General features: G+C 48.1%; 54 protein-coding genes and 1 riboswitch (1 of these 55 running past the window's edge). Of the genes, 25 read left to right on the top strand and 29 right to left on the bottom strand.

All coding sequences use genetic code 11. The features are described 5' to 3' along the window. Nucleotides 1-271, bottom strand: the start of a protein-coding gene (locus FTU55_RS06735; RefSeq protein ID WP_180046579.1) for a sensor histidine kinase. The gene continues 884 nt to the left of window position 1, outside the view; only the first 271 of its 1,155 coding nucleotides appear in the window; it begins with the start codon at nucleotides 269-271; its stop codon lies off the left edge, out of view. Between FTU55_RS06735 and argH the strand changes: the two genes are divergently transcribed. Beyond that, nucleotides 262-1,692: an argininosuccinate lyase gene (gene argH / locus FTU55_RS06730; RefSeq protein WP_180046577.1), complete on the top strand. Its 1,431-nt coding sequence runs from the start codon at nucleotides 262-264 to the stop codon at nucleotides 1,690-1,692. The genes FTU55_RS06735 and argH overlap by 10 nt on opposite strands. A gap of 21 nt (nucleotides 1,693-1,713) precedes the next feature. Continuing rightward, on the top strand, nucleotides 1,714-1,983 hold the full coding sequence (locus tag FTU55_RS06725) for an oxidative damage protection protein (protein ID WP_005181625.1): 270 nt from the start codon (nucleotides 1,714-1,716) through the stop codon (nucleotides 1,981-1,983). 961 nt (nucleotides 1,984-2,944) lie between these two features. On the opposite strand, the gene phoU is transcribed toward FTU55_RS06725, so the two are convergent. Then, nucleotides 2,945-3,667, bottom strand: a complete 723-nt coding sequence (gene phoU / locus FTU55_RS06720) for a phosphate signaling complex protein PhoU (protein ID WP_005181619.1) — start codon at nucleotides 3,665-3,667, stop codon at nucleotides 2,945-2,947. Between the two features lie 124 nt (nucleotides 3,668-3,791). Then, a complete protein-coding gene (locus tag FTU55_RS06715; RefSeq protein ID WP_168399148.1) occupies nucleotides 3,792-5,132 on the bottom strand; it encodes a TolC family outer membrane protein in 1,341 nt (446 codons plus the stop codon). 348 nt (nucleotides 5,133-5,480) lie between these two features. Here FTU55_RS06715 and FTU55_RS06710 point away from each other — a divergent pair, with 348 nt between their 5' ends. The 7 genes from FTU55_RS06710 (at nucleotide 5,481) to FTU55_RS06680 (ending at nucleotide 12,162) form a co-directional block, all read left to right on the top strand. Then, nucleotides 5,481-6,503, top strand: coding sequence for a hypothetical protein (locus FTU55_RS06710; protein ID WP_042119428.1), 1,023 nt, complete (start codon nucleotides 5,481-5,483; stop codon nucleotides 6,501-6,503). 60 nt (nucleotides 6,504-6,563) lie between these two features. Next, nucleotides 6,564-6,694, top strand: a riboswitch (TPP riboswitch). Nucleotides 6,695-6,778: 84 nt separating this feature from the next. Further along, the gene (gene thiC, locus FTU55_RS06705) at nucleotides 6,779-8,674 is read left to right on the top strand and encodes a phosphomethylpyrimidine synthase ThiC (RefSeq protein ID WP_180046575.1); all 1,896 of its coding nucleotides are present in this window, start codon (nucleotides 6,779-6,781) and stop codon (nucleotides 8,672-8,674) included. Between the two features lie 77 nt (nucleotides 8,675-8,751). After that, the gene (locus FTU55_RS06700; RefSeq protein ID WP_005181612.1) at nucleotides 8,752-9,360 is read left to right on the top strand and encodes an NUDIX domain-containing protein; all 609 of its coding nucleotides are present in this window, start codon (nucleotides 8,752-8,754) and stop codon (nucleotides 9,358-9,360) included. 21 nt (nucleotides 9,361-9,381) lie between these two features. Next, a complete protein-coding gene (locus FTU55_RS06695; protein ID WP_180046573.1) occupies nucleotides 9,382-10,185 on the top strand; it encodes a metallophosphoesterase in 804 nt (267 codons plus the stop codon). 214 nt (nucleotides 10,186-10,399) lie between these two features. Beyond that, entirely contained in the window at nucleotides 10,400-10,927 is a 528-nt protein-coding gene (gene dksA, locus FTU55_RS06690; RefSeq protein WP_016659695.1) for an RNA polymerase-binding protein DksA, read from the top strand. A gap of 2 nt (nucleotides 10,928-10,929) precedes the next feature. Further along, nucleotides 10,930-11,850 carry a tRNA glutamyl-Q(34) synthetase GluQRS gene (gene gluQRS / locus FTU55_RS06685; RefSeq protein ID WP_180046571.1) on the top strand — a complete coding sequence of 307 codons (921 nt, stop codon included), beginning with the start codon at nucleotides 10,930-10,932 and terminating at the stop codon, nucleotides 11,848-11,850. A 51-nt stretch (nucleotides 11,851-11,901) separates the two neighbouring features. After that, complete coding sequence (locus tag FTU55_RS06680) at nucleotides 11,902-12,162, top strand: zinc-ribbon domain-containing protein (RefSeq protein WP_005181597.1); 261 nt, start codon at nucleotides 11,902-11,904, stop codon at nucleotides 12,160-12,162. Here FTU55_RS06680 and ftsW read toward each other — a convergent pair. The 5 genes from ftsW to FTU55_RS06655 form a co-directional block, all read right to left on the bottom strand. Continuing rightward, the gene (gene ftsW / locus FTU55_RS06675) at nucleotides 12,151-13,347 is read right to left on the bottom strand and encodes a putative lipid II flippase FtsW (RefSeq protein ID WP_180046569.1); all 1,197 of its coding nucleotides are present in this window, start codon (nucleotides 13,345-13,347) and stop codon (nucleotides 12,151-12,153) included. The genes FTU55_RS06680 and ftsW overlap by 12 nt on opposite strands. Nucleotides 13,348-13,361: 14 nt before the next feature. Further along, complete coding sequence (gene murD / locus FTU55_RS06670; RefSeq protein WP_160243609.1) at nucleotides 13,362-14,714, bottom strand: UDP-N-acetylmuramoyl-L-alanine--D-glutamate ligase; 1,353 nt, start codon at nucleotides 14,712-14,714, stop codon at nucleotides 13,362-13,364. A 154-nt stretch (nucleotides 14,715-14,868) separates the two neighbouring features. Then, nucleotides 14,869-15,117, bottom strand: a complete 249-nt coding sequence (locus tag FTU55_RS06665) for a DUF6587 family protein (protein ID WP_016659699.1) — start codon at nucleotides 15,115-15,117, stop codon at nucleotides 14,869-14,871. Between the two features lie 25 nt (nucleotides 15,118-15,142). Continuing rightward, a complete protein-coding gene (locus FTU55_RS06660; RefSeq protein ID WP_104487721.1) occupies nucleotides 15,143-16,996 on the bottom strand; it encodes a ferrous iron transporter B in 1,854 nt (617 codons plus the stop codon). Further along, nucleotides 16,993-17,253, bottom strand: a complete 261-nt coding sequence (locus FTU55_RS06655) for a FeoA family protein (protein ID WP_005181588.1) — start codon at nucleotides 17,251-17,253, stop codon at nucleotides 16,993-16,995. The genes FTU55_RS06660 and FTU55_RS06655 overlap by 4 nt, the downstream gene beginning before the upstream one ends. Before the next feature lie 168 nt (nucleotides 17,254-17,421). On the opposite strand from FTU55_RS06655, the gene xerD reads away from it, so the two are divergent. The 4 genes from xerD (at nucleotide 17,422) to thrC (ending at nucleotide 21,879) form a co-directional block, all read left to right on the top strand. After that, nucleotides 17,422-18,339, top strand: a complete 918-nt coding sequence (gene xerD / locus FTU55_RS06650; RefSeq protein ID WP_005181586.1) for a site-specific tyrosine recombinase XerD — start codon at nucleotides 17,422-17,424, stop codon at nucleotides 18,337-18,339. A gap of 97 nt (nucleotides 18,340-18,436) precedes the next feature. Then, the gene (locus tag FTU55_RS06645; RefSeq protein ID WP_005181584.1) at nucleotides 18,437-19,249 is read left to right on the top strand and encodes a DsbC family protein; all 813 of its coding nucleotides are present in this window, start codon (nucleotides 18,437-18,439) and stop codon (nucleotides 19,247-19,249) included. Nucleotides 19,250-19,371: 122 nt separating this feature from the next. Then, nucleotides 19,372-20,676, top strand: a complete 1,305-nt coding sequence (locus FTU55_RS06640; RefSeq protein ID WP_171499819.1) for a homoserine dehydrogenase — start codon at nucleotides 19,372-19,374, stop codon at nucleotides 20,674-20,676. 57 nt (nucleotides 20,677-20,733) lie between these two features. After that, entirely contained in the window at nucleotides 20,734-21,879 is a 1,146-nt protein-coding gene (gene thrC, locus FTU55_RS06635; RefSeq protein ID WP_005181581.1) for a threonine synthase, read from the top strand. 93 nt (nucleotides 21,880-21,972) lie between these two features. On the opposite strand, the gene FTU55_RS06630 is transcribed toward thrC, so the two are convergent. After that, nucleotides 21,973-23,055, bottom strand: coding sequence for a serine hydrolase (locus FTU55_RS06630; protein ID WP_127799456.1), 1,083 nt, complete (start codon nucleotides 23,053-23,055; stop codon nucleotides 21,973-21,975). Between the two features lie 217 nt (nucleotides 23,056-23,272). Here FTU55_RS06630 and FTU55_RS06625 point away from each other — a divergent pair, with 217 nt between their 5' ends. From FTU55_RS06625 to FTU55_RS06615, 3 genes are all read left to right on the top strand, one after another. Further along, nucleotides 23,273-23,908, top strand: a complete 636-nt coding sequence (locus FTU55_RS06625; RefSeq protein ID WP_005181577.1) for a response regulator — start codon at nucleotides 23,273-23,275, stop codon at nucleotides 23,906-23,908. A gap of 14 nt (nucleotides 23,909-23,922) precedes the next feature. Next, on the top strand, nucleotides 23,923-25,491 hold the full coding sequence (locus FTU55_RS06620; protein WP_104489117.1) for a PAS domain-containing sensor histidine kinase: 1,569 nt from the start codon (nucleotides 23,923-23,925) through the stop codon (nucleotides 25,489-25,491). Nucleotides 25,492-25,556: 65 nt separating this feature from the next. Next, entirely contained in the window at nucleotides 25,557-26,918 is a 1,362-nt protein-coding gene (locus tag FTU55_RS06615) for a sigma-54 dependent transcriptional regulator (RefSeq protein ID WP_218949091.1), read from the top strand. Nucleotides 26,919-26,934: 16 nt separating this feature from the next. Here the strand turns inward: FTU55_RS06615 and FTU55_RS06610 are convergent, their stop codons facing one another. From FTU55_RS06610 to lptF, 4 genes are all read right to left on the bottom strand, one after another. Continuing rightward, nucleotides 26,935-28,104, bottom strand: coding sequence for a S41 family peptidase (locus FTU55_RS06610; protein ID WP_180046565.1), 1,170 nt, complete (start codon nucleotides 28,102-28,104; stop codon nucleotides 26,935-26,937). Between the two features lie 23 nt (nucleotides 28,105-28,127). Continuing rightward, nucleotides 28,128-29,675: a 2,3-bisphosphoglycerate-independent phosphoglycerate mutase gene (gpmI, locus tag FTU55_RS06605; RefSeq protein WP_180046563.1), complete on the bottom strand. Its 1,548-nt coding sequence runs from the start codon at nucleotides 29,673-29,675 to the stop codon at nucleotides 28,128-28,130. 118 nt (nucleotides 29,676-29,793) lie between these two features. Beyond that, nucleotides 29,794-30,864, bottom strand: coding sequence for an LPS export ABC transporter permease LptG (gene lptG, locus FTU55_RS06600; RefSeq protein ID WP_005181568.1), 1,071 nt, complete (start codon nucleotides 30,862-30,864; stop codon nucleotides 29,794-29,796). Between the two features lies 1 nt (nucleotide 30,865). Beyond that, on the bottom strand, nucleotides 30,866-31,966 hold the full coding sequence (gene lptF, locus FTU55_RS06595) for an LPS export ABC transporter permease LptF (protein WP_104989213.1): 1,101 nt from the start codon (nucleotides 31,964-31,966) through the stop codon (nucleotides 30,866-30,868). A gap of 158 nt (nucleotides 31,967-32,124) precedes the next feature. Here lptF and FTU55_RS06590 point away from each other — a divergent pair, with 158 nt between their 5' ends. The 4 genes from FTU55_RS06590 to FTU55_RS06575 all read left to right on the top strand — a co-directional run bounded on the left by FTU55_RS06590 (nucleotide 32,125) and on the right by FTU55_RS06575 (nucleotide 35,044). After that, the gene (locus tag FTU55_RS06590) at nucleotides 32,125-33,573 is read left to right on the top strand and encodes a leucyl aminopeptidase (protein WP_005181565.1); all 1,449 of its coding nucleotides are present in this window, start codon (nucleotides 32,125-32,127) and stop codon (nucleotides 33,571-33,573) included. After that, nucleotides 33,566-33,973 (top strand): DNA polymerase III subunit chi, encoded by a 408-nt coding sequence (locus FTU55_RS06585; protein ID WP_005181563.1) that lies wholly within the window; start codon nucleotides 33,566-33,568, stop codon nucleotides 33,971-33,973. The genes FTU55_RS06590 and FTU55_RS06585 overlap by 8 nt, the downstream gene beginning before the upstream one ends. A 23-nt stretch (nucleotides 33,974-33,996) precedes the next feature. Continuing rightward, complete coding sequence (locus FTU55_RS06580) at nucleotides 33,997-34,617, top strand: hypothetical protein (RefSeq protein ID WP_016659708.1); 621 nt, start codon at nucleotides 33,997-33,999, stop codon at nucleotides 34,615-34,617. A gap of 208 nt (nucleotides 34,618-34,825) precedes the next feature. Then, nucleotides 34,826-35,044: a hypothetical protein gene (locus FTU55_RS06575; protein ID WP_005181560.1), complete on the top strand. Its 219-nt coding sequence runs from the start codon at nucleotides 34,826-34,828 to the stop codon at nucleotides 35,042-35,044. 82 nt (nucleotides 35,045-35,126) lie between these two features. Here the strand turns inward: FTU55_RS06575 and FTU55_RS06570 are convergent, their stop codons facing one another. From FTU55_RS06570 to glnK, 7 genes are all read right to left on the bottom strand, one after another. Further along, nucleotides 35,127-35,672: a VTT domain-containing protein gene (locus FTU55_RS06570; protein ID WP_168384664.1), complete on the bottom strand. Its 546-nt coding sequence runs from the start codon at nucleotides 35,670-35,672 to the stop codon at nucleotides 35,127-35,129. 112 nt (nucleotides 35,673-35,784) lie between these two features. Further along, complete coding sequence (locus tag FTU55_RS06565; protein WP_104489123.1) at nucleotides 35,785-36,444, bottom strand: riboflavin synthase; 660 nt, start codon at nucleotides 36,442-36,444, stop codon at nucleotides 35,785-35,787. A 27-nt stretch (nucleotides 36,445-36,471) separates the two neighbouring features. Beyond that, nucleotides 36,472-37,761, bottom strand: a complete 1,290-nt coding sequence (locus tag FTU55_RS06560) for a DNA adenine methylase (RefSeq protein ID WP_005181555.1) — start codon at nucleotides 37,759-37,761, stop codon at nucleotides 36,472-36,474. Further along, nucleotides 37,758-38,846: a bifunctional diaminohydroxyphosphoribosylaminopyrimidine deaminase/5-amino-6-(5-phosphoribosylamino)uracil reductase RibD gene (gene ribD / locus FTU55_RS06555; protein ID WP_180046561.1), complete on the bottom strand. Its 1,089-nt coding sequence runs from the start codon at nucleotides 38,844-38,846 to the stop codon at nucleotides 37,758-37,760. The genes FTU55_RS06560 and ribD overlap by 4 nt, the downstream gene beginning before the upstream one ends. A 23-nt stretch (nucleotides 38,847-38,869) precedes the next feature. After that, entirely contained in the window at nucleotides 38,870-39,328 is a 459-nt protein-coding gene (gene nrdR, locus FTU55_RS06550) for a transcriptional regulator NrdR (protein ID WP_005181550.1), read from the bottom strand. Nucleotides 39,329-39,467: 139 nt separating this feature from the next. Then, nucleotides 39,468-40,868 (bottom strand): ammonium transporter, encoded by a 1,401-nt coding sequence (locus FTU55_RS06545; protein ID WP_180046559.1) that lies wholly within the window; start codon nucleotides 40,866-40,868, stop codon nucleotides 39,468-39,470. Between the two features lie 62 nt (nucleotides 40,869-40,930). Next, complete coding sequence (gene glnK / locus FTU55_RS06540; RefSeq protein WP_004650081.1) at nucleotides 40,931-41,269, bottom strand: P-II family nitrogen regulator; 339 nt, start codon at nucleotides 41,267-41,269, stop codon at nucleotides 40,931-40,933. A 276-nt stretch (nucleotides 41,270-41,545) separates the two neighbouring features. Here glnK and FTU55_RS06535 point away from each other — a divergent pair, with 276 nt between their 5' ends. Together FTU55_RS06535 and FTU55_RS06530 are read left to right on the top strand one after the other, a co-directional pair. Beyond that, nucleotides 41,546-41,773 (top strand): accessory factor UbiK family protein, encoded by a 228-nt coding sequence (locus FTU55_RS06535; protein ID WP_005181545.1) that lies wholly within the window; start codon nucleotides 41,546-41,548, stop codon nucleotides 41,771-41,773. Nucleotides 41,774-41,842: 69 nt separating this feature from the next. Then, nucleotides 41,843-43,333 carry a YifB family Mg chelatase-like AAA ATPase gene (locus tag FTU55_RS06530; protein WP_075167834.1) on the top strand — a complete coding sequence of 497 codons (1,491 nt, stop codon included), beginning with the start codon at nucleotides 41,843-41,845 and terminating at the stop codon, nucleotides 43,331-43,333. A 73-nt stretch (nucleotides 43,334-43,406) separates the two neighbouring features. Here FTU55_RS06530 and FTU55_RS06525 read toward each other — a convergent pair whose 3' ends face one another. Beyond that, nucleotides 43,407-44,168 carry a TorF family putative porin gene (locus FTU55_RS06525; protein WP_180046557.1) on the bottom strand — a complete coding sequence of 254 codons (762 nt, stop codon included), beginning with the start codon at nucleotides 44,166-44,168 and terminating at the stop codon, nucleotides 43,407-43,409. 758 nt (nucleotides 44,169-44,926) lie between these two features. Here FTU55_RS06525 and FTU55_RS06520 point away from each other — a divergent pair. Then, nucleotides 44,927-46,267 carry an OprD family outer membrane porin gene (locus tag FTU55_RS06520; protein WP_163143147.1) on the top strand — a complete coding sequence of 447 codons (1,341 nt, stop codon included), beginning with the start codon at nucleotides 44,927-44,929 and terminating at the stop codon, nucleotides 46,265-46,267. A 105-nt stretch (nucleotides 46,268-46,372) separates the two neighbouring features. Here the strand turns inward: FTU55_RS06520 and ppa are convergent, their stop codons facing one another. Both ppa and FTU55_RS06510 read right to left on the bottom strand, forming a co-directional pair. Further along, a complete protein-coding gene (gene ppa / locus FTU55_RS06515; protein WP_005181532.1) occupies nucleotides 46,373-46,897 on the bottom strand; it encodes an inorganic diphosphatase in 525 nt (174 codons plus the stop codon). A 117-nt stretch (nucleotides 46,898-47,014) separates the two neighbouring features. Next, nucleotides 47,015-47,416: an MAPEG family protein gene (locus tag FTU55_RS06510; RefSeq protein WP_005181530.1), complete on the bottom strand. Its 402-nt coding sequence runs from the start codon at nucleotides 47,414-47,416 to the stop codon at nucleotides 47,015-47,017. A 103-nt stretch (nucleotides 47,417-47,519) separates the two neighbouring features. Between FTU55_RS06510 and FTU55_RS06505 the strand changes: the two genes are divergently transcribed. Further along, complete coding sequence (locus FTU55_RS06505; protein WP_180046555.1) at nucleotides 47,520-47,906, top strand: hypothetical protein; 387 nt, start codon at nucleotides 47,520-47,522, stop codon at nucleotides 47,904-47,906. A gap of 36 nt (nucleotides 47,907-47,942) precedes the next feature. Here the strand turns inward: FTU55_RS06505 and FTU55_RS06500 are convergent, their stop codons facing one another. The 6 genes from FTU55_RS06500 to FTU55_RS06475 all read right to left on the bottom strand — a co-directional run bounded on the left by FTU55_RS06500 (nucleotide 47,943) and on the right by FTU55_RS06475 (nucleotide 56,543). After that, nucleotides 47,943-49,619 carry an AMP-binding protein gene (locus tag FTU55_RS06500; RefSeq protein ID WP_180046553.1) on the bottom strand — a complete coding sequence of 559 codons (1,677 nt, stop codon included), beginning with the start codon at nucleotides 49,617-49,619 and terminating at the stop codon, nucleotides 47,943-47,945. 149 nt (nucleotides 49,620-49,768) lie between these two features. After that, nucleotides 49,769-51,988: a DNA topoisomerase IV subunit A gene (gene parC / locus FTU55_RS06495; RefSeq protein ID WP_180046551.1), complete on the bottom strand. Its 2,220-nt coding sequence runs from the start codon at nucleotides 51,986-51,988 to the stop codon at nucleotides 49,769-49,771. 257 nt (nucleotides 51,989-52,245) lie between these two features. After that, entirely contained in the window at nucleotides 52,246-53,565 is a 1,320-nt protein-coding gene (locus FTU55_RS06490) for an MFS transporter (RefSeq protein WP_005181520.1), read from the bottom strand. Between the two features lie 144 nt (nucleotides 53,566-53,709). Then, a complete protein-coding gene (locus FTU55_RS06485) occupies nucleotides 53,710-54,354 on the bottom strand; it encodes a trimeric intracellular cation channel family protein (RefSeq protein ID WP_005181518.1) in 645 nt (214 codons plus the stop codon). 63 nt (nucleotides 54,355-54,417) lie between these two features. Beyond that, on the bottom strand, nucleotides 54,418-54,885 hold the full coding sequence (locus FTU55_RS06480; RefSeq protein WP_180046549.1) for a YchJ family protein: 468 nt from the start codon (nucleotides 54,883-54,885) through the stop codon (nucleotides 54,418-54,420). 80 nt (nucleotides 54,886-54,965) lie between these two features. Further along, nucleotides 54,966-56,543 carry a TerC family protein gene (locus FTU55_RS06475; protein ID WP_104472202.1) on the bottom strand — a complete coding sequence of 526 codons (1,578 nt, stop codon included), beginning with the start codon at nucleotides 56,541-56,543 and terminating at the stop codon, nucleotides 54,966-54,968. A 337-nt stretch (nucleotides 56,544-56,880) separates the two neighbouring features. Here FTU55_RS06475 and FTU55_RS06470 point away from each other — a divergent pair, with 337 nt between their 5' ends. Then, nucleotides 56,881-57,501, top strand: a complete 621-nt coding sequence (locus FTU55_RS06470; protein WP_180046547.1) for a TIGR00730 family Rossman fold protein — start codon at nucleotides 56,881-56,883, stop codon at nucleotides 57,499-57,501. Nucleotides 57,502-57,671 lie beyond the last annotated feature (170 nt).

Raw genomic sequence — 57,671 nt, 5'->3', positions numbered from 1 at the left:
ACAGCACATATTGCAGCAGTCGTGAACCGGTTAATGCCTGCCAGCCTTGCGCTTCAGCCAGTGCCAGCACCATGGCCAATACATTGCTGGCAATAAATAATTCAATTAGATGTTGCCAACGCCCTATTTTCGTAAAAAAATAACTGTAATTTTTTTCATCAGCCGTATCTGCAAAAGATGATCTCACCTGCCCTTCGGCAAGTGATTCCGAATTTGTTATACTCGTTTTCAAATTATTGCTTTTTATTCTATTGAGCCGATATGACCACATCTTCTAATTCCTCAAATCCGTCACAAGCCCAAACTTCGGGTATGTGGGGCGGTCGTTTCTCTGAAGCGACTGATGCTTTTGTTGCTGAATTTACAGCATCTGTTCAATTTGACCAACGCTTTTATAAACAAGATATTGCTGGCTCAATTGCGCATGCAACGATGCTTGCCAAAGTAGGCGTACTTACGACTGAAGAGCGTGACGATATTATCCAAGGTTTAAATACCATTCAGGCTGAAATTGAAGCAGGTCAATTTGAATGGCGTATTGACCTTGAAGATGTCCACATGAACATCGAATCGCGCCTTACTCAGCGTATTGGCATTACAGGTAAAAAATTACACACTGGTCGTAGCCGTAACGACCAAGTGGCAACCGATATTCGTTTGTATGTCCGTGACGAAATTGATGCCATTTTAGAATTATTAAAAAAATTACAACACGGCATTTTGAGCTTGGCAGCCAAAAACACGCATACAATTATGCCTGGTTTTACCCATTTGCAAACCGCACAGCCTGTGACTTTTGGTCATCACCTTATGGCATGGTTCGAAATGTTGGTACGTGACTCTGAGCGTTTAATTGACTGCCGCAAACGTGTTAATCGTATGCCTTTGGGTTCTGCTGCTTTGGCAGGTACCACTTACCCAATTGACCGTGCTTTTACCGCAGAATTGTTGGGCTTTGAAGCTGTATCTGAAAACTCGTTAGATGCTGTATCAGACCGTGATTTCGGGATTGAATTTAACGCCGCTGCATCGCTGATTATGATGCACCTGTCGCGTATGTCGGAAGAACTGATTCTGTGGACCTCAGCCCAGTTTAAATTTGTGAATATTCCTGACCGTTTCTGTACCGGCTCATCAATCATGCCGCAAAAGAAAAACCCGGATGTCCCTGAACTGGTTCGCGGTAAAACCGGCCGTGTTTATGGTGATTTAATGAGCCTGTTGACCCTGATGAAAGGTCAACCACTGGCCTATAACAAAGACAACCAGGAAGACAAAGAGCCTCTGTTTGATGCAATTGATACTGTACGTGGTTCACTGATGGCGTTTGCTGACATGATTCCGGCATTGGTGCCTAACATTGCAGAAATGCGTGAAGCGGCGCTGCGTGGTTTCTCTACTGCAACCGACCTTGCGGATTACCTGGTGAAAAATGGCGTTGCTTTCCGTGATGCCCATGAAATTGTTGGTAAAGCGGTCGCACTGGGCGTACAGGAAGGCAAAGACCTGTCTGAACTGACCCTGGAACAGCTGCAGCAGTTCTCTGACCTGATTCAGGCCGATGTATTTGAAAAAGCCTTGACTCTGGAAGCTTCAGTGAATGCACGTAACCATATTGGGGGGACTGCTCCGGCACAAGTCGCTGCTGCGATTGAACGCGCCCACGCCCGTTTAGAGCAACTTTACGCTTAATCTTAAATTCGGAGTATGGATATGTCTCGACAAGTATTTTGCCGTAAGTATCAACAAGAAATGGAAGGCTTGGACTTTGCCCCGTTCCCGGGTGCCAAAGGTCAGGAATTATTTGATACCGTATCTAAACAGGCCTGGAACGAATGGCTGAAACATCAGACCACGCTGATCAATGAAAAGCGTTTAAATGTGTTTGAAGCAGATGCGAAAAAGTTTCTGGAAGAACAGCGCGAAAAATTCTTCAATAATGACGAAACCTTAGAAAAAGCCGAAGGGCTAAAGCCTGAGTAAAACTTAAAGCGCTGCTTTAAGTTTTACGCAAGACAAGGACGAAGTCCGCGTAGGCTTTCATGCAAAAAGAATCTCCATTTTTGGGGATTCTTTTTTATGCACGGTTGTAAAAATTACGTAAGACAAGCGAAGCGCGTAGTTTCAAATGTCTCAAAGGAGTCTGAAGAGGCTCCTTTTTTATACTCGATACTGCTCCGCCACGCCGCAAGACGAGAAGCTGTGCTTCGAGTAAAAAAGAAAGCGCTGCTTTAAGTTTTACGCAAGACAAGGGCGAAGTCCGCGTAGACTTTCATGCAAAAAGAATCTCCATTTTTTGGGGATTTTTTTATGCACGGTTGTAAAAATTACGTAAGACAAGCGAAGCGCGTAGGCTTAAATTTGAAAGGCTCCAGAAATGGAGCTTTTCTTTTACTCTATCCAAACCCAAGATCAACCACTGCACATAGGGTTTTATCTCGGAAGATGCTTTTAGCCTTTAATCCAAAAAAATTTCATCGATAAAAAATGAATTCCTCTTCATTCACCCATTTCAGGCTTGGCACAGAAAAAGTAGATGAACTCTGTTGTTTTCCAGCCGCAAGCTCCCTGTTTATAGTGAGCTTAAGGTGATTGGTTTTTATTGAATTGACAGGTATATCTGGACAACTATAAAGTTTTACTTCACCAAAATCAGGGGTTTATAATTTAGATTAAAATTAACCTATTTAACCGATTGGTATTGTAACTGGCCGATACATTTGTTCATAAAACTCAACATTAGACTACAATAAGCTTAAAGATTTCCGCGCATCATCTTCCTATAATAACAATCAAGGAGATGGAAGCATCTCTTATAATAGATATAAATATCCCCGATTTCGATCTCAGATTTCCCCCAAAATCTGGGATTTTTTTTATCCATTTTATGCGTAATCCATAAAAAAAGCCTGAAATTATTTCAGGCTGTTTCTGGTATTCAAACTTAGCGTTCTTGAACTTTCTGTTCAATTTCTTCCATGCTGGTATGACGCACATCCAGACCTTTGACCATATAAATCACTTGCTCGGAAATATTACGCGCATGGTCACCAATCCGCTCTAGGGAACGCAGTACCCACATTACATTGATGACACGGGAAATATGACGCGGATCTTCAATCATATAGGTCATTAAGGTCCGGGTGGCCGACTGGTATTCACGGTCGATATCGGCATCGGCCAGCAGTACACGTAAAGCCTGATCGACATCTAAACGGGCAAAAGCATCCAGCGCATCATGAATCATGACTCGCACCTGGTTACCAATATGACGGGTCTCCATATAACCGCGCGGCGAGCCCCCTTCTTCACATAGGCTTTGTGCAATCCGGGCAATTTTGGCCGCTTCATCGCCAATACGTTCCAGGTCGGTATTGGCCTTGCTCATGGCAATCACCATGCGCAGGTCAATTGCAGCGGGATGACGGCGTGCCAAAATCAGGGTTAATGCTTCATCAATTTCAGTTTCCAGACGGTTCACTGCATTGTCCTGAAATTGCACCTCTATTGCCATCGCGGCATCTGTGTCCAGCAATGCATGAATCGCATTGGCCACCTGCTGCTCTACCAAGCCACCCATGGTCATGAATTTTGTATTGACATCCTGTAGATCTTCATTAAATTGAGAAGAAATATGGTGATTTAACACAGGATTATTTGGACTCAAGAGATGTACTCCAATGCAATAATAACGGACTTATTTGATCATTGATTATTAAATCATATTAAACATTAAGCTTTTATGACAATTTAAACAAGTGCCCGATTACATCATTTTATTTTATTGAAATTTAAGGTTTTTCTATTAACCACAAGTTCATCTCGGCCAGATCTTTTTCACTGAGTTGCCCCACCGATGCCCGGAGGCGCAGCACATTAATCAGATAATCATATTTGGCATTCAAATAGTCCTGCTTGGCCGAAAAAGCATTACGCTGGGCCAGCAGGACATCGACCATGGTTTTTAGGCCTTCATGATATTGGGCACGGGAGGCGCGCGATACCAGTTGCGCCGATTGCATGGCCGCCTGTCGTGCCTGTAACTTGGATTGATCGGTTTCCACCTGCAAATAGGCACTTTTTACATCGGTATTGGCTTTACGGATGGCCGCATCCAGCTCGGCTTCGGCTTTATCGACATTCACTGCTGCTTTCTGGATATTGCGCTGGGTACGGCCGCCGGTAAACACATTCCAGTTCATTTCAATGCCGACCTGATCAAACTGACCATCCTGAGAAATCAGGCTTTGTGGCGTCTGCTTGTTATAGCCATAAGTACCGACCGCTTCAATTTGCGGATAACGCGCGGCCTGCTCCACCCGTTTCTGGTCTTCGGCATAACGCTGCTGCAAGCGGGCCTGCAAAATGGACAGGTTCTGACTTTGTGCCAGCTCGGTCCATGCTTCTAAACTGGCCGGATAAGGCTTTTGGAACTGAAAGTCATCTCGCAGTACCGCCAGATTTTCACGATATGGCCCGATCAGCTGTGCCAGTTGTTCCTGTGCCAGCACCAGCTGAACATGAGTGGCAATCCGGTTGGCCTTGGCATTTTGATATTGCGCCTCGGCTTCGCTGACATCACTGCGCGCAACCAGTCCTTCACGCAGCTTGGCATTCATCATGTTCAGCTGTTCCAGCAGCGCCTGCTCTTCCTGTAAATAGGCGGTGGTTAAAGACTGCTGACGTAGCACATTAAAGTAGGCCTCGGCCACATTTAAGATATGCTCCTGCTTTTGCAGTCTTAAGGTGACTTCACTGAGACTGAGTGAGGTTTTGACCTGTTTTAGGCCTTCCCAGGCATCCCAGCGGAATAAAGGCTGGCGTGCAGTGACACTCACCTGACGGGTGGTGGTTGCTGAAGGCGACAGGCTTTCAGAGCTGACTGGAAAACCTGGAATTGTCGCAGCATTGGCGTCCTGACTGCGCCGGGTGATATTGCCAGACACAGTCACGGTCGGCAGCAAATTGCCTTTGGCAATGCCTAAATTCAGTTGATCGGCTTCATATTGCAGCAGATTGGCCTGCCAGTTCGGATCGGTGGCTTTGGCACGCTCATAGGCCTCGACCAGATCCAAGGCTTGCGTCCAAGGGCTAAACAACAGCAGGCCCAATATACATATTTTTTTCTTCATTTTATTCGTTTAACTCATCTCGCCAAAATGGCCATGTCTCAGTCAAGCATTGACTCAATTTGCTCCATAGTAGCGATTTATCGCATTTTTTTCGTATGTTTTTGATTATTTTTTTATATTTTACCGCTTTAACCCGAGCAGCAAGCTGTCCAGTTGAGTTGAGCCAAGAGCGCACTCACAGCCATGTAACCAAACTTCAGCACAACGCTACAATTCGCCGGCCCGAAGCTGGTTACAATAGCGCCATACATTCCGCACTTGTTGTTTTTTGCTGCTTTTTTTAATTGGGTTATCGTGAAGCTTATTTCTCCCCGCTGGCGTACTTTACTGCTCAGTTTATGTTCTGCAATGGTTTTGACCGCGTGTCAAAGGCCAGAACCCCCTGTGGTCATTGAACAGAAGCCGAAGCAGGCTGTGGCTGAACAGGCGGTCGATTTAAAGTCGATCTGCCGCGGCATTGAACAGGAAATGCGCGAGATTAACCAGCAGCGCACCACCTTTGCCCTGGAACAGATTAACCAGGATTTAAAAGTCTGTTTGCCACTAATGGATTTCCCCGACCAGCAGCATCTGCTGGAACTGTCTGCCCAGATGTACCAGAATTTTCTGAAAGTCGAACGTACCGCCCAGCAGCAGACCGCTTTTGATCAGTATGCCTTTGATCTGGCCCAGCATCCCACCATTCAGCAAAGCCATTTCGAACAGTTTGCCTTACGCGACCAGTATCTGCTGAAACACAAAGGTCAGGCCTATGTCGACCTGTATGATGCCGGTGAAGGGCAACTGGTCTATCGGCGTAATCCGCAGTACCTGGCTCGTATTTTTGCGCCTTATCTGCCCGATGCCGAACGGATTTTTATTGAAAATCTGGCCGAACAGAATATGCAACGTCCGATTCGTGATGGCGGCCTGACCATTGATGCCCAGGAAGTGGTGCGTCGCGCCCTGTTCTGGGAAGATTATGTCAAAAACTATCCTGACAGCAGTTATATCCGCGATGCGCGTTATCTGGATCAGGTCTATCGTATGTTCCTGTTTAAAGGCACCTTAAATACCCCGGTTTCAGACAGCTATGAAGCAGAATATGCGATTCAACCCAGTGTCTGGTATGAAATTGAAAAGCTGGCCAAGCTGGAGCAGTCGCGACTGGCAGATCAGGCGCGTAAATTCCGCAGCTTTGTACAGATGTCGCCACAGGAACGGCGTAACCGTATTCCAGTCAGCCTGACCGCACAAGAACAAAACAATGAACGTGCCAACACCCTGGCGCTAAAGCAGCTGTCCCATTATCTGGATTTACCGCTAAACGGCTTAAGTCCGACCCGTGACTGTTTTAGCGATGCGGTCTGTATGCCTTATCAGAATAACTAAGCCACCCACCAATTTGGCAGTTTTATCACTGGCCTTTTTAAGCCAACCTGTTAAGATTTAAGCAGCTTGACGGAGCGCGAGTAAATCCTCGCTGAGATTGTGTAATTGTCTAACCGTATAGATGATTAAGCACAAGTACCGTTGAACCTGATCAGGTTAACACCTGCGTAGGAATCAAGCGCAACTAAACCTTAAGTTTCGATTTATTATTCAGGATAAATCCGTTTCGTTTTGGTCGTGCTTGATTCGTTGATGCTCTTCATAAGGATCATGGTATGAACCAATTAACGAATCTTTCTTCTGAGGCCATTTCTGCTCAACACGAGCAAGATGCCAAAGACCTCACCCGTATTTTACCCGCTTCGAGCAAAGTCTATATTCAGGGCTCACGTGAGGATATCCGTGTCCCGATGCGCCAGATTGAACTGACTGAAACCCCAACCAGTTTAGGCGGTGAACACAATCCGCCGGTAATGGTCTATGACACCTCTGGCGTTTACACCGACCCGGAAGTCAATATTGATCTGAACCAGGGTTTACCGAATGTGCGTGAACGCTGGATTGAAGAGCGTAACGATACTGAAATTCTGGATCAGCTCAGTTCTAAATTCGGTCAGGAACGCCTGCGCGATATCCGCACCGCCGACATCCGTTTTGCCCATATCCAGAAACCGCGTCGGGCCAAACGCGGGCATAACGTGACCCAAATGCATTATGCCAAACAGGGCATTATTACCCCGGAAATGGAATACATCGCTATCCGTGAAAACCTGCGCCAACAGCAAGGCGTCGATATGCGCCAGCATCCGGGACAAAACTTTGGCGCACAAAACCTGCGTGAAATTACCCCGGAATTTGTACGTCAGGAAGTCGCTGCCGGCCGCGCCATTATTCCCGCCAACATTAACCACCCTGAAATTGAGCCAATGATTATTGGCCGTAATTTCCTGGTGAAAATTAATGCCAATATTGGTAACTCGGCACTGGGTTCTGACATTGCCGAAGAAGTGGCAAAAATGACCTGGGCCACCCGCTGGGGCGCCGACACCATCATGGATTTATCGACCGGGAAAAATATTCATGAAACCCGCGAATGGATTATCCGTAACTCACCCGTGCCAATTGGTACCGTGCCCATTTATCAGGCCCTGGAAAAAGTCAACGGCGTGGCAGAAGACCTGACCTGGGAAATCTTTAAAGACACCCTGATTGAACAGGCCGAACAAGGTGTGGATTACTTCACCATTCATGCCGGGGTACTGCTGCGTTATGTACCGCTGACCGCCAACCGTCTCACCGGTATTGTGTCACGTGGCGGTTCAATCATGGCGCAGTGGTGTCTGGCGCATCATGAAGAAAACTTCCTGTACACCCACTTCGATGAAATCTGTGAAATCATGAAAGCCTATGACGTGTCATTCAGTCTGGGCGATGGCCTGCGTCCGGGCTGTATTCAGGATGCCAATGATGAAGCACAATTCAGCGAACTTCGTACCCTGGGCGAGTTAACGCATCGCGCATGGGAACATGATGTACAGGTGATGATTGAAGGCCCGGGTCATGTGCCAATGCATATGATCAAGGAAAATATGGATCTGCAACTGGAAGTCTGCAAAGAGGCGCCGTTCTATACCCTTGGTCCGCTAACCACCGATATTGCACCGGGCTATGACCATATTACCTCGGCCATTGGGGCCGCTATGATTGGCTGGTATGGCACGGCCATGCTGTGCTACGTGACGCCAAAAGAGCATTTAGGTCTGCCGAACAAGAAAGATGTTAAAGACGGTATTATCACCTACAAGATTGCTGCACATGCCGCCGATCTGGCCAAAGGTCATCCGGGTGCGCAGGCGCGTGACAATGCCCTGTCCAAAGCCCGCTTTGAATTCCGCTGGGAAGATCAGTTTAACCTGAGTCTGGACCCGGATACGGCGCGCAGTATGCATGATGAAACCTTGCCGAAAGAAGCACACAAATCAGCGCACTTCTGTTCGATGTGTGGACCGAAATTCTGCTCCATGAAAATCACCCAAAATGTGAGAGATTATGCGCAAAATCAGAATCTTGCTAAAGAAGCCATGCAAAGTGATACAGAGGTTGCGGAAGGTCTCAAAGCCATGAAGGAGACCTATCAGCAGACTGGTCAAAAATTGTACCACAACGTCTAAACTATCGAAAAAGAGTTTGTGTTCCATTTAATCTCAGTTAGGATGAAAACTGATGTTCTTCATCCGTATGATGTTTTATGGAAATACTTAAACAGGCGACCTATGGTCGAAATGAACTGCGCATTCAACAGCGTGAATTCTTGTTTCGTGGCTTTATTCAGGTTGAAAAAGTCAGTCTGAGCCATCGCCTGTTTAATCAAAACCACTATACACCGGTCATTCATCGGGAGTTGATTCAACGCCCGGAGGCAGCCGGTGTATTGTTATATGATGAAAAAAAACATAAATTTGCATTAATAGAACAATTTCGTATTGGGGCAATGGATGATCAGGATTCTCCCTGGCAACTTGAAGTCATTGCGGGCGTACTCGATGGTGATGAATCACCGGAAAGCTGCATTCGCCGTGAAACCCTAGAAGAATCAGGCTGCGAAGTTGAAGAACTGCAGCATCTGTTTACCTTCTATCCTTCTGCAGGGGCTTGTGCGGAAATCTTTCATTTATATAGTGCGAAAGTAAATTTGCCGGAACAAGGCGGTGTGTTTGGTCTCAGTGAGGAAGGCGAAAATATTCAATTGCATATTTTTGAATATGAGCACTTACCCATCTTATTGGCCAATGGTCGGCTCAGGAATGCGCCGCTGATCATCGCCCTGCAATGGTTACAACAACAAATTAAACCATAAGGAATGTCTAAGGGGCCAGGCATGACTTTTATAAGCAAAAATACACAAAGCTGGACCATCGTCCAGATTTCAGACACACATTTAATGGATCAGGAAGACCTTAAATTTGTGCAGATGAATCCGGAACACAGCTTTCATGGCATCATGCGTGATATTCAGCAACGTTATCCTGAGCTGGATGCCATTGTTCATACCGGGGATCTGGCACAGGTGCCAGTGCCGGCGACCTATGCGCGCTATCTGGCATTTATGCACCGCCTAAATATTCCGTTTTATCAGATTCCGGGCAATCATGATGAGGTGGAGTATTTTCCGTTTCACCAGCAGCAAAACCGGGTACATGCCATTCATTTGGGTCGCTGGACCATCATGCTGCTGAACAGTGCGGTCAAGAATCAGATTGATGGCCGGATTGAACCCTCCCAGCTCGCGCAACTGGACCAGCTGTTAACCGAACATGCCAGCCAGCATGTGATTCTGGCCTGTCATCATCATCCTTTTGCCATGCAGTCGCATTGGGTCGATCAGCACAAACTGAAAAATACCGCAGATCTGACTGAAGTGATGGCCAAGCATCAGAATATTAAAGCGGTTTTATTTGGTCACGTGCATCAGGATTCGCTGAACATCTGGAACAATATTCCTTTTTATTCAACACCTTCGACTTCAGTGCAGTTTAAACCGCACAGTGATGATTTTGCCCTGGGACAGGAAGCACCGGGCTATCGGGTCTTGCATTTAAAGGACAATGGCGAGTTCGACACACAGGTACATCGTGTTGAAAATTTAGTCGGTCAAATAAATAATGAAATTTCAGGTTATTAACTTTTCATTTTAATCTTTTTGCTTTAAGTTATGGCTGCGAAGGAAAACGTGATACGACGAAATCCAAACATCAAAGACTATCAATATACATAAAAAGTCTATATGATGACGACCCCCGAAGGGATAATCTTCTCCTTGGGAGTGGATAAAAACACTTGCATATCACCATATTTTTTGCGTATAGATAATACGTATATGATGAGGAATGCCCTACATGGCGAATGACAACCAAAATCAAGTCTTGGACGAACAAACAGATGTTGTAGAGGAAAAATCTACAAAGCGCGTGCGTAAGACAAAGCCAAAGGCGTCAGAAGGTGGTTCTACTGCTAGCTTATTTGGTATTGAGCCTTATCAGCCGAAAAAAAATGAAGAATATATGTCTGAGGGCCAGCTTGAGCACTTCCGTCAGATTCTCTTGGCCTGGAAAGCCGAGCTGATGTCTGAAGTTGATCGTACGCTAAACACAATGCAAGATGAAAATACTGCATTGCCTGACGTAAACGACCGCGCCACTCAGGAAGAAGAGTTTGCTATCGAGTTACGTACCCGTGACCGTGAACGCAAACTGATCCGTAAAATTGAACAATCCATTGAAGCCATTAAAAACGATGACTACGGTTTCTGTGAAACCTGCGGAATCGAAATTGGTTTACGCCGTTTAGAAGCGCGTCCAACTGCGACTTTGTGTATTGACTGCAAAACTTTGGCAGAAATCAAAGAGAAGCAAAATAACGGTTAAGCATGTCTATTCGTAATCCCTCCCTGCCCCTCCCTTTGATAAAGGGAGGGAAAGCTGAAGAGAATTACGTGGGCCGGTTTGCGCCATCGCCAACCGGCCCTTTGCATTTTGGTTCCCTCATTACTGCGGTGGCCAGTTATTGTGACGCCAAGGCCCAGCATGGGCGCTGGCTGGTCCGTATTGAAGACACCGACATTCCCCGTATTTATCCCGGCAGTGAAGCGCATATCCTGCGTTCTCTAGATGCCTTTCAGTTCGAGCCGGATGGCGAGATTCTGTTTCAAAAAGACCGTTTGGCCATTTACGAAGACGTTCTTGAGCAACTCGCCGAGCAAGGCTGGGTCTATGCCTGTCAGTGCACGCGTAAAATGCTCGGTTCCAATCATATTTATGCTGGCACCTGCCGCAATCTGCAACTCTCCTTTGCACAGCAGGCCATCCGCCTGAAAGTGACCGATATAGACATTTGCTTTGAAGACCGCTTGCAGGGCCGACATTGCTCCAACCTGCAACAAGATCTGGGTGATTTTGTCTTAAAACGCCGTGACGGGATTATTAACTATCAGCTGGCCGTGGTGGTCGATGACTATCTGCAAGGCATTACCGATGTCGTCCGCGGCGCAGACCTCTTGGACAATACCGAACGACAGATCTGGCTTGGGCGGGTGCTGGGCTATCCGGAACTGCGCTATCTGCATTTGCCGCTGGCCATGAATGATCAGGGGCAAAAACTCTCCAAGCAGAACCTGGCCCAGCCGCTGGATTTAAATCAGGCTCCTCTGCTATTACAAAAGGCGCTCACGGCTTTGCACCAACCCCCGGTAGTTTTAGACACCCCGGCACGTATGCTGCAGCAAGCCATTGCCCAGTGGTCAATTGACGCCATTCCACATACAACTCAGCTACAGGGCAGCTACGCATAACTACACAATTTGCGCTAATCTAGAAAAAAATAACTGCAAGATGGGATTACTATGTTTTTTATTTTCGGGATTGGTCCAAAAACCAAAGTGCTGGAGAAAAACCAGTTTGTCTGTCCGGTCTGTCGCACCCGCACCAGCTATGAACTGAAGCAGCAGCGCAATTATTTTTCCTTATTTTTTATTCCTTTAATTCCGCTATCCAAAGCCAAAGGCAGCTTTGTCAAATGTCTGAACTGTAAAACAGAAATGCCAAGCACGGTGTTGCACCATGCTCAGCCAGATCCATTTCAGCAGAGCAATCTAGAAGCTTGATTCCTCACGGCTTGGATTGGTTTGCTGGGTAGTACTTTCAATCTTTAAAATCAGACTGACCATCACCGCACACATAATTAGCGATGAACCCCCATAACTGATAAATGGCAGGGTCAATCCTTTGGTCGGCAACATGCCCATATTCATGCCGGCATTCACCAGAATCTGTAACAGGAAGATGATGCTGATGCCATAGGCCAGATAACCGGCACGCAAGTACTGATGACGCAAGGCACGATGACCAATGCGAATACAGCAGACCAGCATGGTGAAAGACAGGCTCAGCACCACCAGAATGCCAAAAAAGCCAAATTCTTCGCCTAAAACGGCCAGCATAAAGTCGGTATGCGCTTCCGGCAGATAGGACATTTTCTGGATACTATGCCCCAAACCCACCCCGGCCCATTCACCACGGCCAAAAGCCATTAAGGCATTTGACAGCTGATAACCGGCCCCGAGCGGATCATTCCACGGGTTAGAGAAAGACATTAAACGTTCAAAACGATAGGGTTCAAACACCACCAAGAAGGTAAACGCACCCAGCATCGCACCCAAGGCAATCCCGAACTGAATCAGCGGTGCACCGGCCAGGAAGAACACGCCAAGCATGGTCAGCGCAATCACCACGGTCGCACCCAAATCCGGTTCTGCCATAATCAGACCCACAGTCGCTGCCATAATTACCGCCAGCCGCACCAGACCTTTAATATTATTACGCACTTCTTCGGCGCGACGTACCACGTAGTCGGCGGTAAAAATGGCCATCATCACCTTGGCCACTTCCGAAGCCTGCAAGGTAAACCCGGCCACCCGAATCCAGCGTTTGGAACCATTGACTTCGGTGCCAACCACCAGTACTGCAATCAGCAAGGCAATGGTAATAATCCATAAAAAGAAGGTGTTATTGAACCAGAGGTTTAAGGGAACTTTATACACGGTATAGGCGGCAGCTAGCGCCACCGCAATTGAAATACCATGCCGCAGTACATAATGGAAGGCATTTTCATGCATACGCTCGGCATAGGGCATTGAGGCAGATGCCACCATAATCGAGCCGATACAGAGCAAGGCCAATACGCTAAAAATGAGCACATTGCGCACATTTACTTCGGCCGGTAACCGCGGCAACCAGCGCTCATAGACCTGATTGATTTTATTGATCGTTGTCTGAGCAAAGCCAGCCATATCCCAAATCCTTATTATTCTTGACCAAGTTCGTTGACATAAGTCACGAACTGACGACCACGTTCCGGATAGCCCGAGAACATATCAAAACTTGCACATGCAGGTGACAATAACACGACATCCTGCGGCTGGGTATGCTGCTGGCACAGTGTGACCGCCTGTTGCAGACTGTCGGCATGGAGCAGCGTGGTAGTGCCCTGTACTGCCGCTTCAATGAGTGCGGCATCTTCACCAATCAACACTGCCAGTTTGGCATATTGACTGAGCGCCTGACGCAGTGCCTTAAAGTCCTGGCCTTTGCCCTGCCCGCCTAAAATAATGGCCACCTGACCACCATACGGCTGAATTGCTGCACCCAAGCCTTCCAGTGCCGCAAGGGTGGCACCAATATTGGTGCCTTTGGAGTCGTTATAATAACGCACGCCTGCGACCTCTTCGACGAATTCACAGCGATGCTCCAGACCTTTAAAGCTTTTTAAGGTGTTCAGCATACTGTCCATCGGCAGGCCAATCGCTTCACCCAGCGCCAGACAGGCCAAGGCATTGGCAATATTATGCGTACCCTGAATATACATGTCGCTGCTTTTCAGCAGACGTTCACGGCCACGCGCCAGCCAAATGGTGCCATCTGTTTCTTTTAAAATACCGAACTGGTTGATATCTGGTGCGTTCAGGCCAAAGCTCTGCATAGGGGTGGTATCTGGCACCAGCGGACGGGTCAGTGCATCATCACGGTTATACACCACCTGTTTCACGCCCTGGAAAATACGGTGTTTGGCGGTGTGATAACCGAGCATGTCACCATGACGGTCCAGATGGTCTTCACTCATGTTCAGCACCACCGCCACTTCAGCATTCAGGTTTGACGTGGTTTCTAACTGAAAGCTGGAAAGTTCCAGAATATACAGCTCCGGATCATCTTTGGTTAAATCCAGCGCTGGACGGCCCAGATTGCCCCCAACCGCGACCTTCTTGCCAGCATCGGCAGCCATCAGGCCAATTAGTGTGGTTACGGTACTTTTGGCATTGGAACCGGTAATGGCCACAATTGGCTTGTCAGTGGCACGGCGTAAAATCTGGATTTCACTGACCACCGGAATGCCCTGTGCCATTGCCGCCTGAATTTCTGGCAGTTTTGGATCAAGCCCCGGACTGATGATAATTTCTTCAGCAGACAACAGCAGTTCCTGGTCAAACTGGCCAAAACTGGTCTGAACCTCGGCCGGAATCTGGTCATAGCCGGGGGGTGTCGCTCGAGAGTCTGTTACGGCAACGCGGTAGCCCTGATCATGCAAGAAGTTGACTGCTGCAACACCTGAAATGCCAAGACCTGCCACAACTTTTAATCCACCGCGTTGTATTAACATTTGAGCTCCATCAATGATTTGGATTTTAAACTGCGGAAATGTTAGCACTTTGGGGTTTTGAATGCTTTTTCTGTTTGCAGTTTCTGGAAAAAATTTTGTGTCAGTGCGTAAAAAAGCCGTCATAGAGATGACGGCTTTTTTGATGCTCAAGGGCTTACTTCCACTTGACCCCTTGTACTTCAGTTTTCTTGCTGGCCTGCTCCGACACCGGACAATCACAGCCACCGCCACAACCGGCAGCCATTTTCGGTCTGAACCATTTGCCCAGCGTGTGCCAGCCTTTTGCCGTACAGGCATCCGACAACTTCAGAAAGACTGAATTTGAAGTCTTCGGGAATACCTTTTTGAAGACCACCAGCGTGCTCCACATCACCAATACCGCCACAATCAATACTTCAATCATTTCAGTCTCCTTTTTTTGTTTCGGCTTAAGCCAACAGGTTGGATGCAATCTGATAGGTCAGGAATGACATCAAATAGGCCAGACCAAACAGATACACGGTCATAAAGCCCACTGTTTTCCACGATGCCGTTTCACGGCGTACCGTGGCCAGCGTCGCCAGACAGTGCGGTGCATAAATAAACCAGACCAGTAGCGATAAACCGGTCGCCAATGACCAGCCCAAGTCACCACCGCTGCTGATGATGCTGGCCAGACCATCGGCCATGGCATCTTCGTCCCCTGACAGGGCGTAAATGGTACCCAGTGCAGCCACCACCACTTCACGGGCTGCCATTGCTGGAATCAAGGCAATACAGATCTGCCAGTTAAAGCCCAGTGGGGCAAAAATTGGCTGCATGATATGGCCCAGCATCCCGGCAAAGGTATAATCAATCGCCGGCATGGTCGCGCCTTCTGGCGGCTGCGGGAAGGTACACAGGAACCAGAGCAGAATCGACAGGGCAAAGATGATGCCACCGACCCGTTTCAGGAAGATTCGGGCGCGATCCAGCAAACCAATCCAGACGTTTTTGATGTCCGGGAAACGGTAACTTGGCAGTTCCATCAACAGCATGTGATCGGACTTGTCTTTCTGGAAAAACTTCAGCACAAAAGACACGCCTAGCGCACTTAAAATACCAGCCATATACAGCGCAAACAGCACCAGACCCTGCAGGTTAAACAGGCCCCATACCGTTTGTTCCGGAATAAAGGCGGCAATTAACAGCGCATACACCGGTAAACGCGCGGAACAGGTCATCAGCGGTGCCACAAAAATAGTGGTTAAACGGTCACGCGGGTCGCTGATACTGCGCGTTGCCATAATCCCCGGAATCGCGCAGGCAAAGCTGGACAATAACGGAATAAAGGCACGGCCACTTAAACCGGCTTTAAACATCAGTTTATCCAGCAAGAATGCGGCACGCGGTAAATAACCCGATTCTTCCAGAACCAGAATAAAGAAGAACAGAATCAGAATTTGCGGCAGGAACACCACCACACCACCGGCACCGGCAATAATCCCGTCCACCACCAGACTGTTCAGTAAAGGATGAGCAATACTGCCACCAATCACTTCACCCAGCCAGCCAAAGAAGGTTTCAATCCCGTCCATAAATGGGGCTGCCCAGGCAAAGACCGCCTGGAAAATGATAAACATCATGACCGCCAGACTGACCAGACCCAGCACCGGATGCAGGAACACCTTATCGAGGAAATCGGAACGTTTATCTTCCTGATCGACGTATTGCACCACATCATTCAGCAGGGTTTCGACCTTCTGATGGGCATCGCCTTTCAGACCGGTCAATTCGGTATGTGGCAGCGCATATTTACCCTGATCCAGCGCATTCATCAGGTTTTCAATCCCGGAACGGCGTACGGCCACGGTTTCTACCACCGGCACACCGAGGCGCTCAGACAGTTTCTGGGTGTTGATCTGCATGCCACGACGACGCGCTTCGTCCATCATGTTCAGCACCAGCAACATTGGACGACCCAGTTCAATCATTTCCAGTACCAGACCCAGATGCAGCTTCAGATTGGTGGCATCAACCACACACAGGAAAGCATCCTGCTGGCCTTCTTCTGCCAGTTTGCCCTGTACCACATCACGGGTAATGGCTTCGTCCGGGCTGGCAGCATTCAAGCTATAAGTGCCAGGTAAATCCAGCACCCGTACCGGCTTGCCTGAAGGTAAATTAAAATGACCGACTTTACGTTCGACCGTTACGCCGGCATAGTTGGCAACTTTCTGGCGTGTACCAGTTAAATGGTTGAATAATGAGGTTTTACCGCAGTTAGGATTCCCTACAAGGGCAATACGTAAGGCATCACTCATGTAGTGACTCCATCTTCAATTTCAATTTTCTCTGCTTCATTTTTGCGTAAGGCAAAACGGGTAAAACCGACCTGAATCAGAATCGGGTCCCCGCCAAAAACACCTTTGGTAATGACCTGAACGCGCGTGCCCGGCACAAACCCCAATGTTTCCAGACGGCTGGCCACCAAGTCATTGTGTGACTCGCCCCCCTCATCCTGCCGGATAATCTGGCGGATAATGGCCGTCTGCTTTACCTTTAACTCTGATAAACGCACTGTGAAATTCCTAAGCTCTTTTAAATAGTATACAAACAAATGAGAATAATTAACAAATAAGGATTGATTACGTTTCCGTTCTTATATCACATCGACAGCCCGGAAAAATTACTCTACATTGGAGAATTCCAATGATCTTGATCGAATTCTTAAATTAAAGTGATCCACATGCTCAATAAAAAGCCCCGCATTCCTGCACCTGTCACCATTCCGGAACATTTAAGCTATTTGCAGGGCTTTCGCGATCATCTAGTAGCACAAACCGTCAGTCCACATACCCGCAATGCCTATCTGTCCGACTTAATGTTATGCAGTGCCTGCGTGCCCAGTTCGATGCTGGACTGGAGTCATGATGATATTTCCGATGTCCTGATTGAATTGACCAAACAGCAAAAAAGCCCACGTTCGATTGCCCGCTGCCTATCGGCCTTAAGGGCTTTTTATAAATTTCTGCGTGAACAGAAACTGCGCGCCGACAATCCGGTCGCCGCACATAAAACCCCAAAACTGGGCCGGGCCTTGCCCAAAGATCTGTCCGAAGCCGATGTTGAAGCGCTAATTCAGGCACCGGATGTCAATACAGCGCTGGGCCTGCGTGACCGGGCCATGTTTGAAGTGCTGTATGCCTGTGGGTTACGGGTGTCTGAATTGCTGAATTTACGTCTGGAGCTGATTAACCTGAAACAGGGTTATTTGCGCATTGTCGGCAAAGGCAATAAAGAACGTCTGGTGCCTTTAGGCCAGGTCGCCTGTGAATGGGTAGAACACTATCTGCAAGAGGCGCGGCCGCAGCTATATAAAACCAGCACCGATTATTTATTTCTGACCCAGCATGGCGGCATCATGAGCCGGCAGAACTTCTGGTATGCGATTAAACGCTATGCACTACAGGCCGGGATTCAGGCCGAATTATCGCCGCATACCTTACGCCATGCCTTTGCCACGCATCTGCTCAATCATGGCGCGGACCTGCGCGTGGTGCAAATGCTGCTGGGGCATAGCGACCTGTCGACCACACAAATTTATACCCATGTCGCGCAGATTCGCATGCAGCAGCTGCACGCGACCCATCATCCTCGCGCTTAACCGCACTGCCGAAATACGACCAAGAAGTTTTCGATCGGTCATTTTTTTTTGTTATGCTAGCCTCCTTGTTTTTATATCGATAAGAAAAGGGTTAGCAATGACATTTACCCGCGCGAAAATTGTAATGGCCATGACACTTGCTGCAGGCCTGGGCCTGACGGCATGCTCGAGCAATAATGATGAGAAAAAACAAACCACGCTTACGGCCAGTGCACCGGCAACCGGGGAAGCCTCTACCCTTTCTGAACGTAATGCCCAGCAGCGTCTGGTCAAAACCCTGGAACAGCATTTTAAAACTGCTGGCATTCAGGCCAAAATCACGGAAGTTAAAACCACGGAAGTCCCGAATCTATACTGGGTCAGCCTGGAAGGCATGTCTGCGGTCTATGCCACCAGCGATGGCAAATACATTTTCCAAGGCGATGTGATCCGTTTAGGCGACAAACAGCTACATAACGTCGGTGAGAGCCTGCAAGCCGGCACCAATAAACAGATTTTTGCCAGCCTGAAAGAGCAGGATCTGCTGATCTATAAAGCCAAGGGTGAAACCAAACACATCATTTATGTGTTTACCGATGTCAGCTGCCCATACTGCCACAAGCTGCATGAACATATGGATGAGCTGAACAGCCAAGGCATTGAAGTACGCTATATTGCCTGGCCACGTGGCGAACAGTTTATTCCGGCCATGGAAAGCGTCTGGTGTAGCCAAGACCGCCATGCGGCCTTTGATCAGGCCATTGCCGGTGCTGAACTGCCTGCCGCCAGCTGCAAAACGCCAGTACGTGAACACTATCAGCTGGGTCTGAATATCGGGGTGAACGGTACCCCGGCAATCTATAGTGCAGACGGGGTTTACCTTGGTGGTTATCTGTCGCCAAGCGAATTGCTGAAGCGTTTAAATAACTAATTTTAATGGGTTAAATTACTGTTTTTTATAGATCAAGAGAAAGTGATTTCTACGCTAGAGTCTTCAGCTTTTTTTAGCTATGATCTAAGCTCGCTTAAAATTGATTAAATATGGAGTGTGACGTGAAACCAGTTCGTCTGGCAATCCTCGGTCTTGGTACTGTGGGTGGTGGTGCCCTTAAACTATTAAAAGAAAATGCTGCTGAGATTAAACGTCGCACCGGTCGTGAAATTGAAATTACCTATGTCGGCACCCGTCGTCCGCGTCCAGACTTAAACTTACCTGAATCGGTCAAGCAAAGCTCTGACTTATTGGACATTGTCCGTCAACCGGATGTAGATGTCGTGGTTGAAGTCATGGGTGGGATTCATCCTGCATATGAAGTCATTATGGAAGCGATGAAACACGGCAAACATATTGTCACCGCAAACAAGGCCTTGCTGGCTGAACACGGCAACGAACTGTTTAAAGCCGCGGATGATCATGCCGTTCAGATCGCCTATGAAGCTGCGGTAGCTGGTGGTATTCCAATCATCAAGGTGATCCGTGAAGGTCTGGCCGCGAACAAGATTGAATGGCTGGCAGGTATCATTAACGGTACCGGTAACTTCATCTTAAGCGAAATGCGTGAAAAAGGCCGTGCCTTTGCCGATGTGCTGAAAGAAGCGCAAGAACTGGGTTATGCCGAAGCTGATCCAACCTTCGACGTTGAAGGCATTGATGCAGCGCACAAGCTGACTATCTTGGCCTCATGTGCATTTGGTATTCCGCTGCAATTTGACAAGGTGTACACCGAAGGCATTAGCAAAATTACCGCACAAGATGTCAAATATGCCGAAGATTTAGGTTTCCGCATCAAGCATTTAGGGATTGCACGCCGTACCGATGCCGGTATTGAATTGCGTGTGCATCCAACCCTGATTCCTGAAGAAGAACTGATTGCCAATGTAAATGGCGTGAAAAATGCGGTGCTGGTGCAGGCCAATGCAGTCGGTCCAACCCTGTATTATGGCGCCGGTGCCGGTGCAGGCCCGACCGCTTCAGCTGTGGTTGCTGACGTGGTCGATATTGTCCGTGACATCTCCTATACCGAAGACGGTGCAGGAACAATTCCGCAACTGGCCTTCGAAGCCTTAACCGACTTGCCAATTTTAAGCCGTGAACAGATGACCACGGGTTACTATATTCGCATTAATGCCGAAGACCAGACCGGTGTACTGGCCGATGTCACCACTATTTTAAGCCGTGCCGGTATCAGTATTGATGCCATCATGCAGCAATCTCGCTTAAAAGACCTTATTCCTATCGTGATTCTAACTGACCCAGTTCAGGAATCAAAAATGGATGAAGCGTTACAACAAATTCAAGCTTTGCCTGTGATTCATGGCGAAATTGTACGAATTCGTTTAGAATCGCTTGATAATTAATCGGGTCAAGGGGAATATTTCCCCTTGCCAAGCTCTACACACAATTGGAACATCATCATGTCGAATGCCAATCGTTATACTGGTTTAGTTGACCGTTATCGTGACCGTTTACCAGTGTCTGCAACTACACGTGCAATCTCTCTCGGTGAAGGGAATACCCCGCTAATCAAGCTTGAGAACATTCCACGTATTATTGGCAAGAACGTTGAAATTTATGTGAAGTATGAAGGCTTAAACCCGACAGGTTCATTTAAAGACCGTGGTATGACCATGGCCGTAACCAAAGCGGTTGAAGAAGGTTCAAAAGCCATTATCTGTGCCTCTACCGGTAACACTTCTGCAGCGGCAGCAGCCTATGCAGCGCGTGCTGGTATCAAAGCGTTTGTGCTGATTCCTGAAGGCAAAATTGCTATGGGTAAAATGGCACAGGCCATGATGTACGGTGCCATCACCATGCAGATTCGCGGTAACTTTGACGATGGTATGCGTCTGGTGAAAGAAGTGGCCGATCAGGCTCCGGTAACCATCGTAAACTCGATCAACCCGTACCGTCTGCAAGGTCAAAAGACCATTGCCTACGAAATCGTGGATGAACTCGGCCGTGCCCCAGACTACCACTGCCTGCCAGTTGGTAACGCGGGCAATATTACTGCACACTGGATGGGTTATACCGAAGCTGTGGCTAACCAGCCTGCAGACCAGTTTGAACAAGTGGTGTATGATGCGGCAACGGATGCCTTTACTGGTCCAAAACCGGAAGGTTTACCAGTTATGGTCGGTTATCAAGCCTCTGGCGCTGCGCCATTCTTACGTGGTGCGCCAGTTGAAAACCCGGAAACTGTAGCCACTGCAATCCGTATTGGTAACCCGCAAAGCTGGAACCATGCCAAAGCTGTAGTTCGTGATTCACAAGGCTGGTTCGATGAACTGACCGATGCAGAAATTCTGGAAGCTCAGCGCATGCTGTCCATGTACGAAGGCGTGTTTGTTGAGCCTGCATCTGCAGCATCCATTGGCGGCGCGATGCGTGACATTAAAGCCGGTAAAATTGCAGAAGGTTCAGTAATTGTATGTACTGTTACTGGTAACGGTCTGAAAGACCCAGACACTGCAATGAAACAGTGCCAGGATGCGGTGATGCTGTCAATTGACGCCACCATGGATCAGGTTCGTGATTCTATCCTTTCAAACATGGATCAATAATTCCGGTTTGAAACAAAAATCCCTGCTCATGCAGGGATTTTTTTTATGGCTGAGGTTTTAAGTTCTGCACGATTTCGCACAGAACAGTTCAGCTTAAATCCGTTTTGGTAACTGGCTGGTCCAGGACATTAAACGGGTGGCATCGTTATTACGCGCCTGGGTATTGCTGGCCCCTAAAATAATCACCACCGCCGGACGTGAATTTAAAGTGGTGTGCATCACCAGACAACGCCCTGCTTCATTAATAAAGCCGGTTTTAGACAGGTTAATATTCCAGCCACCATTACGCACCAGCGAATTGGTATTGTTCGATTTCAGCACCCGATAACCTAGGTTAAAGTCATAGCTTGGCGTGGTCGAAAACTGGCGAATCAGGCCATATTGTGACGCGGTACTGACCAGAATACCTAAATCACGCGCCGAGGACACATTGCGTGGGTCCAAACCGGTCGATTCGGTAAAGCGGGTCGAATGCATGCCCAGCTCACGCGCTTTGTTGTTCATGGCAGCCACGAACGCGCTGCGTCCACCTGGATAGGTACGCGCCAGCGCTGCTGCGGCCGGGTTTTCTGATTTCATTAAGGCAAATAATAAGGCTTCAGCACGGTTCATCTTGTCGCCCACACGCAGGGTCGAACTCGAGTTCTTGCCTGCTGCACCGGCAAAATCAATCTGCTGCAAGGTAATTTGCTCAGACATATTTAAACGCGCATCCGCCGTCACTACCGCAGTCATCACTTTGGTAATTGAAGCAATCGGCAACGCGGTATTGGTATTTTTACTGTACAGCACTTCACCGGTATTGGCATCCATCACCAGTGCGGCACGTGCGTTCACAGTGGGCTGGTTGCTATAGGATGCAGTATCCAGAATCGGGCTGGTTCTACTGACCGTGCTGGCGGGCGCCGGTGTGCTGGAACTGCGTACCGTGGTGGTAATTTTGGTTGAGCCTTGTGGTGACGGTTCCACCACCTGCTCGGTCACAGAAGTCGTGGCGGTGGTCATCACATCGCCATTCAGCAGCTGGTTGGCTTCTTCAGATGACCAGCTTAGCGTTGCCTGGGCGTTACTCCCCGAGGAAGGGTTCATGACGATTTCAGCAGTACTGACTGAACTCATGCCGAGCAGAACCGATGCTCCCAGCACATGCATTAATAACTTCTTAGAATTTTTCACTATTGCTTACTCAACTCAGGGAGGTAAGATACATTTGCGTATTACCTCAAATATGCCTTACATTTACAACACAGCACGGAACCAATTTTAGCCTCCGACATTGTGCAGAATTTTTCACTTTAGGTTAAGAATAGGATGGCCAATTTTGTCAGTTGATTGCAAGCTAATTTTGCTATATGTAACAAAAAAGATGATTTTAGTGAGAGGGAGAGTCTAGGTGATCACAGTTTTAGTGGTAGATGATCATGAATTGGTTCGTACCGGCATCTGCCGTATGCTCGAAGACCACACCGATGTTCAGGTCATTGGACAAGCTGAATCTGGGGAAGAAGCCATTAATCTGGTGCGCCAGCATCATCCCAATGTGGTCCTGCTTGACGTGAACATGCCGGGCATTGGCGGGGTGGAAACCACGCGCCGTTTATTACAGACTGCCCCGGAAACCAAGGTATTGGCGGTCAGTGGTCTGGCCGAAGAACCCTATCCTTCTTTATTACTCAAAGCCGGTGCCAAAGGCTATATCACCAAAGGTGCACCTGTCTCGGAAATGGTGCGTGCCATTAAAAAAGTCATGCAGGGCGGTAAATATTTTAGTGCCGATATTGCCGAGCAACTGGCCAGTTCCTACCTGTCAGACACCCAGCAATCACCGTTCGACAGCCTGTCGGAACGTGAAATGCAGGTGGCAATGATGGTGGTGAACTGTATTAGCGCGCAGGAAATTGCTGACAAGCTGTTCGTCAGCGTGAAAACCGTAAACACCTATCGCTACCGTATTTTTGAAAAACTGAATATCGACAGTGATGTCAAACTGACCCATCTGGCCATTCGCTACGGATTAATTAAACCTTAAGCGGTTTAAGCCTCATGGATATCCGCCGTACGCAAGCTGAACTGAACCAGTACCATCTCGGGCTATGGTACGGGGCGTATCGGCTGATAATTGCCTTCTGTTTGCTGCTGATTTATTTACTCACCACTCAAACTCTCAATCATGATTATCAGCATCCACGGCTGTATGCCGCCAGTCTGGTGCTGTATTTTATTTTTAGCTGTGCCCAGCTGCTGTATTTTCGCTATGTCCGGCACAGGATTCCTCTACAACTCACGCTGATTTTCAGTGTTGATGTACTGGTGCTCAGCAGCCTGACCTTTGCGCTGGATGGACCGAGCCTGCATTTAAGCCTGCTGTTTGTGATTGCGATTTTCGCCGCGACGTTATTGCTGGAAAAAAGCAAGGCGCTGTTCATTACCCTGGTGGCAATGATTTGTGTCACCTATCAGCATTTTGTTGGCACATTACTGGATTTTTCCTCTCTGGATCGCATCGGGCAAAGTGCCCTGCTCTCGTTCCTGTTTTTTATTATTTACCGTTTTGGCCAGATTGCCGTCCGCCGTTTCCAGATTCTGGAGCACCTGAACTTTTCCCAATCACTGGAACTGAACCGGCTAAAGAATATTAACCGCTATATTCTGGAACAGACCGATATGGGCTATCTGGTGCTGGATGAAAACTGCCATATTATGGTCAGTAATCCGGCCGCCTGCCATTTGCTGGGTATTAATCCGCTGTATGCTTTCGACAAATATCCACTGTATAAAGTACAGCCCGACCTGTTTCAATTATTGCAGTTTGACCAGCTCTCTAACGGCGAAAAATTCCAGTTTGAATCGCAGCTCAGTCATTTCCTGATCCAGATTCAGGTACAAAAGCTGGTGGTGCCGCAGCAGACCTTAACCTTGCTGGTGCTGCAGGATGCACGGCAAATCAACCAGCGTGTGCAGCAACTGAAACTGGCAGCACTGGGCCAGCTTTCGGCCAGTATTGCCCATGAAATCCGTAATCCGCTGGCGGCCATTGTCCAGGCCAATCGCCTGCTGGCTGGCAGCGATACCGATCAGCAGCAGATGCTGAGCCAGATGATTGACAAGCAGTCGCAGCGCATTGACAAGATCATTGATGACACCCTAAGCATGGTGAAAAATAAGGAAACCACACCGGTGCAGATTGATCTGGCGCGTTTTATTCCGCAGCTGATCCAGGATGATCTGGCCGATCTGGCCAGCCAGATTCAGGTCAGCCAGCCCGAACCTCTGCAGATTCTGTTTGATGAATCCCAGCTGCGTCAGGTGCTGATTAACCTGATCCGTAATGCCCAGCGCCACAATGCGCCGGATCATCCGATTGAACTGCAACTTTATCGCCAGCAGGACACGGTCTATATGGATGTCAAAGATTATGGCAGCGGCGTGGCTTCACATGATATTCGCTACCTGTTTCAACCATTTTTTAGTACCGAAATTAGTGGAACTGGTTTAGGATTATACTTATCACATAGTTTCTGCGAGGCCAATCGGGCCAAGTTGCGCTATGTAGAACAAAAACAAGGAGCATGTTTCAGGATTGAATGCTCACCTGTTGACGTAAATAAATAGTTTTTTGGGGAAGTTTAGTGGAACAACCACTCGTTCTCTTCGTCGATGACGAGGAAGATTTATGCATGCTCATGCAAATGACATTGGCGCGCATGGGGATTCAAACACACGTGGCACACCGGCTGGAGCAAGCACGTCAGCTGCTGTCCAGTCATCACTATGACGCCTGCATCACCGATCTGAATTTACCTGATGGCAATGGCCTGCAACTGGTCGAGCTGATTGCCCAGCATTTTCCGCAGCTGCCGGTTGCGGTGCTGACGGCCTATGGCAATATGGAAATTGCCATTGCCGCACTCAAAGCCGGGGCCTTTGATTTTGTCAGCAAACCGATTAATCAGAAACACCTCGAACAATTGCTGGAAAAAGCACTGAATCAGCCGCTGTTTAAAGCACATAGTCAGGAAGCGGACCAGCTGGAACAGCGGATGCTGATCGGGCAATCTCTACCGATTCAGCAACTACGCACCACCCTGAAAAAAATTGCCCGCTCGCAGGCACCGGTGTTTATTAGCGGTGAATCAGGCACCGGGAAAGAAGTGGTGGCCAATCTGGTGCATCGCCTCAGCAACCGCAGTGACGGGCCTTTTATTGCCATCAACTGTGGTGCCATTCCGGGCGATTTGATGGAAAGCGAATTCTTCGGCCATAAAAAAGGCAGCTTTACCGGTGCAGCGCAGGACAAACAGGGCCTGATCCAGTCAGCACACGGCGGTAGCCTGTTCCTGGATGAAATTGCCGAACTGCCGCTCAATATGCAGGTGAAACTGCTGCGCGCGGTGCAGGAAAAACGGATTCGTCCGGTCGGTTCCGATACGGAAATTGATGTTGATTTCCGGATTATCAGCGCCAGCCATCAGGACCTGGAAGCGTTAGTCCAGCAAGGCCGGTTCCGTCAGGATCTGTTCTTCCGGATTCATGTAATGGATATTGTGCTGCCACCGCTACGTGAGCGCGGTCAGGATATTTTATTGCTGGCCCAGCATTTTATTCAGAAAATTGCCCAGGAATGGGATATACACAGCAAAACCCTGTCAGAACGTGCCCAGCAGTTTTTGCTGGAACAGTATTATCCGGGTAATGTGCGTGAGCTGCGCAATATCATTGAACGCGCCATGACCTTGAGTGATGATGATGTGATTGATCTGCCACATCTGCAGACCGCACCCTTACGCAAAATGGCACCGCTGGCCGAGCCAGAAGCTGACCCGGCAACACCGGTTACAGCTGATGCCCTGCCCGCTGCTCCGCGTAAACTGCCGGAAGAAGGACTGGAGCTGTTTCTGGAGAAAATCGAAAAAGAGATTTTGCTGAATGCACTGAATCTGACCCATTGGAACCGGACCCTAGCTGCGAAAAAACTGGGGATGTCGTTTCGTTCCCTGCGTTATCGACTAAAGAAATTCGGACTGGATACCGATGAATAAGGTGCGAACCCTGCGCCTATTTATGACTTAACAGCAGCTCTGCAACATGGTCCAGATAATTGTCTTCTTTCATATCCTGTTGCAGTGCATAGCGCTGGTTCGGTTCAATCCCGACCCCTTCAATCATTTTGCCTTGCGGGGTGTAATAGTGGGAAACTGTCATTTGTAAGGCGGTGCCATCTGACAGCGGAAACAGCTTCTGTACCACCCCTTTGCCATAACTTTTTTCACCAATCACCCAGGCACGGCCATGATCTTTTAAGGCGGCAGTAAACACTTCTGCAGCAGAGGCCGAGCGCTGGTTAATCAGCACACCGACTTTCAGGTTCTGGAATTCAAAACTCGGTAAAGCCTGAAATTGCTGGTCGCCTTCAGCGCGGCTTTTGGTAGAAACAATTACGCCCTGATTCAAGAACAGATCGGCCGATTCGACCGCCGAGGACAGCAAACCGCCCGGATTATTGCGCAGGTCAAACAGCACTGCCTTTAACCGTGGTGTGCGGTACTGTTCGATCAGTTCCTTGATTTCATTGGCAGTATCTTGCTGAAAGACTTTGACTTTAATCAGTAGCACCTGATTACTCAGCATCTGCGCCTGAATATCGGTTTCGACTTTTCTGTTGCGTACCAGACGAATCGGCTGCGCGCTTGCGGTCAATTGCAAGGTGATATTGGAGCCAACCGCGCCCATCAACAAGGCATTGACCTGATCCTGATTGAGCTTTTGCAGTTCCTGATTGTCGATTTTAAAGACCGAAATACCATTACGCAGGCCCTGTTTGGCCGAGTCGGCATCGGGTCTTAAATTGTGGATCTGCCATTGATGCTGCTGGGCATCGTAACGTAAATTAAAATCGACCGAGGCCAGATCACCTTCGGTATATTGCACCAAGGCACGGTAATCTTCGGCATTCAGATAACGCGAATACTGGTCCAGTCCGGAAACCAGACCTTGAATGGCTTGAGCAAACAAAGCTTCGTCACTTTTTTCCGTGACATAATTGGCTTTGACCAGCCCATAAATTTTGACAAACTGCTGGATCGATTCGACCGGCACTTCCACATAGTCCTGCTCAGTGGTTTCTTCTAGTGCCAGCGGATCTTGATCTTCTGCCGCCCAGACAGGCAGGTTCACACACATCATCAATGTTGTTGCAACAAGCATGCGTTTCCAGTGTGGAACCATCCTTTCACCTATCTGTTGGCAGTTTATGGAGTCAGGGTAATTAAATTACGTCCTTGCATTTCTGCAGGAATTGGCAGTTGCATCAGACTTAATAAAGTCGGTGCCACATCGGCCAGAACACCACCTTCTGCAATTATCGCCTGGGTCGGGCCAGCATAAATAAACGGCACCAGCTCGGTGGTATGCTGGGTATGGACCTGACCACTGTCATAGTCCTGCATCTGCTCGACATTACCATGGTCGGCAGTAATCAGCATATGACCCTGCTTGGCCATTACAGCTTCATACACACGGCCCAGACAGGTATCCACCGCTTCTACCGCTTTCACCGCTGCATCAAATACACCGGTATGACCCACCATATCGCCATTGGCATAGTTGACCACCAACAAGTCATATTCACCTGAATTGATCGCTGCCACCAGCTCATCTGTCACTTCATACGCGCTCATTTCTGGCTTGAGATCATAAGTTGCTACATTTGGTGATGGAATCAGAATGCGCTTTTCGCCCGGATATTCATCTTCACGGCCGCCACTAAAGAAGAAGGTCACGTGTGCATATTTTTCGGTTTCGGCAATACGCAGCTGGGTTTTACCCAGGTCTGACAGGTATTCACCGAGCGAGTTTTTTAATGCTTCTGGCATATAAGCCACAGGTGCATCAATGGTGGCCTGGTAACGGGTCAGCATCACAAACTTGGCCAGCTGCGGCACCACTTTACGCTCAAAACCGGCAAAGTCGGTTTCCACAAAGGCTTTGGTCAGTTCACGGGCACGGTCTGCACGGAAGTTCATGAACACCACGCTGTCGCCATCCTGAATTGCCGCAACCTCACCAATACGGGTAGCTTTAACAAATTCATCGCTTTCATCGGCTGCATAAGCTGCGTCCAGACCAGCTACGGCGGTTGCTGCAGTACGGACTGCTTCACCTTCTGTTAACAGACGATAAGCCTGTTCTACACGATCCCAACGATTGTCGCGGTCCATGGCAAAATAACGGCCGATCATGCTGGCAATCCGGCCTTGGCCTGGATATTGGGCAAACAGGGCATCCAGTTTTTGCAAAGAGGGCTGCGCACTTTTTGGCGGAGTATCACGGCCATCCAGAAATGCGTGTAAATAAACAGTTGCACCACGTTTCAGCGCCAGCTCCGCCATTGCCACAATATGGTCTTCATGTGAGTGCACGCCACCTTCCGACAGCAGGCCCATTAAGTGCACGGCACCGCCCGCAGCTTTGGCTTTCTCGACTGCATCGACCAGCACTTCATGTTCAAAGAAAGCACCGGTACGGATATCTTTGGTAATGCGGGTAAAGTCCTGATATAGCACACGGCCGGCACCCAGGTTCATATGGCCCACTTCGGAGTTACCCATCTGACCATCTGGCAGGCCCACATCTTCACCTGAACCTGAAATCAACCCATGCGGATGCTTTTCCTGCATAGCGGTCAAATTTGGACGTTGTGCCGCCAGGAACGCATTGTCCTCAACAGCTTCACGATGCCCAATACCATCCATAATGACCAGTACGTGAGGGATTTTGCCTGCAGTTGCATCCGTCATAGTTCACACTCTTTTAGTCTACAAATTAATCGCATATCTTACCGAATTTTCAGTTCGGACACCATGCACGGCTGATGGTTTCAACCGTGCCACACTATCGTTTTGTTCAATTGCCGGCTTATCGGGCGCGTTGCAGCAGATAACCACCCACCACAAACATCAGAATAATCGGGATAAACACAAACCAGGCCGGAGATGGCGCATAAATCAGGCTGGCATAACCGAGGAAATCCTGTAAATAGAAGAAGCCCAGGCCGACAAACAAGGCAATCACCAGACGGAAACCCATCGACTGCTGGCGCAGCGGTCCAAAAATAAAGGAACAGGCAATCAGCACCAGCGCAATCAGGGCAAATGGAGAACCAACTTTTTGCCAGAAAGCCAGCTGATAGCTTTTCGGCACCTGACTGTACTCATGCATATAGCTCATGAAACTGACCAGCTGACTGGGTGATAAATCTTCCGGGTCGATGGTGACCATGTGTACATATTTTGGTTGCAAGGCCAGCGATAAAGGCTGCGTGGCCTGCTGATCAGCAATAGCATTGCCCTCTGGCAGAATGTCCATTTGGCGGCTGTTTTGCAGTGACCAGGCGCCATCTTCGACAAACTGGCCCTGCTCGGCATTTAAGGTGCCGCGTAAGCGGAAGTTATCATCGAAGTCGATGACCTGAATATTCTTCAGTGTGCCCTGCGAGTTGGCATAGTCAATATAAATAAAGCGCTGCCCTTCACGGGTCCAGTAGCCTTTGACTTCACCGAGTTCAGCCACGCTACGATGTTTCTTGACGCTTTCTGCGCGCTCATTGGTATAGGGAATCACCCATTCACTTAAGGCAAAAGACAGCACCACCAGAATGAGTGCCGAACGCACCACCCAGCCGACAATCCGCCACAGGCTGATACCAGCGGCACGCATCACAATCAGCTCACTGTTTGAGGCCAAGGTACCCAGACCCAGCACTGCGCCAATTAATGCGGCAATCGGGAGAATTTCATACAGATAACCGGGCGCACCCCAGAGCACATGCCATAGCGCATCCAGCGCGCCATAGCCTTCTTTTAGGGAACCGAGTTCACCCAGATAGGTAAATAATACCTGTAAACCGGACAACACCGCGGTTGCCCCCAACATCGCCAGTGCGGTCGTTTTGGTCACATGCTTGGCCACTATACGACGTGCGAACATATTAAGACCTCACTCGCTGAATCTGTTTCTTGATTTTGGGTGCCAGTTTCTGTTTACGCGAGAACAGCGCCGCCGCAATGGCATAGACCATCAGCACCAGCGGATAGGCCCAGATACCCATTTCTTCTTTACTGATCCGGGTTTTGACCGCCATTAACGCCACAATTAGGCTGGCAAAAATCAGCAGGGCCGGAAACAGTTTTAAATAACGTCCCTGACGCGGACTGACTTCAGATAAAGCCACGGCCAGCAGCAGTGCCACCAGAATTGAAAACGGCACAAAGATTCGCCAGCCCAGTTCACTGGCCACCACCGGGTCCTGACGGTTATCCCACAGTTGCCCGATTGGCAGGGCTTCCACTTCTGTACTCTGGAATTTGGCTTCCTGATCGCTTTCCAGACGTAAGCGATAGCTGGCAAATTCAGCCTGAGAATATTGCGGACGATCCGGATAAATTTCATAACGGCGACCTTCGACCAGATCGACCACATTGGCCGGATCATTGGACAGTTCAATCCGGGTCGCCTCTTTGGCCAGAATCATGATATCCGGTTTGCCCGGACGGTCAGCACGCTGGTAGAAGAAAATATCTTTCAGATTACGCCGGTCTTCTGACAGGTCGCCGGCATAAATGGTATATGGCCCCGAAGAAATAAACTCTTTTGGCCGCACCAGATCGAAACCGGTACGGACCGCCTGATTGGTGGTCAATTCTTCAAACTGGCGAATCCCCCACGGTGCTGCCCAAACCATCAGCATGGCCTGCATCGCCAGAAATACCACCGTCATCGGGACTAATAAACGTGCCAGTTGGTTACGACTGACACCGCTGCCATTTAACACTGCCATTTCATGATCGACATAAAGCCGGCCAAACACCAGCATCAGGCCAATAAAAAAGCCCAGTGGCAAAATCAGGGTTAAAAATTCCGGCAGACGGTAGCCAATAATGCTAAACAGAATCCCCGCATCCAGACGCCCCTGCGCGGCGACGCCAAAATACTTGATCAGCCGGCCACCCATCATGATCAAGGTCAATAAGGCAATCACAACCAAGGATGTCGACACAACTTGCTTGACCAGATAACGCCGAATAATCAAATTAATGCTTCCAGAAAACGAGGGAATAAAACTAGCGATAGTTTACCCGAATGTTGAAAATATAAAACCTATACTGTTGTTTCACATTGAAACTCTATTCATGAAAATGTTTCAATGGTTTAATGGTTTTAAAATTTTAAAAGGCCTATATAACGCATATGAAACTGACGATTCATCCGACATACCAAGACAATGTCACCGCAGCTGCTTTATTTATTCTGGTCGATGCCAATACCCTTCGTACAACCGCAGATCACTATAAAATCAAAAATTTAGATAGCATCACCCAGGCCGTACAATTTAAATCCGGCTTTAATGAAAGCTTAAGCCTGACAGCACAGGACAACTTGCCGGCATTCAGCCAGCTGATTGGCCTTGGTTCAAGCAGCGAATTACAGCCGGCTAAACTGGCCAAACTGGCGCAAACCATTGTAAAAACCGCACAGAAGAAATTTAGCAGTATTGCGGTAGATCTATCAGTCCTGCCACAAGAACTGCATTATATTTTTGCCTTGAGCCTGACCCAGGCCGCCTACGGTTTTGATGAATTTAAAACCAAAAAGAATGAATTTGTATTAGAGCAGATTCAATTGATTGCCACACAAAGCCCGTTAACTGCCCATCAGCTGAAATTTATTGAAGCGGTACATACTGGTCAGAATTTTGCCCGCGATTTAGGCAACCGTCCGGGGAACATCTGCTTCCCGGAATATCTGGCTGATCAGGCACTGGCACTGGCAGAAGAATTCCCGGATTTACTCAAAGTAACCGTGCTGAATGAACAGCATATGGCTGACCTGGGCATGGGTGCGTTCCTTGCGGTCAGTAAGGGTTCCGAGCGTCCGGGCCGCATGATTACCCTGGAATACAAGGCCAATCTTGAGCAGGCGCCTATTGTGCTGGTCGGTAAGGGTATTACTTTTGATACCGGCGGTATTTCCCTGAAACCGGGTGCTGGCATGGACGAAATGAAATTCGATATGTGCGGTGCAGCCTCAGTCTTGGGGACCGTGCGTGCGCTGTGTGAATCACGCTTGCCGATTCATGTGGTGGCGGCCATTGCGGCAGCTGAAAATATGCCATCGGGCAAAGCCACCCGTCCGGGCGATATTGTCACCACCATGAGCGGTCAGACTGTCGAAATCCTGAACACCGATGCCGAAGGCCGTCTGGTGCTGTGTGATGCCCTGACCTATATCCAGCGTTTTAACCCGGCACTGGTCATTGACGTGGCGACCTTAACCGGTGCCTGTGTGATTGCGCTCGGTTCGGTGTTAACCGGTCTGTTCACACCAGATGATGAACTGGCACAGGAACTGACCCAGGCCGGTCAGCAGAGTTTTGACCGCGTATGGCGTATGCCGGTGATTGATGACTATCAGGAACAATTAGATTCACCTTTTGCCGATATTGGCAATATTGGTGGTCCAAAAGCCGGTTCTGTGACTGCAGCCTGCTTCCTGCAACGCTTTACTCGTGACTATCGCTGGGCGCATCTGGATATTGCCGGCACTGCCTGGAATTCAGGAACCCATAAAGGTGCAACAGGCCGTCCGGTACCGCTACTGATGCAATTCCTGGCTAACCGTGCAGAGCAGCATGGCTAAAGTCAGCTTTTATCTGTTTGAAAAAAGTCCTGAACGGCAAGTGGACAGCACTTGCCGTTTATGCCGGAAAATCCTGCGTGAACCACAGCGCATCTGGCTGTATAGCGCAGACCCGGCATTGCAACGGGCGCTGGATGAACGGCTGTGGAGCTTTGATGCCGGCAGTTTTATTCCGCATGGTATTGATGAGCCTACGGCACAGGTCTGTATTTCAGCGCAGTTGCCAACTGAAAATGATTGGATTGTGTTTAATTTTAACGAACAGGCTCTTGAACAGTTCGCCAAATTTAGTCACATTATCGAAATCATTGAAAATCATGAAACCGCCAAACAGCTTGGCCGGGAAAAATATAAACAATATCGTCGTTTAGGTATTGAGCCGCAAACCCACAAATTATAGAACCACCCCAAAGGAGATGCAGCGTGGCATTAAATGTTGGTCCAGATTTTAAACAGCGCTGGTTAACTGCGCCTGAAGCTGTGCGTCAGACCTTTATTGATGACCTGCATCGGATTAGCGAGGTGCTGCAGCCGGACAGCGACCTCAAACGCTGGGTAGAGTACGATCAGCAGCAACAGCAACAGTCCTTTCAGAAAATTGATCAGGCCTATGCCGAACTGAAAATCCAGTTAATTGAAGAAGCGCGTATTCGCCGCCAGCAGATGCTGGAGCAACGTCTGGCCCAACAACGCGCCGATCAGGCCGCGTATGCGCAGGCTCTGTATCAGGATGAACTGCAACAGTTTGCCGCGCAGACCGAAACCCTGGCCAGTTTACGCACCCAGCTGGATCAGGAGATTCTGGACTACACTGCGCGTTATCAAAAAAATCCGGAAAATGGTAGTTTCAATTTTGCCAAAGGCGTGCGTATTGCCGATGAACAGATTCTGTCGGAACTCGACAGTGTGCGGGTACGTCTGGAACTGGAAGCCGAAACCCGGATTGAAGAAGCAGTACAACAGTTCCGCAGCCAGCTACAAGCCGCTGCCCAGGAAGAAATTGAATATATTTTAAAACATTCCCAATTTTCCAAAGAGGCCTAAATGTCGGCCTTCTGGCGTGAAAAACCCGGTACGGTGTCAGTAAATGCAGATTTAAACCGGCCCATCTGAAAGATCAATCGGGTGTGAGGCAGAATTTCTCGCCCAAGTGTCATGAAAGTGAAATATTTTTGTCACAAGATAGTCATACTTTGAATAGCAGTACTGCTGCCTTTTAAAGTAAAAATTATTTTTATAATTAGGGTTTAAAATGGGTATCTTGACACAAATATCGAGTAAAATTGATCATCTGCATAGTGGTGAACAATGGCATATTACTGCTCAGGATTTATTAATCAGCCGTGCAGATTTCCAGTCGCTTTATATTTACCTGACCAAAGAAGCTGAAAAAGGTACATTTTCTTTAGCACCGGTTGCCGAAGCCAGTCCACGTTTAGGCGGTACCTCTGTCACAGTGATCAAGCACTAAGGTCAGCGAATTTCTCCCCGCAAGATAAAAGTCCACCCCGCGTGGGCTTTTTTGTGCATGCGGTTTCTCTGCACTGTTGCTATTAAAAAATATGCCCCAGCCACGACAGGATATTACCCAGCCCGTAACCGATGACCAATAAAGACACAATCCAGATAATACCACCGGCAATGTTATAGGCCGTAAAGCTGGCGATGGGCATATGTCCGGAACCGGCGGCAAACGGCGCGAAAGAACGGACAAAAGGAATAAATCGGGCAATAAGAATGGTTTTACCGCCATGCTTCATAAAATAGCGGTTGGTTTTGACGATATATTCCGGTTTGAAATAGCGCGAATGGTCATTAAAAAACTTCAGCCCCAAGACCTTGCCGGTATAGTAATTCACGCTATAGCCAAGAATGGAGGCCAGGCACAGCAAAATCGCCATATAGTGCAAATGCACCACGTCGGTGGTTGAACATAAGGCGCCAATGGCAATCAGCAGACTGTCTCCCGGCAGAAAAAACATAAATACCGAACCGGTTTCCGCAAAGATAATTAAAAATAAAATTGCATAAATCCAGACCCCATAGTTGTTGAGCAACACAGGCAGCCACTGTTCAAAATTTAGCAAAAAATCAATCATCTACACTTAACCAACGTAAGTTACTCTGTTTCGCGCAGCCTGAATTATCGCTAAAAATAAAAAAACAGTCTAATTTTTTCAATCAGACTGTTCTGTACAGCAGCGTCAGGACTTATTTTAAGAACCCATTTTCGGCCAGAAAGTCCATGCTGATTTTTGATTGTACCGTGGTTTCTGCAGCTTTTTCACCGAGCAGTAAACGCTCGATATAACGCGCCAAAACATCCACTTCCAGATTGACTTTAGTCCCAGTTTTCCAGGTGCCAATATTGGTACGCTCTGCGGTATGCGGAATCAGGTTCAGGCTGATTACACTGCCACGCAAATGGTTAATGGTCAGGCTAATGCCATCTACAGTCACTGAACCTTTTTCGGCCAGATATTTGGCAATTTCAGCCGGTGCAGTCACTTCAAAATATAAAGAACGCGCATCTTCACGCACCAAGGTAATTTCACCCACGGCATCGACATGACCACTGACAATATGTCCGCCAAAACGGGTGGTCGGTAACATGGCTTTTTCCACATTCACCGGCTGGCCAACTTTCCAGTTACCTAAGGTAGTCCGGTTTAAACTTTCCCGTGACACATCGGCCGCGTACCAGTTATCGCCCCACTCAATCACGGTCAGGCAGATGCCGTTGGTGGCAATCGAATCCCCCAGATGCACATCGGACATATCCAGATCGGTTTGAATACGCAGGCGGACATCACCACCGACACTTTGCAGGCTGTCCACTTTGCCCACGCTTTCAATAATTCCTGTAAACATAGTCTTTTCTCTTATTGTCTCTAGTGCTTACCACAAGGCCAGTTGGGTGCTGACACCGCTGGTATCGACCCCGCCCAGCTCGGCAAAGTGATGCAACTGCCCCAGCAACTGCCGGATTGGCGGGCCAGACTTGGCATGAGTATCGGTAATCACAATAAATTCCAGTACTCGTGCACGTTCAGACTGACGCTGCTTGCTGACCCGGTAACGCGGTACATCCTGGGTTAACAGGCTGACCCGGCCACGTTTTAAATTGGCCTGCAACAAATCCACTGCACTGATATTGCCATCGGTGGAGTAACTGGTCAGGATATAACGTGCATTAATGGTTTCTAACAGTTTCTCATACGCTTCTTTGGCGTGCTTGGACGAGTTATACGGACTCGGACGCTCTTTGCGCCAAGCACGGTCAATGCCGCTCTTAAAGCCTTTGGTATCCGGGGTTGGTAAATCAACCTGATCCCACAAGGTTAAGGCATTTAACACATGATAGTTACTGCTATAGGCATGCTGGTTATACGGCGGATCTAAATACGCCACATCCACTTCAAAACCGCTCATCTGGTTGGCCAGATGCTGGGCATCAACACACCACATTTCGGCAGCCGGACGTTTCGGATCACCAATTTCACAGAAGCGGCTTGGGGTTAACCACAACAAAGATTCAATCCGTTCCAGTGCAGTCTGGGTTTTACCACCCCAGCCATGGTGGAAACTTTTAAAGACCCCGGAGGTGTTGCTGACAAAACTGGCCGAATACAACAAAGGCGCCAGCAGCGCGCTCATCTCGACATCATCAATCGCGCCTTGCGCCTGCCAGGTGGCAATCTGCTGGCGGATGGCATCAATACGCATCCCGTTACGGCGTTTAAAGAATAAACGGTCGCGGGTCGGATCATAAATTTCATCATTGCGTGGGCACAGGTTATGCGTGACCCAGCCTTTGACTTCTGGCAAACGGTTTAAATAATCAATTGCTTTCTGATAACCGCCCAGCTCTTTAAACGCCGGCGCTTCCACACAAGCCAAAATCGCATGATTCAGCGCATGGCTATACGGTTCCCAGTCATTGGCAATTACCCGATAGCCATTTTGTCGGGCCAGACGTGAAACCACGCCTGAACCGGCAAAAAAGTCAGCGAAGATCGGGGCGCGGCCGCCTTTGTTCAGGGTGCCGGTCTGCTCCAGCGCTTCCAGAATCAGATGTAACAGACGACGTTTATTCCCCAGATAAGGAACCAGCTGATGGAAAAGATATTCATCTGTCGTACGTGCGGCGTGACGACGTTTGTGATAAACCGTAGACTCTGAATTCATAACGTCTCTTGAGAAGGGGTTAACCTTAAGCGCACATCATCACCGAATTGAGTGACGTCGCAAAGTTTAAATCGAAGTTGTTGTGCCATACGCTCAAATTCTGCCTGAAACATGGCACGTGCAGACCGGCCTAACAGGGTCGGAGCCACATAACTGATCACTTCGTCGACCAATTGCTGCTGTAAAAAGGCGGTCGATAATGTTGCACCGGCTTCAATCAGCACATCATACAGCTGATACTGCTGCACCAAAGTTCGAAGTAGTTGATCCAAAGGCTGAACCTCGAGCTGGATCACGCCCAGCGCTTCCAGCTCGGCCCGATACGGACCCATCACCATCACACTGTCCGGCTGCTCGAGCAGTTTGGCGGTTAAGGGTAAGCGTCCCTGACGGTCCAGCACCAGCCGTTTCGGCTGGGCAATGCTGCTGATGTCCTGATGTATCGCCAGCTGGCGGACATTGAGCTGACAGTCATCGGCCAGCACGGTTTCAATCCCGGTAATCACCACTGCTGAAATCGCACGCCAGTGCTGCACATCCAGACGCGCCGAATTGCCGGTAATCCATTTCGATTCACCGGAGGCCATGGCAGTACGCCCATCCAGACTCGACGCCACTTTTAAACGGACATAAGGCTGACCCGTGGCCATGGCTTTTAAAAAGCCCAGATTCAGCTGATGCGCCTGCTGTTCCAGCACGCCTACCTCAATCTGAATTCCGGCATCGCGCAGAATCTGCACGCCTTTACCGGCCACCAGCGGATTCGGATCAGGACAAGCCACCACCACTCTGGCCACACCGGCTTCGACCAGACCTTTGGCACAGGGCGGGGTACGTCCATAATGCGCACAAGGTTCCAGAGTCACGTAAGCGGTTGCACCGCGGGCGGCATCGCCGGCATCACGTAAGGCAAATACTTCGGCATGCGGCTGTCCGGCACGCGGATGATAGCCCTCACCCACCAGCTGTCCGTCTTTAACCAGCACACAGCCCACATTCGGATTCGGTTTGGTCGAGTACTGTCCGAGTCGTGCCAGTTCAATGGCACGCTGCATCCAGATTTGGTCTTGAGTTAACTCGGACATGTCACCACTCTTGCGCGTTGAGCTTAGTATTCACGTTGCTGCATTTGTTCAATTTGACGGCGGAAGGCTTCCACATCCTGAAAGTCCTGATACACCGAAGCAAAACGCACATAGGCCACATGATCCAGCGAGAATAAAGACTGCATGACAATTTCCCCGATGGTGCGTGATTTAACATCACGTTCGCCCAGACGGCGGATTTGCAGCTGGATATCACTGAGTACCGTTTCAATCTGTTCCTGAGTCACGGGACGTTTTTGCAAGGCATGCATCAATGAACGGCGCAGTTTGGCTTCATCAAAGGGCTCATTTTTACCGTCCGATTTAATGACGCGTGGCATCACCACTTCATAACTTTCAAAGGTGGTAAAACGTTCACCACAGCTAATACATTCACGACGTCGGCGAATTTGACAGCCTTCAGCTGCCAGCCGTGAATCAATCACTTTACTGTCTGCGGCGTTGCAAAATGGACAATGCATAGTGGTTTAATTGAACAAATCCAGTTGATTTGAGAGTGTAGCAAAAAAACAGGATTTTGTAGAGTTTTACGCAATATATAGAAAAAAAACAGCCCTTTTGGGCTGTTTTACACAATATATTGATTATGCTGCTGAAAGATTATTCAACCCGTTCACCATGCTGGCTTAAATCCAGACCCATGCGTTCATCATCAGATTCAACACGGATACCAATTACCAGATCAATCACTTTCAGGATGATGAAGGTTAATACTCCAGAGTACACAATGGTGGCAATCACACCTTCCACTTGCACCCACAGCTGACCCATCAGGCTAGCAGGTGCCGCATCGCCCATAATGAATTCGCTGGCAAAGAAGGCGGTTAAAATTGCACCTACAATACCACCCACGCCATGCAGGCCAAAGGCATCTAAAGAGTCATCGGCTTTCAGGGCACGTTTCAGTGCAGTAATCCCCCAGAAGCAGACCACGCCACCAATCAGCCCCATGGCTAAGGCACCACCGACGGTGACAAAACCTGCTGCCGGGGTAATGACCACCAGACCGGCCACAGCACCTGAAGCACCGCCTAATACAGAGGCTTTACCACGGACCACTTTTTCAGTCACTAACCAGGCCAGTGCGGCTGCAGCTGCGGCAACTTGAGTCACCACTAAAGCATAACCTGCTGAACCATTGGCGCCCAGCGCAGAACCACCATTGAAACCAAACCAGCCTACCCACAGCAAGCTTGCACCCACCACAGTTAAGGTCAGGTTGTGCGGTGCCATCGATTCACGGCCCAAGCCCATACGTTTGCCCAGCATATAGGCAGCCACCAGACCGGCTACACCAGAGTTAATGTGTACCACGGTACCACCAGCGAAATCCAGCGCGCCATCATTGCCTAACCAGCCGCCACCCCAGACCCAGTGGGTAATAGGTGCATAGACCACCACCACCCAGATGGCAATAAACGCAACAAAGGCCCCAAATTTCATCCGCTCTGCAATCGAACCGCTAATAATGGCCACGGTAATAATCGCAAAGGTCATCTGGAAGATCACAAACAGAATTTCAGGAATGGTGCCACTCAAGGCATCGGTGGTAATACCGGCCAGCATGAACTTGTCCAGGCTGCCAATAAAGGCATTGCCTTCGCCAAAGGCCAAGGTATAGCCAATAATTACCCAGACCAGACTGACCACTGCGGCCGCAACAAAACTGTGCGCCATGGTGCTGAGGACGTTTTTCTTGCGCACCATACCGCCATAGAACAGGGCCAAGCCCGGAATGGTCATAAGTAGGACAAGTGCTGTTGAGACCAGAATCCAGGCAGTATCACCAGTGTCTAACACGGCTTCTTCAGCCGCTGCCACTTCAGGCAAAGCAGTTTCTGCAGTGATGATATCGCTTGATTCAGTAAGCGCAGGTTCCACAGTGTCATTTACTGTGATTTGTTCTGAAGGAGTTGGCGCTGTTACGGCTTCTTCAGCCCAAGTAACAGAACCACCCAAAAGCGCGCCGGACAGGCCGAGCGCAAGTAGCATTTTTTTCATTCGTATCCCCCAACCTAGTTTTTGTGAGTTATTAGGTACTCAGCAAACTTCGTGCCAATTACTTAAACAGCATCTGCACCTGTTTCACCTGTACGAATACGGATGACCTGTTCCAGATTCGTCACAAAAATTTTACCGTCACCGATTTTGCCAGTGCTTGCTACACGGGTGATTGATTCAATCACTGAATCCACCATCTCATCACTAATGGCGATTTCGATTTTCACTTTTGGTAGAAAATCAACAACATATTCTGCGCCACGATACAGTTCAGTGTGACCTTTCTGACGACCGAAGCCTTTGACTTCAGTGACAGTGATCCCTTGAACACCAATTTCTGACAGTGCTTCACGCACGTCATCTAATTTAAAGGGTTTTACAATTGCAGTTACGAGCTTCATGTGTGTTTTCCTTCGGCTTATTTCACCAGTAAGGTTTTATGTTCAAATTTCATGCCAAAACTCCTAAGGTCGGGGGAAATTAGAAGTTACGGCATGTGATTTATTTATATCTTATTTTATACCTTTCTCATGCACCAATCTTCAAAAAATAAACATTTTTCTGTAGAGATTTACGATCTCCGGCATCGAATAAAACCATATTTCATCTGAAACACTATAGTCTGGGCCAGAGCAATGCTACACTGCGCTTTTCAGTCCACTGGAATGGAATTTATGATGATAGAAACCTTATTACAGGCCATCTTAGAACAGGTCGATCAACCGAAAAAAGATTTAGAACATAACCTGCGTGCCCTGCTAAGCGAAGCCGTCAGCAAAATGGATCTGGTGTCCAAAGAAGAGCTGGACCGTCAGCGCACTGCACTGAATAATGCCAATCTTCGTTTAAATGAACTGCTGCAGCAGGTAGAAGCACTCGAACAAAAGATTTTGAACAAAGAATAAGCACCTTCTTAGTGCAACAAAAGACGCATAACGACCAAAAATAACGCACCAAAACGGAACATAACAACAATGTCTTTTGCCAAAATTTATACGCGGGGTCTGCTTGGACTGAATGCCCCGTCCATTGAAGTTGAAGTCCATTTAAGTCAGGGTCTGCCCTCCTTAACCATTGTCGGTCTGGCCGAAGCCGCGGTCCGTGAAAGTAAAGACCGGGTTCGCTCGGCCATTATTAACAGTGGTTTTCAGTTTCCCACCAAACGTTTGACCATTAATCTGGCCCCGGCCGATTTACCCAAAGATGGCTCACGTCTGGATTTACCGATTGCCTTAGGCATTCTGATTGCTTCCGGACAATTGCCCGAACAGGCCGCAGAAAACCTGGAATTTATTGGTGAACTGGCGCTGGATGGCCAGTTACGCCCGGTCACCGGCACTTTAAGTATTGCCATTGCCTGTCAGGCGGCCGGCCATCAACTGGTATTACCGGAACCCAATGCACAGGAAGCCGCACAATTGCCCGACTTTCAGGTGTTTGCGGCCAGTCATCTGAAACAGGTCTGTGAGCATCTGGCGCAGGCTGCGCCCCTACAGCCTTTTGCAGCAAGCTCGGAAACCCGCTTGGAACGCTATGCTTTTGACCTGGCGGATGTCAAAGGACAGCTGCGACCTCGGCGTGCCCTGGAAATTGCCGCTGCCGGTGGCCATTCCTTGCTCTTTAAAGGTCCACCCGGTACAGGCAAGACTCTCTTGGCCTCACGTCTGGCCAGTATTTTGCCGCCCCTGAATATGCAGGAAAATCTTGAAGTTGCCAGTATTTATTCAATTGCCAATACCCCGCATCGCTTTGGACAGCGGCCATTTCGCGCCCCGCATCATACCGCTTCAGCGATTGCGCTGGTCGGTGGTGGCTCACATCCAAAACCGGGCGAAATTACCCTGGCCCATTTAGGTGTGCTGTTTTTAGATGAACTGCCGGAGTTTGACCGTAAAGTGCTGGAAGTATTGCGGCAGCCCTTGGAATCCAAGGAAATTGTAATTTCCCGGGCATCGCGGCAGATTACCTTTCCGGCCAGTTTCCAGCTGATTGCCGCGATGAACCCCTGCCCGTGTGGCTATGCATTTAATCAGGATATTCGCTGCCAATGTTCCGCAGAAAGTATTAAACGCTACCAGAACCGCATTTCTGGCCCACTCCTGGACCGGATTGATTTGCATATTGATGTACCACCATTACAGGCCCATGAGTTACATGATAAAACTGCGGTGGAAAACTCAGATACGGTTCGCCAGCGGGTGATTCAGGCCTATGAACGGCAAATGCAACGCCAAGGTATGCTGAATATGAACTTAAGTCCAAAACAGCTGGAACAGTTTGCTGCCTTAGCCACACCAGCACAGAACATGATGGATCTGGCCCAGCAGCGCTTAAACCTGTCGGCTCGCGCCTATCATCGGGTCTTAAGAGTGGCGCGCAGTATTGCCGATTTGGCCGAAAGTAGCGAGATTCAAACTGCTCATTTATCGGAAGCGCTGTCTTATCGGGCGCAGTCCAGCCCATAAAACGCATCATTAAAAACAAGCTAAAAAAATAGCCCATTTCAAATGGGCTATTTTTTCAATATGAAGCCTTAAATTAGAATGTCTTGGTCAATGTCACGACTGCACCTGTTTCTACGCCACGCTCAACCGCATCGGGTGTTCCTGGACCATAGTCAATATCTGAACCCACCGCAGCCAGTTCTGCAGTTAAGCCTTCAACACCGGCAAAGGCATAAGTTACGCCCAATTTCCAGTCCACATAGCTGTCATCATCACCAAAAATCTCTTCATCTGCCACGGTATAGCCTAAAGCCGCCACTCCACCAAAACCGGTCGCACCAAAAGGCACGCTATAGGTAGCATTGAAATACCAGGCATCTAAATCTGCGCCTAAAAAGTCATTGCTGTAGTTCACTGCGGTGAGCAAGCTGGCATCTTTGACCAGCACATCATTAAAGCCAAGTTTTGCATAGGCTTCTAACCAGTTTAAATCACTTTCACTTGGATAAGCGTAGTACCATAAGCCCACATCCAGTAATGGCTTGCTCGCAAATCCATCTAAGGTTGTGGCATAACCGATATATGGGTCCAGCTCTAAATGGGCCGTACCGCCGAAATCGACATTCGAGCCCCACACCCCGGCATATACACCAGATGCATGTGACAGTGCGAAACCAGCTTGTACTGCAGGATCATTAAAGGTTTGGGTCAGACCACGATAACGGTAATCTGAAGTCAGCGCTGCAGTACCGCTAAACGATAAAGCAGATGCCGAAGAGTCTTCTGCTGCAGCCACGCTGAAGCTGGCAGTTACGGCAACAAGCGCCAGTGAAAGTGTTTTGATAGAAAATTTCATTGTTTGATCCCCTGCTGCATATTTCAATGCTTTTGTGTATTTGTTTCACTCACACAGGAGATAGCAATCCCTATGCCAACACGGGCATTTACTCACGAAAAATGATTTTGATTTTCTCTAAATTAATATCAAATATTTGTTTTATCTATAATTTAATTATGAGATTAAAATTTAAAAATAGAATAATACTTTTTCAATCCTACTGAGGTGCGGATCATTTCACTGCGTTGGGAGATAAACCAGATCATTTATATTTGCTTACATCATGCGCTATTTTGAGTCGCTTAATCATTCAAAAGCTTTTTGCTGCTTAAAAAAAGTGCAATCTTGCATTCCACTAAAATGCACTGATTCATGAGATAGTTCTAATCATAGCTTCAACGAAATGCATAAAAAATTCAGCGAGATAAATCTTGTATGTACGTTTTACTCCCTGTAAAGTGCCAAATTTTCCACATCTTCACACTGTCTAAAACCGCATAATCACAAATTATTTTTTGAATAAAAAGTATAAACACAGTACATTAAAGCGCGAAAATTGCCTTCCTGTTTTGAGAAGCAAATTTTCTGCAATATGACCCAGGAAGGGTGTTTTACAAGAGCAAGGATTGAAACTGTATACGCTAGCGTTTGCATTTTTCTCAAAGAAAAATGGATAAAACGGTATCTTTTTTACAAATTCCCTATAAAATTCTTCCGGTTTCTGGGTTCTTTTTAAACAAATTGAAACATAACATTCTGGATGAGGCTCTCTCCCAATGCTAAACGCGAAAAAATTAACATTAGCAGTACTGGTACAAGCTGCTTTAATTTCTACAGCTGTTGCCAGCGAGCAAAGCGAAGCTAAAGGTTTTGTTGAAGGTGCAGAAGGTTCGGTATTATTCCGTACTGGTTTTATTCACCGTGACAAAACTAACGGTGTAAAAGATCAAAGCTCTTATGCACAAACCGCAATTGTTCAACTTGAATCTGGTTATACCCAAGGCACTGTAGGCGTGGGTGTCGGTGCCGTAGGCGACTGGTCATTTAAACTGGGCAGCAATAACAACGCTGGCAATAACATGATTCCACATGACAACAATGGCGAACCATATGACCAATGGGCTCGTGGTGGTGTCAATGTCAAAGCACGTATTTCCAATACTGAAGTACGTTATGGTACCCAAGTTCTAGACCTGCCGGTATTGGCCAGCAATACGGCGCGTTTAGTTCCAGAATATTTCACTGGTGTTTTAGCCACGAGCCGTGAAATTGATGGCCTGGAATTAACTGCCGGTAAATTTACCAAAAACCAGTTCTCTGACCAGATTGCCACCGATCAAAATGATTTAGATCGTGCCATTGTGTGGGGTGCACGTTATCAGGTGAATGATCAGCTGAATACAGCGTATTTTGGTGTAGACAATAAAGACCGTTTAGAGCGTCACTATGCCAATGTTAACTATAAGCTTCCATTGGCAAACCAAAGCAGCCTGACCTTTGATTTTAGCGGTTACCACACTGATTGGGATCGTGAAGCAAATGGCAGCCTGTATTCTTATATTGGCTCGGCTGATGATAAATTCCAGAACTCGATCTGGGCGATTTCAACCGCTTATAACACTGGTCCACACAACATCATGTTGGCATACCAGCAAAATACAGGTAATGCAGGTTATGACTATAACCTGGGTGCGGGTGTTGCAGATGGTGGCCAAACCATTTATATGCCAAACTCCTACCTGTCTGATTTCATTGGTAACGATGAGAAATCTGTACAGCTTCAATATTCTTTAAACTTTGATCAATACGGTGTTCCTGGCCTGAACTGGACCAGCGCATTTGTGTATGGTTGGGATATTGATGCAAACCGTGCAGTACGTGCAAATCCAGCTGATCCAAACTCAGCTATTGTTGCTCGTGAACTCGTAGTGGATAACGCGACTGAACGTGAATTCTTTAACCAGGTGAAATACACCGTTCAATCTGGTTTTGCTAAAGATGCCAGCTTACGTGTACGTCATTCTTACTACCGTGCGAGTGATGAATACCAAGGAAGCTACATTGGTGACACCAATGAATGGCGTTTATTCCTAGACATCCCGGTGAAATTATTCTAATGTCCTGACGATGGTTTAAATCAAAAAAACCTGCACACTGTGCAGGTTTTTTTATGACGTCCTCACTAAACAAGACAGATCAGTGAGGGGGGGGGAAAAGCCGTATTATTTTGCAGCTTCAATCGCTTTTAATACTTCAGCTTTGGCAACGTCTGCGCCTTCCCAACCGGTCAATTTCACCCATTTGCCTGGCTCTAAATCTTTATAGTGAGCAAAGAAGTGTTCAACCTGTTGAATCAGTAACGGTGGAAGATCGGTATATTCTTTCACGTCTTTGTAAATTGGAGTCAATTTGTCGTGCGGTACCGCGATCAGTTTCGCATCAATACCACCGTCATCTTCCATGTTCAATTTACCGACCGGGCGGCAACGAATTACTGAACCTGGTTCAACCGGATGTGGTGTTACCACCAATACGTCTAATGGGTCACCATCTTCAGACAAAGTATTTGGTACATAACCGTAGTTTGCTGGGTAGAACATTGCAGTACCCATGAAACGGTCTACAAATAACGCATCAGAATCTTTATCAATTTCGTATTTGATTGGCGCTGCATTGGCAGGAATTTCAATGATTACATAGATATCATTTGGCGCATCTTTACCCGCTGGGATATTGCTGTAGCTCATGGCATCACTCTTTCACAAATTAAATTTTTTAAACCGCGTCAATTATAACGGGTTTCGGCTATTAATGACTTCGCGATTATACATTCATGACATAAAAATAGATATTTTGCTGTGCAATCACGCAGTCAGTTTAATCACCAGCAGCAATAAACAGATCGGGCAAAGTAACGATAATAACCAGATAATCGAGCGCAACGTCGCCCAGTTGGCCAGATAACACAGCCCGTACAGCAGACGAAACACCAGATAGGCAATGCCAAAGGTCATAATAATAAACTGCGGAATCACCATATATTCGGCCAGTAAAATGGCGGCAATAAACAGCGGCAGACTTTCAAAGCTGTTTTGCTGGGCAGCATTGGCACGTGCCGCCAGACCGGTAGTATTGGCTAAAAAAGAACGTGGATTTTGATTATCTTCAGATTTAAAGCCGCCAGCCATTTTTGCAATCACCGCAAATAAATAAGGCAACAGGCAGGCGATCAGAATCAGATAGACGATTCCACTAATACTTTGCATCTATTTTTTCTCGTCGGAATTCTTCAAAACTTTATCATAGCATGGTGTTTTAAGCATAAATTTTGTTAAATAGGGTGTTTTTATTCATTGTGTAGGATTCATGATGGTCAATCCTGATCAAAAAGAAATGTTCGATGTACTTGAAAAACAGCGTCAGCATCAGCTGCAAGTCGATCGGGCCTTAAAAATTGTGATTCCCATTGTGGCCTTTTTATTAACGGTCATCTGTTCCAACCTGAACATCTGGTCGACCCTGTTTACCTTTATCGTATTGTGGGTGGCCCTGTATGCGGTGGGAATTAAACGTCTGCCTTTATGGCACTGGGTGACCGTAATTCTGGTGTATTGCCTGATTGATAATATTTTAAGTTATGGCAGTTTCCATTCCTCCGGTTTTAGCCGTCAGTTTGGCTCGATGTTTATTTTCCTCGGGGTGATGGGAGTCGGACGTCCTTACTTCGACCGCTGGCTAATGAAAAAAGAGAATTAAAAAAAGCGCCCTTAGGCGCTTTTTTTATTGCAGAATTTATGCAGTCTTACGTAGGTCTTTACGCAGGATTTTACCTACGTTAGATTTCGGTAATTCATCCATAAATTCAACATAACGTGGGCGTTTATAACCGGTCAGGTTTTCTTTCGCAAATGCCAGAACTTCTTCAGTCGTCAATGAAGGATCTTTCTTCACAACGAACAGTTTTGGCACTTCACCTGATTTTTCATCTGGTACACCAATTGCCGCCACTTCCAGCACTTTTGGATGCTTCGCTACAACTTCTTCAATTTCAGATGGATAAACGTTAAAACCAGACACCAGAATCATGTCTTTCTTACGGTCAACAATCTTCACATAACCACGGCTGTCCATCACCCCGATATCACCAGTACGGAAGAAGCCATTTACCATCACTTTATCGGTTTCATCCGGACGGTTCCAATAGCCTTTCATCACCTGTGGACCACGGATTGAGATTTCACCCTGCTCACCGAGTGCAACTTCATTACCGTCATCATCCAGAATTGCAACTTCAGTCAAAGGTAACGGAATACCAATCGTACCGCTGAATTCTTCAGATGCTGGTGGGTTTGCAGTTGCCACTGGAGAAGTTTCAGACAGGCCATAACCTTCAATGATGTTAGTGCCAGTAATTTTCTTCCAAGCTTCCGCAGTAGAAGGCAGAACCGCCATACCCCCGCCCATCGCCATTTTTAAACGGCTATGATCCAGTTGCTTGAATTCTTCATTGTTTACAAGCGCATTAAACAGCGTGTTCACAGCAGGGAAGAATGTTGGCTGGTATTTACGTAATTCTTTCATCACCGCAGGCAGATCACGCGGGTTAGGAATCAGAATGTTCGCCTGACCTTTATACATCCCGTAAAGCGCGCACACCATAAATGCAAAAATGTGATACAGCGGCAATGCACAGAAAATACGGTCATCTGGCTGACCATCTTGCGCACCAAATTTACTTTGGAAAATACCATCGCATTGCAGCATGTTTGCCACAAGGTTGCGATGCGTTAATTCTGCACCTTTAGATACCCCTGTCGTACCACCAGTATATTGCAGTACTGCCGTATCGCTTAGGGTCAGGCTTGGACGCTTGTAGTTGCTGACATTGGCTTTCGACATGGCTGCATTAAACTTGACATGACCCGGAAGGTCCCACGCCGGAATCTGTTTGCGTACTGAACGTAAGACAAAGTTCACCAAAGTACCTTTTAAGGTACCAAGCATATCCCCCACAGAAGCAACCACAACGTGTTTGACTGGGGTTTTACCCAGAATCGCCTGATATACAGAAGCGAAGTTTTCAATAATCACCAGCACTTCTGCGCCAGAGTCATTTAACTGATGCTCAAGTTCACGTGAGGTATACAGCGGGTTTACATTCACCAGCACCAGACCGGCACGGAATACACCCAACGCCACCACTGGATATTGCAGAACGTTTGGCATCATCACTGCAACACGTGTGCCTTTGGCCAAGCCCAGACCTTGCAAATAGCTTGCAAATTTACGGCTTGCTTCTTCCAGTTCAGCAAAGGTCAGCACTTTATCCATAAAGATAAAGGCATCACGTGAACCAAACTTCTGGAAATTACGTTCAAAGATATCAACCAGTGACGTATTCTCTGGTGGCAACTCTACAGTTTCTGGAATCCCTGTCTTTCGGTATTCTTCAAACCAAATTTTTTCCATAATGCCAATCTCTCCAATCAGTAATCCTTAGTATTCAACTGTTTTATACACTGCCGCACTTCATTTTTTGGCTTGTTTATGTACAGCAGTGGATCCATTTTCACGAATTCGATTCATATATAACGTATTTTATGTAAACAACGCTAGTCTTATCTCTGAATCAACAGTTTATTTGCTTTTTGATATCCCCGTGGTAAAAGCTGTCCCTTAGTTCCTCTCTTACCGATATACTTCTGCAAGTCATCACCTTTTAATTTTAACTGCTGTTGTCCTGCAAACACTTGAATTATTTCATCTAAATTTAGCATTGTCATGGATACAATCTGATCTTTCGGTTCAAGTTGTATCAATTTATTACCTTTACCTTTGTTCAGCACCGGTAATTCTGCCAGATCAACAATCAGTAAACGGCCGGCAGAACTGAGTAGCGCAACATGACTGAACTGCTCAATAGTTTGCAGATTCATCACGCTGGCGCCTTCAGACAGGCTCAGGAAAGCCTTACCGGCTTTGGCATTGGTATCCAGCTGTTTGGCTTGGGTTTTAAAGCCATAACCTTTGCTGCTCATGACCAGAATTTCAGCCTGATCTTCTGCCACAAACACCTGTTTAAAGCCGACCCCGCTGGCCGGTGATAAACGTGAACTGAGCGGTTCACCCAAACCACGCGCCGATGGCAGGCTGTTAATGGCCACACCATAACTGCGTCCAGTGTCATCCAGCACATAGGCACGCTGGTTGGATTTGCCTTGGGCGTGACTTAAATACTGGTCGCCAGCACGGAAATTCAGGTTTTCGGCATCGACATCATGGCCTTTGGCACAGCGAATCCAGCCAGCTTCAGACAGTATCACGGTTACCGGATCGGCCGGCAGCATGTCCTGTTCATTAATGGCAGTGGCTTCAGCGCGCTGCACGATTGGTGAACGGCGGTCATCACCAAACTTTTTGGCGTCGTCTTTTAACTCCGTAATAATCAGGTTTTTTAATGATTCCGGATTGGCCAACTGTTCACGAATTGTGGCAGCTTTGGCCTCGAGTTCTTCCTGTTCGCGACGGATTTCCATTTCTTCCAGTCGGGCCAGATGGCGCAACTTGAGTTCCAAAATGGCTTCAGCCTGAATCTCATCAATACCAAAGTGCGCCATCAGCTCTGCTTTGGGATGATCTTCTTCGCGGATAATGCGGATCACGGTATCAATGTCTAAATAGGCAATCAGCAAGCCGGCCAGAATATGCAGGCGTTTTTCAATCTTGTTCAGATGATATTGCAGGCGGCGTGTGACGGTATGTTTACGAATCTCGATCCATTCCAATAAAATCTGGCGAATCGATTTGACCTGTGGACGACCATCGGCACCAATCATGTTCATGTTGACCCGATAGCTTGATTCCAGATCGGTGGTTGCAAACAGATGGCTCATCACTGCATCGGCATCAATCCGGTTGGAACGCAGCACAATCACCAGACGGGTCGGATTTTTATGGTCCGACTCATCCCGTACATCGGTCACCAGTGGTAGCTTTTTGGCCTGCATCTGGTCAGCAATCTGGGTAATGACTTTTGAGCCAGAGACCTGATACGGTAAATCACTGATAACAATTTCATTTTTTTCAATGGTATACACCGCACGCATGCGATAACTGCCGCGTCCAGTGGTCTGAATCTTTAACAGTTCATCTGGCGGGGTAATTACTTCAGCCCGGGTCGGTAAATCCGGGCCAGGAATATATTCTGCAACCTTGCTATCGCTTAAATTCGGATTACGGATCAGGGCGATGGTGCCTTTAATGATTTCACGCAAGTTGTGCGGCGGAATATCGGTGGCCATACCCACGGCAATGCCGGTGGTGCCATTGAGCAGGATATTTGGAACCCGTGCCGGCAAGGTCACTGGCTCTTTTAGGGAACCATCAAAGTTGTCCTGCCAGTCGCAGGTGCCCTGACCGAGTTCAGACAGTAACAGGTCACTATATGCGGATAATTTGGCTTCGGTATAACGCATTGCGGCAAAGGATTTTGGATCATCCGGTGAACCCCAGTTGCCCTGCCCTTCAATAAATGGATAACGATAGCTAAACGGCTGCGCCATTAACACCATCGCTTCATAACAGGCCAAGTCACCATGCGGATGGTACTTACCCAGCACATCACCGACCGTACGTGCAGATTTCTTTGGTTTACTGCTTGGCTTGAGACCCAGCTCGCTCATGGCATAGACGATACGGCGCTGTACCGGTTTCAGGCCATCGCTGATATGAGGCAATGCACGGTCCATAATCACGTACATGGCATAGCTGAGATATGCTTGTTCAGTAAATTCTGCTACGGAACGGTTTTCTGTCGCATGATGCGCGAGGCTTGTCATAACAACCTGTAATCCTAAATTAATGCGTTATAGTTTTGACGTTCTTATGCTATGCCGCAGCCGCGGCCAGCACAAGGGTAGCCGATCACACTCTGCGACAATTTATGTCTTATGGCGTAAAAATATCCATTTTAGGCGCGTCAATCAACTGAAAAATACACAAGTCTGACTGCACGTTGAAAAACATATTCCAGAAATAAAAAAGATGCGCCGGCACAATAGCCAGCGCATCTTGCATTGTCTGTATGAGCGGCTGCTTATAAACCAATCGACTCCAGGGTCTTGCCGCGGGTTTCCTCACCCAGCAGCACAATCACCAGTGCCACGGCCAGCAGCACCGCGGTAAACATCATAAATACATAGCTAAAGCCGTTGTGCATCACCATCATCTGGGTCACCACCAAAGGCGCAACAATACCGCCCATACGGCCCACCGCCGAAGCCCAGCCGGAACCAAAGGCACGGATATTGGTTGGATACTGTTCCGGCGTATAGGTATACAGCACACCCCAGGCGCCTAGGTTAAAGAAGGACATCAGGCAACCCCAGAACACGATCATGCCGACGCTGCTGGCCTGTCCAAAGAAGTAGGCTGATACCGCACACAGCCCAATAAAGCCGGCCAGTGTGGCTTTGCGGCCAAGTTTTTCTACCAGCCAGGCCGCCGCAATATAACCCGGCAACTGCGCCAGAATCATGATCAGCACATATTCAAAGGACTGCACAATGGTATAGCCTTCCTTGACCAGCAGGCTTGGCAGCCAGGTAAAAATGCCATAGTAGGAATAGACAATGCCGAACCAGATCAGCCACAGCATGAGGGTACGGCGTGCAAATGGCCCCGACCACAGCTGGGCAAAGGAAATATTCTGTTTGGCTGCCACCGGTTTCACTTCCAGCTGTTCAATCACCTCGACGCCGCAGCGACGTTCCAAACTTTGTACTAGTTTGTGCGCTTCTTCGACCCGGCCGCGGTTAATTAAATACGGCACCGATTCCGGTACTTTTTTCCAGATGACCCAGGCATAGAGCGCCGGTAAGCCACCAATTAAAAAGGCCATATGCCAGTCAAAGGTCGGAATCACAAAATAAGACACCAGCGCCGCGCAGAGCCAGCCCAGCCCCCAGAAGCTTTCCAGTAGCACAATAAAGCGGCCCCGCACATGCGCCGGAATATATTCACTGACCAAAGTCACCGCAACCGGCAACTGCCCGCCCAGCCCTAAACCGACAATAAAACGGAAAAACAGTAACCAGCTTAAATTTGGGGCAAAGGCACAGGCCGCTGTGGCCAGACTATAAATCACCAGGGTCGTGGCAAATACAGTTTTACGTCCAATCCGGTCAGCCAGACCACCGGAGAACACCGCACCAATGGCCATGCCAACAAAACCAATTGACACCACCCAGCCTTTTTCTGCCGGGCTCATTTGCCAGTCTTCCGCCATTTTGGCCAGAATAAAGGAGATTAAACCGGTATCCATGGCATCAAACATCCAGCCCAGTCCGATGACCCATAGCAAGGTATAGTGAAACTTACCAATCGGTAAGCGTTGTACACGAGAAACTAGATCCATAATAAACGCTCTGACAGGGTGGAGAGGAAAACGCGGATGGCGCGCCTGGTTATTGTTATGACAACAGCAATCAGCTTTGATTTTAAAGACAATGACCGCTATCTGGATAGCGGTCATGCCGTTTAATTTATAGGAGATTTGTGGCTAGGAGGCATCTTTGGATGAGGCCGACTGCTCATCATCATCCTTATAAATGAATTTTGGCATTTCCAGACCAAAATAGATCGCAATTAAACGTAAGGTAAAACCAAAAATCAGCGTGGCGATAACGGTTAGTTCTAGCGACAGGCCAATTTCAATACAGACCCAATAGCAGATCACCGACACAAAAGAGATACTGGCATACAGCTCACGGCGGAACACCAGCGGCACATCATTACACAGAATATCACGCAGAATCCCGCCCGAGACGCCGGTCAGCACACCAGCCACTGCCGACACCACAAAACCGTGGCCCATTTCCAGCGCAATCTGGCAGCCAATAATGGTAAAGCCAATCAGGCCCAAAGCATCCAGCACCAGGAAGATGGAACGCAGATGGCGCATCCATTTGGCAATTAAAATGGTGACAAAGGCTGCCGCGCAGGTCAGCACCAGATATTCCGGATGCTTGACCCAGGTTAAAGGATAATGGCCCAGCAATACATCACGTACCGAGCCGCCGCCCAGTGCGGTGACACAGGCAATCAGGGTCACCCCGAACCAGTCCATGCTTCGCCGTCCTGCCGACAATGCACCTGTCATTGCTTCTGCAGTAATGGCAATAATATAAATGACCAACAGCAACATGAACTGCCCTTCTTTCACTAGGGGAATTGATGCGCGTTATCATAAGCGAAAATACGGCAAATGTTATAAAAATTGCGCACAACATTGCTTAAATTTCTTGCCCGAACCGCAGATACAGGGCTGTTTCATGGTGATCTGCTGATCGGTGGTCGGATCAAGAAAATACCACGCACCCTGATGTTTGACGAAATGCGATACTTCATGATGTATCTGCGGCTGGTTGCCATCCTGATAATAGGCCTTGAATTCGACCTGGGCATGGCTTTTGTCCAGCTTTTCCTGAGCACTTACGATTTCCAGTTTTAACCACTGGTTGGCGCTGCTCCAGTCCCGAATAGCGGCCACATCCAGGGCCTGCTGCTGACCAATTGCGGTAGTTTTGACAATATAATCAATCTGCTGCAAGGCAAAGGCACTGTAGCGTGAACGCATTAGCTGGGCAGCAGTTTGGGCCTGCTGCTGACCTAAATGCAAAGGCTGGCAACAACTGTGATAAGACCCGGCGCCACAAGGACAAGGCTGTTCTGACATAAATATTTTCCCAAAAAAATAGCCTGACAATGCAGGCTATTTTAACGGAACTGAACCAGAAAACAGGAATATTCTGAGCGCTACTCGGCTGGCGGCTGTGGCAGCACATGCACCTTCTCGATTTTATGGCCGTCCATGGTGACCACTTCAAAAATATGATCATCAGCCAGCAGACGTTGGCCATTTTCCGGCAAACGGCCGAGATGGAACAGGATATAACCCGACAGGGTCGAATATTCTTCCAGCTCATTGACCAGATCACGACCGAGCAATAACGACACATGGCGGATATCAGTCGAGCCATCCAGCATCAGGCTGCCATCTTCCAGGGTTTCTGCAACCGCGTCGAGAGTATCTTCATCCGGGAATTCACCGGCAATGGCTTCCAGTACATCAATCGGGGTGACCACACCTTCAATCGAGCCATATTCATTCAGTACAATTGCCATTTGCAGCGGCGCCTGACGCAGCTGTTCCATCACCATCAACACCTGTGCATTTTCATGCACAATCACCGGTTCGCGCAGATGTTTCTCAAAATCCAGCACACCGGTTTCAATAAATTCATTCATGACCTTATGAGTCAGCACCACCCCGGCAATATTGTCCAGCTCGCCATGCACCACAATTAAACGTGAATGCGAGGTATTCATCAGCTGGGCCTGAATGCTGTCCTGGTCTTCATCTAAATCCAGCCATTCCAGTTCCGGTCGCGGGGTCATCACCGATTTTACCGGACGCTCGGCCAGACTGAGTACGCCCTGCACCATCACGGTATGGTAAACGCTGTTCTCTTCGGCAAAGACTTCATCGGCAAAAGCACGCGTGGCCAGCACTTCTTCCGGACTTGGATGTTCCGGTTCCGGCCCGTTCGGTTTGCCGCCGAGCATCCGCATTACCGCGGAAGCAGTGCGATAACGCAGGTCAGTGGTGGTGACCATTTTTTCCTGATTTTTTCGCATGACCTGGTTCAGGAACTCGATCATCACCGAGAAACCAATTGCGGCATATAAATAGCCTTTTGGAATGTGATAACCGAAACCTTCCACCACCAGCGAGAAACCGATCATCATCAGGAAGCACAGGCACAGAATCACCACAGTTGGATGTTTGTTAACAAAGTCCATCAGCGGTTTAGAGGCCCAGAGCATAATACCAATGGCAATGATCACCGCGATCATCATCACCGACAGCTCTTTGACCATACCGACTGCGGTAATCACACTGTCGAGCGAGAACACCGCATCCAGTACCACAATCTGCACAATCACCATCCAGAAAGTGGCGTGTACCGGATTTTCTTCTTTCAGTTGCGGCTTGCCTTCAATACGCTCACGCAGCTCCATGGTGCCTTTAAACAGCAGGAACACCCCACCAAACAGCAAGATCAGATCACGACCGGAGAAGGGATGATCAAAAATATGGAACAGCGGATTGGTGAGAGTCACCACCCAGGCAATTGACGCCAGCAGAATCAGGCGCATGCCCAAAGCCAGAATCAGCCCGACCACCCGTGCGGCGTTACGCTGTTCCGGTGGTAATTTTTCAGCCAGAATAGCAATAAACACCAGGTTATCAATACCTAGCACAATTTCCAGAATAATCAGGGTCAGCAAACCCACCCATGCGGCTGGATCAGACATCCATTCAAAAATCATGGGCGATGCTCCACGAGTATCGTTTTGGCTGTGCGACAGCCAAGACCGGCTGTTTCAAAACCTGGGGAATGAAAGGGAAAAAGAAAAGAGATTAAAAGCGGCTGTTGTTGTATGGTGCGATAGTGTCCACTACCCATGACGGTTCTATTGTTGTCAAACACAATTTCAGTATAGAAAAGATTGGCGCCAGAATCACTCTTTTTTTGGCCTGGTCACGGTTGTGCTGCATGCTTTAACAATTCTTTGCAATCACACTGCACGGCGCTGGCATTGTTTGTCATATTTTTTGCATAAGCTAGAGCAGACAAAAAGAACATGTTAAGGTGAAACAAGAATCATGAATAGCGTAGTAAAAATGACTGATAATTTAAAACATCCCTCTCCTAAAACAACACAACTTTTAATTGCTTTATATTGCGGCTCACGTTCCGGAAATAAACCGGTGTATCAGGAAAAGGCCGTGGCACTGGCACGCCGTCTGGCGGAAAATGGCTTTGGTCTGGTCTATGGCGGCGCCAGTATCGGTTTAATGGGTCAGGTCGCCGATGCCGTGGTTGATCACGGTGGTGAAACTGTAGGTGTGATTCCGGAATTTATGCTGGATTATGAAATTGCCCATCATCGTCTGACCGAGTTGCATATTGTACACAGCATGCATGAACGTAAAGCCCTCATGGCCGAACGTGCCAGCGCCTTTGTGGCCTTGCCGGGCGGACTGGGCACCTTTGAGGAAATTCTGGAAATTGCCACCTGGGGTCAGTTGAACCAGCATCAAAAACCGATGATGCTGTATAACGTCAATGGCTTCTATGATGCGCTGATTGCCCAGCTTGACCATGCCGTAGCCGAAGGCTTCCTGCCGCCGCAGCACCGCGCCAAGCTGATTATCTGCAATCATGCCGATGAAATCCTGACTGCATTACATAATCTGGATGCCCCACAGCACGTTGCCATTTAAAGCGCTTGAACCCAAAAGTCCAGAAAGAAAAAAGCGAGCCGAAGCCACTGCTGTCCCATAGTTTGCTTTAAATAAAAAAACCTGAGTCCTAACAGTTAAAATATGAGTGCAAACAAACACTTTAACGACCAGGATTCAGGTTTTGTCACATCAGAATACCGTATTTCATG

Origin of the sequence: Acinetobacter sp. YH12117, assembly GCF_013418865.1 — a bacterium.
Taxonomy (GTDB): Bacteria; Pseudomonadota; Gammaproteobacteria; order Pseudomonadales; family Moraxellaceae; genus Acinetobacter; species Acinetobacter indicus.
This window is presented reverse-complemented; position numbering and strand designations above follow the sequence as displayed.

Bases quoted from the DNA above. Each gene is read 5' to 3' on its own strand.
- FTU55_RS06565 (WP_104489123.1), bottom strand. From the start codon at position 36,444: ATGTTTACAGGAATTATTGAAAGCGTGGGCAAAGTGGACAGCCTGCAA.
- FTU55_RS06535 (WP_005181545.1), top strand. From the start codon at position 41,546: ATGATAGAAACCTTATTACAGGCCATCTTAGAACAGGTCGATCAACCG.
- FTU55_RS06645 (WP_005181584.1), top strand. From the start codon at position 18,437: ATGACATTTACCCGCGCGAAAATTGTAATGGCCATGACACTTGCTGCA.
- FTU55_RS06470 (WP_180046547.1), top strand. From the start codon at position 56,881: ATGAATAGCGTAGTAAAAATGACTGATAATTTAAAACATCCCTCTCCT.
- FTU55_RS06525 (WP_180046557.1), bottom strand. From the start codon at position 44,168: ATGAAATTTTCTATCAAAACACTTTCACTGGCGCTTGTTGCCGTAACT.
- FTU55_RS06490 (WP_005181520.1), bottom strand. From the start codon at position 53,565: ATGGATCTAGTTTCTCGTGTACAACGCTTACCGATTGGTAAGTTTCAC.
- gpmI (WP_180046563.1), bottom strand. From the start codon at position 29,675: ATGACGGATGCAACTGCAGGCAAAATCCCTCACGTACTGGTCATTATG.
- FTU55_RS06530 (WP_075167834.1), top strand. From the start codon at position 41,843: ATGTCTTTTGCCAAAATTTATACGCGGGGTCTGCTTGGACTGAATGCC.
- FTU55_RS06575 (WP_005181560.1), top strand. From the start codon at position 34,826: ATGGGTATCTTGACACAAATATCGAGTAAAATTGATCATCTGCATAGT.
- xerD (WP_005181586.1), top strand. From the start codon at position 17,422: ATGCTCAATAAAAAGCCCCGCATTCCTGCACCTGTCACCATTCCGGAA.
- FTU55_RS06660 (WP_104487721.1), bottom strand. From the start codon at position 16,996: ATGAGTGATGCCTTACGTATTGCCCTTGTAGGGAATCCTAACTGCGGT.
- FTU55_RS06620 (WP_104489117.1), top strand. From the start codon at position 23,923: ATGGATATCCGCCGTACGCAAGCTGAACTGAACCAGTACCATCTCGGG.
- FTU55_RS06475 (WP_104472202.1), bottom strand. From the start codon at position 56,543: ATGATTTTTGAATGGATGTCTGATCCAGCCGCATGGGTGGGTTTGCTG.
- FTU55_RS06545 (WP_180046559.1), bottom strand. From the start codon at position 40,868: ATGAAAAAAATGCTACTTGCGCTCGGCCTGTCCGGCGCGCTTTTGGGT.
- FTU55_RS06500 (WP_180046553.1), bottom strand. From the start codon at position 49,619: ATGGAAAAAATTTGGTTTGAAGAATACCGAAAGACAGGGATTCCAGAA.
- FTU55_RS06700 (WP_005181612.1), top strand. From the start codon at position 8,752: ATGGAAATACTTAAACAGGCGACCTATGGTCGAAATGAACTGCGCATT.
- FTU55_RS06715 (WP_168399148.1), bottom strand. From the start codon at position 5,132: ATGAAGAAAAAAATATGTATATTGGGCCTGCTGTTGTTTAGCCCTTGG.
- ftsW (WP_180046569.1), bottom strand. From the start codon at position 13,347: ATGGCTGGCTTTGCTCAGACAACGATCAATAAAATCAATCAGGTCTAT.
- ribD (WP_180046561.1), bottom strand. From the start codon at position 38,846: ATGTCCGAGTTAACTCAAGACCAAATCTGGATGCAGCGTGCCATTGAA.
- FTU55_RS06505 (WP_180046555.1), top strand. From the start codon at position 47,520: ATGGTCAATCCTGATCAAAAAGAAATGTTCGATGTACTTGAAAAACAG.
- FTU55_RS06695 (WP_180046573.1), top strand. From the start codon at position 9,382: ATGACTTTTATAAGCAAAAATACACAAAGCTGGACCATCGTCCAGATT.
- FTU55_RS06585 (WP_005181563.1), top strand. From the start codon at position 33,566: ATGGCTAAAGTCAGCTTTTATCTGTTTGAAAAAAGTCCTGAACGGCAA.
- thrC (WP_005181581.1), top strand. From the start codon at position 20,734: ATGTCGAATGCCAATCGTTATACTGGTTTAGTTGACCGTTATCGTGAC.
- FTU55_RS06615 (WP_218949091.1), top strand. From the start codon at position 25,557: ATGCTCATGCAAATGACATTGGCGCGCATGGGGATTCAAACACACGTG.
- FTU55_RS06725 (WP_005181625.1), top strand. From the start codon at position 1,714: ATGTCTCGACAAGTATTTTGCCGTAAGTATCAACAAGAAATGGAAGGC.
- dksA (WP_016659695.1), top strand. From the start codon at position 10,400: ATGGCGAATGACAACCAAAATCAAGTCTTGGACGAACAAACAGATGTT.
- FTU55_RS06510 (WP_005181530.1), bottom strand. From the start codon at position 47,416: ATGCAAAGTATTAGTGGAATCGTCTATCTGATTCTGATCGCCTGCCTG.
- nrdR (WP_005181550.1), bottom strand. From the start codon at position 39,328: ATGCATTGTCCATTTTGCAACGCCGCAGACAGTAAAGTGATTGATTCA.
- ppa (WP_005181532.1), bottom strand. From the start codon at position 46,897: ATGAGCTACAGCAATATCCCAGCGGGTAAAGATGCGCCAAATGATATC.
- FTU55_RS06485 (WP_005181518.1), bottom strand. From the start codon at position 54,354: ATGTTGCTGTTGGTCATTTATATTATTGCCATTACTGCAGAAGCAATG.
- argH (WP_180046577.1), top strand. From the start codon at position 262: ATGACCACATCTTCTAATTCCTCAAATCCGTCACAAGCCCAAACTTCG.
- FTU55_RS06480 (WP_180046549.1), bottom strand. From the start codon at position 54,885: ATGTCAGAACAGCCTTGTCCTTGTGGCGCCGGGTCTTATCACAGTTGT.
- glnK (WP_004650081.1), bottom strand. From the start codon at position 41,269: ATGAAGCTCGTAACTGCAATTGTAAAACCCTTTAAATTAGATGACGTG.
- lptG (WP_005181568.1), bottom strand. From the start codon at position 30,864: ATGTTCGCACGTCGTATAGTGGCCAAGCATGTGACCAAAACGACCGCA.
- FTU55_RS06590 (WP_005181565.1), top strand. From the start codon at position 32,125: ATGAAACTGACGATTCATCCGACATACCAAGACAATGTCACCGCAGCT.
- FTU55_RS06570 (WP_168384664.1), bottom strand. From the start codon at position 35,672: ATGATTGATTTTTTGCTAAATTTTGAACAGTGGCTGCCTGTGTTGCTC.
- murD (WP_160243609.1), bottom strand. From the start codon at position 14,714: ATGTTAATACAACGCGGTGGATTAAAAGTTGTGGCAGGTCTTGGCATT.
- FTU55_RS06560 (WP_005181555.1), bottom strand. From the start codon at position 37,761: ATGAATTCAGAGTCTACGGTTTATCACAAACGTCGTCACGCCGCACGT.
- FTU55_RS06680 (WP_005181597.1), top strand. From the start codon at position 11,902: ATGTTTTTTATTTTCGGGATTGGTCCAAAAACCAAAGTGCTGGAGAAA.
- gluQRS (WP_180046571.1), top strand. From the start codon at position 10,930: ATGTCTATTCGTAATCCCTCCCTGCCCCTCCCTTTGATAAAGGGAGGG.
- thiC (WP_180046575.1), top strand. From the start codon at position 6,779: ATGAACCAATTAACGAATCTTTCTTCTGAGGCCATTTCTGCTCAACAC.
- FTU55_RS06520 (WP_163143147.1), top strand. From the start codon at position 44,927: ATGCTAAACGCGAAAAAATTAACATTAGCAGTACTGGTACAAGCTGCT.
- parC (WP_180046551.1), bottom strand. From the start codon at position 51,988: ATGACAAGCCTCGCGCATCATGCGACAGAAAACCGTTCCGTAGCAGAA.
- FTU55_RS06610 (WP_180046565.1), bottom strand. From the start codon at position 28,104: ATGGTTCCACACTGGAAACGCATGCTTGTTGCAACAACATTGATGATG.
- FTU55_RS06665 (WP_016659699.1), bottom strand. From the start codon at position 15,117: ATGATTGAAGTATTGATTGTGGCGGTATTGGTGATGTGGAGCACGCTG.
- FTU55_RS06710 (WP_042119428.1), top strand. From the start codon at position 5,481: ATGGTTTTGACCGCGTGTCAAAGGCCAGAACCCCCTGTGGTCATTGAA.